Annotated in this window: 55 protein-coding genes and 5 tRNA genes (2 of these 60 only partly in view); 33 read left to right on the top strand and 27 right to left on the bottom strand. The window is 50.4% G+C overall.

Annotated elements, in window-relative coordinates; all coding sequences use genetic code 11:
- Together ACP15Y_RS02095 and ACP15Y_RS02090 are read left to right on the top strand one after the other, a co-directional pair.
- On the top strand, window positions 1–61 hold the final stretch of the coding sequence (locus tag ACP15Y_RS02095; protein WP_424981353.1) for a glyoxalase superfamily protein. 77 nt of this gene lie to the left of the window's left edge; 61 of the gene's 138 nt are visible here — the last part of the coding sequence; its start codon lies beyond the left edge, outside the window; the stop codon is at window positions 59–61.
- Between the two features lie 200 nt (window positions 62–261).
- On the top strand, window positions 262–390 hold the full coding sequence (locus tag ACP15Y_RS02090; protein ID WP_424981352.1) for a hypothetical protein: 129 nt from the start codon (window positions 262–264) through the stop codon (window positions 388–390).
- 201 nt (window positions 391–591) lie between these two features.
- On the opposite strand, the gene ACP15Y_RS02085 is transcribed toward ACP15Y_RS02090, so the two are convergent.
- Together ACP15Y_RS02085 and ACP15Y_RS02080 are read right to left on the bottom strand one after the other, a co-directional pair.
- On the bottom strand, window positions 592–1128 hold the full coding sequence (locus tag ACP15Y_RS02085; protein ID WP_424981351.1) for a MarR family winged helix-turn-helix transcriptional regulator: 537 nt from the start codon (window positions 1126–1128) through the stop codon (window positions 592–594).
- Between the two features lie 126 nt (window positions 1129–1254).
- On the bottom strand, window positions 1255–1500 hold the full coding sequence (locus tag ACP15Y_RS02080) for a hypothetical protein (RefSeq protein ID WP_424981350.1): 246 nt from the start codon (window positions 1498–1500) through the stop codon (window positions 1255–1257).
- A 222-nt stretch (window positions 1501–1722) separates the two neighbouring features.
- Between ACP15Y_RS02080 and ACP15Y_RS02075 the strand changes: the two genes are divergently transcribed.
- The 6 genes from ACP15Y_RS02075 (at window position 1723) to ACP15Y_RS02050 (ending at window position 9634) form a co-directional block, all read left to right on the top strand.
- Complete coding sequence (locus tag ACP15Y_RS02075; protein WP_424981349.1) at window positions 1723–2937, top strand: LL-diaminopimelate aminotransferase; 1215 nt, start codon at window positions 1723–1725, stop codon at window positions 2935–2937.
- Between the two features lie 158 nt (window positions 2938–3095).
- On the top strand, window positions 3096–3647 hold the full coding sequence (locus tag ACP15Y_RS02070; protein ID WP_424981348.1) for a hypothetical protein: 552 nt from the start codon (window positions 3096–3098) through the stop codon (window positions 3645–3647).
- Between the two features lie 338 nt (window positions 3648–3985).
- On the top strand, window positions 3986–5308 hold the full coding sequence (locus tag ACP15Y_RS02065; protein ID WP_424982441.1) for a homoserine dehydrogenase: 1323 nt from the start codon (window positions 3986–3988) through the stop codon (window positions 5306–5308).
- 30 nt (window positions 5309–5338) lie between these two features.
- Window positions 5339–6328 (top strand): class II fructose-bisphosphatase, encoded by a 990-nt coding sequence (glpX, locus tag ACP15Y_RS02060; RefSeq protein WP_424981347.1) that lies wholly within the window; start codon window positions 5339–5341, stop codon window positions 6326–6328.
- Between the two features lie 98 nt (window positions 6329–6426).
- Window positions 6427–8220, top strand: coding sequence for a single-stranded-DNA-specific exonuclease RecJ (gene recJ / locus ACP15Y_RS02055; RefSeq protein ID WP_424981346.1), 1794 nt, complete (start codon window positions 6427–6429; stop codon window positions 8218–8220).
- Window positions 8221–8395: 175 nt separating this feature from the next.
- Entirely contained in the window at window positions 8396–9634 is a 1239-nt protein-coding gene (locus tag ACP15Y_RS02050) for a class I SAM-dependent methyltransferase (protein ID WP_424981345.1), read from the top strand.
- Here ACP15Y_RS02050 and ACP15Y_RS02045 read toward each other — a convergent pair.
- From ACP15Y_RS02045 to ACP15Y_RS02035, 3 genes are all read right to left on the bottom strand, one after another.
- Window positions 9631–11115 carry an ArnT family glycosyltransferase gene (locus tag ACP15Y_RS02045; RefSeq protein WP_424981344.1) on the bottom strand — a complete coding sequence of 495 codons (1485 nt, stop codon included), beginning with the start codon at window positions 11113–11115 and terminating at the stop codon, window positions 9631–9633. The genes ACP15Y_RS02050 and ACP15Y_RS02045 overlap by 4 nt on opposite strands.
- A gap of 4 nt (window positions 11116–11119) precedes the next feature.
- A complete protein-coding gene (locus ACP15Y_RS02040) occupies window positions 11120–12604 on the bottom strand; it encodes an ArnT family glycosyltransferase (RefSeq protein ID WP_424981343.1) in 1485 nt (494 codons plus the stop codon).
- Window positions 12605–12676: 72 nt separating this feature from the next.
- Complete coding sequence (locus ACP15Y_RS02035; RefSeq protein WP_246028605.1) at window positions 12677–13192, bottom strand: NuoB/complex I 20 kDa subunit family protein; 516 nt, start codon at window positions 13190–13192, stop codon at window positions 12677–12679.
- 168 nt (window positions 13193–13360) lie between these two features.
- Between ACP15Y_RS02035 and ACP15Y_RS02030 the strand changes: the two genes are divergently transcribed.
- Window positions 13361–14155 carry a helix-turn-helix domain-containing protein gene (locus ACP15Y_RS02030; protein WP_424981342.1) on the top strand — a complete coding sequence of 265 codons (795 nt, stop codon included), beginning with the start codon at window positions 13361–13363 and terminating at the stop codon, window positions 14153–14155.
- Between the two features lie 92 nt (window positions 14156–14247).
- Here the strand turns inward: ACP15Y_RS02030 and ACP15Y_RS02025 are convergent.
- The 3 genes from ACP15Y_RS02025 to ACP15Y_RS02015 all read right to left on the bottom strand — a co-directional run bounded on the left by ACP15Y_RS02025 (window position 14248) and on the right by ACP15Y_RS02015 (window position 15438).
- A tRNA-Glu gene (locus ACP15Y_RS02025) sits at window positions 14248–14323 on the bottom strand.
- Window positions 14324–14436: 113 nt separating this feature from the next.
- Window positions 14437–14907, bottom strand: coding sequence for a YcbK family protein (locus ACP15Y_RS02020; RefSeq protein WP_424981341.1), 471 nt, complete (start codon window positions 14905–14907; stop codon window positions 14437–14439).
- 111 nt (window positions 14908–15018) lie between these two features.
- On the bottom strand, window positions 15019–15438 hold the full coding sequence (locus tag ACP15Y_RS02015; RefSeq protein WP_424981340.1) for a VOC family protein: 420 nt from the start codon (window positions 15436–15438) through the stop codon (window positions 15019–15021).
- Window positions 15439–15691: 253 nt separating this feature from the next.
- Between ACP15Y_RS02015 and ACP15Y_RS02010 the strand changes: the two genes are divergently transcribed.
- From ACP15Y_RS02010 to ACP15Y_RS01990, 5 genes are all read left to right on the top strand, one after another.
- Window positions 15692–16309, top strand: a complete 618-nt coding sequence (locus ACP15Y_RS02010; RefSeq protein WP_424981339.1) for a cold-shock protein — start codon at window positions 15692–15694, stop codon at window positions 16307–16309.
- A gap of 14 nt (window positions 16310–16323) precedes the next feature.
- Window positions 16324–16782, top strand: coding sequence for a DUF192 domain-containing protein (locus tag ACP15Y_RS02005; RefSeq protein WP_424981338.1), 459 nt, complete (start codon window positions 16324–16326; stop codon window positions 16780–16782).
- A gap of 8 nt (window positions 16783–16790) precedes the next feature.
- On the top strand, window positions 16791–17396 hold the full coding sequence (locus ACP15Y_RS02000) for a YqaA family protein (protein WP_424981337.1): 606 nt from the start codon (window positions 16791–16793) through the stop codon (window positions 17394–17396).
- 64 nt (window positions 17397–17460) lie between these two features.
- Window positions 17461–17958 (top strand): TRAP transporter small permease, encoded by a 498-nt coding sequence (locus ACP15Y_RS01995; protein ID WP_424981336.1) that lies wholly within the window; start codon window positions 17461–17463, stop codon window positions 17956–17958.
- Window positions 17951–19321 carry a TRAP transporter large permease gene (locus ACP15Y_RS01990; protein ID WP_424981335.1) on the top strand — a complete coding sequence of 457 codons (1371 nt, stop codon included), beginning with the start codon at window positions 17951–17953 and terminating at the stop codon, window positions 19319–19321. The genes ACP15Y_RS01995 and ACP15Y_RS01990 overlap by 8 nt, the downstream gene beginning before the upstream one ends.
- Before the next feature lie 33 nt (window positions 19322–19354).
- Here ACP15Y_RS01990 and ACP15Y_RS01985 read toward each other — a convergent pair whose 3' ends face one another.
- The 5 genes from ACP15Y_RS01985 to ACP15Y_RS01965 all read right to left on the bottom strand — a co-directional run bounded on the left by ACP15Y_RS01985 (window position 19355) and on the right by ACP15Y_RS01965 (window position 21282).
- The gene (locus tag ACP15Y_RS01985; RefSeq protein WP_424981334.1) at window positions 19355–19525 is read right to left on the bottom strand and encodes a hypothetical protein; all 171 of its coding nucleotides are present in this window, start codon (window positions 19523–19525) and stop codon (window positions 19355–19357) included.
- A gap of 294 nt (window positions 19526–19819) precedes the next feature.
- Window positions 19820–20527, bottom strand: a complete 708-nt coding sequence (locus tag ACP15Y_RS01980) for an ankyrin repeat domain-containing protein (RefSeq protein WP_424981333.1) — start codon at window positions 20525–20527, stop codon at window positions 19820–19822.
- A gap of 248 nt (window positions 20528–20775) precedes the next feature.
- Window positions 20776–20852 (bottom strand) — tRNA-Arg (locus ACP15Y_RS01975).
- Window positions 20853–20871: 19 nt separating this feature from the next.
- On the bottom strand, window positions 20872–21177 hold the full coding sequence (locus tag ACP15Y_RS01970) for an ETC complex I subunit (RefSeq protein ID WP_424981332.1): 306 nt from the start codon (window positions 21175–21177) through the stop codon (window positions 20872–20874).
- A 28-nt stretch (window positions 21178–21205) separates the two neighbouring features.
- Window positions 21206–21282 (bottom strand) — tRNA-Pro (locus ACP15Y_RS01965).
- Between the two features lie 127 nt (window positions 21283–21409).
- Between ACP15Y_RS01965 and ACP15Y_RS01960 the strand changes: the two genes are divergently transcribed.
- Complete coding sequence (locus ACP15Y_RS01960) at window positions 21410–22162, top strand: phosphatase PAP2 family protein (RefSeq protein WP_424981331.1); 753 nt, start codon at window positions 21410–21412, stop codon at window positions 22160–22162.
- Here ACP15Y_RS01960 and metC read toward each other — a convergent pair.
- The gene (gene metC, locus ACP15Y_RS01955; protein WP_424981330.1) at window positions 22159–23355 is read right to left on the bottom strand and encodes a cystathionine beta-lyase; all 1197 of its coding nucleotides are present in this window, start codon (window positions 23353–23355) and stop codon (window positions 22159–22161) included. The two genes, ACP15Y_RS01960 and metC, sit on opposite strands and share 4 nt — an antisense overlap.
- 213 nt (window positions 23356–23568) lie before the next feature.
- On the opposite strand from metC, the gene ACP15Y_RS01950 reads away from it, so the two are divergent.
- The 5 genes from ACP15Y_RS01950 to ACP15Y_RS01930 all read left to right on the top strand — a co-directional run bounded on the left by ACP15Y_RS01950 (window position 23569) and on the right by ACP15Y_RS01930 (window position 28948).
- The gene (locus ACP15Y_RS01950) at window positions 23569–24582 is read left to right on the top strand and encodes an amino acid ABC transporter substrate-binding protein (RefSeq protein WP_424981329.1); all 1014 of its coding nucleotides are present in this window, start codon (window positions 23569–23571) and stop codon (window positions 24580–24582) included.
- A 121-nt stretch (window positions 24583–24703) separates the two neighbouring features.
- Entirely contained in the window at window positions 24704–25900 is a 1197-nt protein-coding gene (locus ACP15Y_RS01945; RefSeq protein ID WP_424981328.1) for an amino acid ABC transporter permease, read from the top strand.
- 12 nt (window positions 25901–25912) lie between these two features.
- Window positions 25913–27040: an amino acid ABC transporter permease gene (locus ACP15Y_RS01940; protein WP_424981327.1), complete on the top strand. Its 1128-nt coding sequence runs from the start codon at window positions 25913–25915 to the stop codon at window positions 27038–27040.
- Between the two features lie 3 nt (window positions 27041–27043).
- Window positions 27044–27838, top strand: a complete 795-nt coding sequence (locus ACP15Y_RS01935; protein WP_424981326.1) for an amino acid ABC transporter ATP-binding protein — start codon at window positions 27044–27046, stop codon at window positions 27836–27838.
- 69 nt (window positions 27839–27907) lie between these two features.
- A complete protein-coding gene (locus tag ACP15Y_RS01930) occupies window positions 27908–28948 on the top strand; it encodes a transporter substrate-binding domain-containing protein (protein WP_424981325.1) in 1041 nt (346 codons plus the stop codon).
- A 6-nt stretch (window positions 28949–28954) separates the two neighbouring features.
- Here the strand turns inward: ACP15Y_RS01930 and cas8a1 are convergent, their stop codons facing one another.
- Genes cas8a1 through ACP15Y_RS01915 form a run of 3 tightly spaced genes read right to left on the bottom strand, consistent with a single transcriptional unit; the run spans window position 28955 to window position 31101 of the window.
- Window positions 28955–29314, bottom strand: coding sequence for a type I-B CRISPR-associated protein Cas8b1/Cst1 (cas8a1, locus tag ACP15Y_RS01925; protein WP_424981324.1), 360 nt, complete (start codon window positions 29312–29314; stop codon window positions 28955–28957).
- Between the two features lies 1 nt (window position 29315).
- The gene (locus ACP15Y_RS01920; RefSeq protein WP_424981323.1) at window positions 29316–30053 is read right to left on the bottom strand and encodes an alanyl-tRNA editing protein; all 738 of its coding nucleotides are present in this window, start codon (window positions 30051–30053) and stop codon (window positions 29316–29318) included.
- Window positions 30040–31101 carry a cysteine synthase A gene (locus tag ACP15Y_RS01915; RefSeq protein WP_424981322.1) on the bottom strand — a complete coding sequence of 354 codons (1062 nt, stop codon included), beginning with the start codon at window positions 31099–31101 and terminating at the stop codon, window positions 30040–30042. Before ACP15Y_RS01915 ends, ACP15Y_RS01920 begins: the two co-directional genes overlap by 14 nt.
- 412 nt (window positions 31102–31513) lie before the next feature.
- Between ACP15Y_RS01915 and cysD the strand changes: the two genes are divergently transcribed.
- Window positions 31514–32422, top strand: a complete 909-nt coding sequence (cysD, locus tag ACP15Y_RS01910; protein WP_424981321.1) for a sulfate adenylyltransferase subunit CysD — start codon at window positions 31514–31516, stop codon at window positions 32420–32422.
- Window positions 32422–34329 carry a sulfate adenylyltransferase subunit CysN gene (gene cysN, locus ACP15Y_RS01905; RefSeq protein WP_424981320.1) on the top strand — a complete coding sequence of 636 codons (1908 nt, stop codon included), beginning with the start codon at window positions 32422–32424 and terminating at the stop codon, window positions 34327–34329. The genes cysD and cysN overlap by 1 nt, the downstream gene beginning before the upstream one ends.
- A gap of 252 nt (window positions 34330–34581) precedes the next feature.
- Here cysN and ubiV read toward each other — a convergent pair whose 3' ends face one another.
- The 5 genes from ubiV to ACP15Y_RS01880 form a co-directional block, all read right to left on the bottom strand.
- Window positions 34582–35496, bottom strand: a complete 915-nt coding sequence (gene ubiV, locus ACP15Y_RS01900; protein ID WP_424981319.1) for a ubiquinone anaerobic biosynthesis protein UbiV — start codon at window positions 35494–35496, stop codon at window positions 34582–34584.
- Window positions 35497–35498: 2 nt separating this feature from the next.
- The gene (gene ubiU, locus ACP15Y_RS01895) at window positions 35499–36503 is read right to left on the bottom strand and encodes a ubiquinone anaerobic biosynthesis protein UbiU (RefSeq protein WP_424981318.1); all 1005 of its coding nucleotides are present in this window, start codon (window positions 36501–36503) and stop codon (window positions 35499–35501) included.
- Window positions 36500–36958 carry a ubiquinone anaerobic biosynthesis accessory factor UbiT gene (ubiT, locus tag ACP15Y_RS01890; protein ID WP_424981317.1) on the bottom strand — a complete coding sequence of 153 codons (459 nt, stop codon included), beginning with the start codon at window positions 36956–36958 and terminating at the stop codon, window positions 36500–36502. Before ubiT ends, ubiU begins: the two co-directional genes overlap by 4 nt.
- 161 nt (window positions 36959–37119) lie before the next feature.
- Window positions 37120–38424, bottom strand: a complete 1305-nt coding sequence (locus ACP15Y_RS01885) for an NAD(P)/FAD-dependent oxidoreductase (RefSeq protein WP_424981316.1) — start codon at window positions 38422–38424, stop codon at window positions 37120–37122.
- Window positions 38424–39791 (bottom strand): glutamine synthetase family protein, encoded by a 1368-nt coding sequence (locus ACP15Y_RS01880; RefSeq protein ID WP_424981315.1) that lies wholly within the window; start codon window positions 39789–39791, stop codon window positions 38424–38426. Before ACP15Y_RS01880 ends, ACP15Y_RS01885 begins: the two co-directional genes overlap by 1 nt.
- Window positions 39792–39894: 103 nt before the next feature.
- Between ACP15Y_RS01880 and ACP15Y_RS01875 the strand changes: the two genes are divergently transcribed.
- On the top strand, window positions 39895–41337 hold the full coding sequence (locus ACP15Y_RS01875; protein WP_424981314.1) for an aldehyde dehydrogenase family protein: 1443 nt from the start codon (window positions 39895–39897) through the stop codon (window positions 41335–41337).
- Between the two features lie 49 nt (window positions 41338–41386).
- Window positions 41387–42085, top strand: a complete 699-nt coding sequence (locus tag ACP15Y_RS01870) for an SDR family NAD(P)-dependent oxidoreductase (RefSeq protein ID WP_424981313.1) — start codon at window positions 41387–41389, stop codon at window positions 42083–42085.
- A gap of 69 nt (window positions 42086–42154) precedes the next feature.
- On the opposite strand, the gene ACP15Y_RS01865 is transcribed toward ACP15Y_RS01870, so the two are convergent.
- From ACP15Y_RS01865 to ACP15Y_RS01855, 3 genes are all read right to left on the bottom strand, one after another.
- A tRNA-Asn gene (locus ACP15Y_RS01865) sits at window positions 42155–42230 on the bottom strand.
- Window positions 42231–42359: 129 nt separating this feature from the next.
- Window positions 42360–42962, bottom strand: a complete 603-nt coding sequence (gene mobA / locus ACP15Y_RS01860; RefSeq protein WP_424981312.1) for a molybdenum cofactor guanylyltransferase — start codon at window positions 42960–42962, stop codon at window positions 42360–42362.
- Window positions 42963–43034: 72 nt separating this feature from the next.
- Window positions 43035–43108 (bottom strand) — tRNA-Cys (locus ACP15Y_RS01855).
- A 181-nt stretch (window positions 43109–43289) separates the two neighbouring features.
- Here ACP15Y_RS01855 and ACP15Y_RS01850 point away from each other — a divergent pair.
- The 6 genes from ACP15Y_RS01850 to ACP15Y_RS01825 all read left to right on the top strand — a co-directional run bounded on the left by ACP15Y_RS01850 (window position 43290) and on the right by ACP15Y_RS01825 (window position 52282).
- Window positions 43290–43946: a protein-L-isoaspartate O-methyltransferase family protein gene (locus tag ACP15Y_RS01850; RefSeq protein WP_424981311.1), complete on the top strand. Its 657-nt coding sequence runs from the start codon at window positions 43290–43292 to the stop codon at window positions 43944–43946.
- 143 nt (window positions 43947–44089) lie between these two features.
- Window positions 44090–45436, top strand: a complete 1347-nt coding sequence (locus ACP15Y_RS01845; RefSeq protein WP_424981310.1) for a TolC family outer membrane protein — start codon at window positions 44090–44092, stop codon at window positions 45434–45436.
- A 311-nt stretch (window positions 45437–45747) separates the two neighbouring features.
- A complete protein-coding gene (locus ACP15Y_RS01840; RefSeq protein ID WP_424981309.1) occupies window positions 45748–46731 on the top strand; it encodes a DUF2497 domain-containing protein in 984 nt (327 codons plus the stop codon).
- A 117-nt stretch (window positions 46732–46848) separates the two neighbouring features.
- A complete protein-coding gene (locus tag ACP15Y_RS01835) occupies window positions 46849–49506 on the top strand; it encodes a valine--tRNA ligase (protein WP_424981308.1) in 2658 nt (885 codons plus the stop codon).
- A gap of 273 nt (window positions 49507–49779) precedes the next feature.
- Window positions 49780–51504, top strand: coding sequence for a dihydroxy-acid dehydratase (gene ilvD, locus ACP15Y_RS01830; RefSeq protein WP_424981307.1), 1725 nt, complete (start codon window positions 49780–49782; stop codon window positions 51502–51504).
- Window positions 51491–52282: a tetratricopeptide repeat protein gene (locus ACP15Y_RS01825; protein ID WP_424981306.1), complete on the top strand. Its 792-nt coding sequence runs from the start codon at window positions 51491–51493 to the stop codon at window positions 52280–52282. Before ilvD ends, ACP15Y_RS01825 begins: the two co-directional genes overlap by 14 nt.
- Before the next feature lie 7 nt (window positions 52283–52289).
- Here the strand turns inward: ACP15Y_RS01825 and xth are convergent, their stop codons facing one another.
- Both xth and erpA read right to left on the bottom strand, forming a co-directional pair.
- Window positions 52290–53069: an exodeoxyribonuclease III gene (gene xth, locus ACP15Y_RS01820; RefSeq protein ID WP_424981305.1), complete on the bottom strand. Its 780-nt coding sequence runs from the start codon at window positions 53067–53069 to the stop codon at window positions 52290–52292.
- A 90-nt stretch (window positions 53070–53159) separates the two neighbouring features.
- Entirely contained in the window at window positions 53160–53495 is a 336-nt protein-coding gene (gene erpA, locus ACP15Y_RS01815) for an iron-sulfur cluster insertion protein ErpA (RefSeq protein ID WP_133572155.1), read from the bottom strand.
- Between the two features lie 128 nt (window positions 53496–53623).
- Here erpA and ACP15Y_RS01810 point away from each other — a divergent pair, with 128 nt between their 5' ends.
- The 3 genes from ACP15Y_RS01810 to ACP15Y_RS01800 form a co-directional block, all read left to right on the top strand.
- A complete protein-coding gene (locus ACP15Y_RS01810; RefSeq protein ID WP_424981304.1) occupies window positions 53624–54823 on the top strand; it encodes a deoxyguanosinetriphosphate triphosphohydrolase in 1200 nt (399 codons plus the stop codon).
- Between the two features lie 36 nt (window positions 54824–54859).
- A complete protein-coding gene (gene argS, locus ACP15Y_RS01805) occupies window positions 54860–56614 on the top strand; it encodes an arginine--tRNA ligase (protein ID WP_424981303.1) in 1755 nt (584 codons plus the stop codon).
- Between the two features lie 86 nt (window positions 56615–56700).
- Window positions 56701–56831: the beginning of an SPOR domain-containing protein gene (locus ACP15Y_RS01800; RefSeq protein WP_424981302.1), read on the top strand. It continues 2179 nt past the right edge of the window; the window shows 131 of its 2310 coding nt (coding positions 1–131); the start codon lies at window positions 56701–56703; its stop codon lies beyond the right edge, outside the window.

The following is a 56831-nucleotide window of genomic DNA, read 5'->3' as shown; positions in this document are numbered from 1 at the left end:
TCACAGCCAATGTCTTGAGATATTCTCCGAATTGATCGGCGAAATCAGTTGGAACATTTGAACGCAAAGCTGAACACCAATCAAGATCGAGACAGGTTGCCTTATGGCTGGTTTGCCCACGGAGAACATTTCAGCTCGTGCTATCGGCTGGCGTTTGAAAAAGAATCTCAAACTGTCTCGCTCGAATGCGAACAACAGCGTCCCCGAACATATGCAACACTAATGCAGTTTTTCTCCGCGGATCTGTTTAGGAGTTCAATTTTGAAGTTTTCTGGGCAAATCAAGACCAAAGACGCCGATAGCGCGTGCCTTTGGATGCGCGCTGATGATGCGGAACGCAAGCGACTAGCATTCGACAACATGCAAACACCTGAACCGACCGATCGATAAAGGGAACCGCTGATTGGAAGGATGTGGCTATCGCGGTGCCTATCCCAAAAGAAACGAAGAAGATTTATTTCGGCGTATTGTTATCAGGCAAAGGCAAAGCCAGCTTCCGCAATCTTCAAATGGTTGCGAAAAATGGCGAGGCTTTGCCCTTAAATTATGATGAAGTGGAAATGCTCTATCCAGTAAATCTAGGAATGTTCGCTAGCCAAACAATGTGAGTTGAGAGGCATCGAATTCGGCTTGTTTTGCCGCTTCCGCTGCCTCTTTTTCCTTTTTGGCGTCTGTTTTCTTCTTGGTTTTTTCCGTTTGCTCTTTTGCTTTTGGCGATGCTTCTGGAGCTGGTGCGTCGACTGCCGCAATGGTACCTAGATCTAAATCAGCAACAGTGGCCTCTAGCGCTGCATAGGCAGCTTTGCCAGCAACCCGAAGCTCTTCGCCCTTTGCAGTCAAAACAATATGCTGTGCACGCGCATCTTTCTTGCATGGCTTGCGTTTTACCAGCTTTCGCTTTTCCAGCTTGTCCATCATGGCGCTGGCAGAGGCTTTGTTCACGCCCATGGAACGCACGATATCGTGCAAATGCTGGCCGTGAAATTCTTTGTCTTTGGCAAGTTCCGCTTGCTCAAAAATAGCACTCAAATATTCGAACTCGCTGTGGCTCATGCCCAATTCGGATGTGTGTTTCATCCAATAGCGGTGGGCAAGGCGGTGGAGCAATTCCAAATGTTCGGCACGCATAATCAACTCATCATCTTTGTACGCTTTCCGTACTAATTGCAGGCGGCGCCGAGAAATCAATTTGAATTTTAAATATTTTGCGACAATTTTTCAGTTTTCAACGGAAAATCGTATCTTGTGGGCTAACTATCGAGCGGGTGGACAGTTTAGGCCAAGGCTCTCGCGAATTGCATTCACCTGCCGAACGGAACTGCAAACATTCTCACAGGGGATGCCATCCCCATCGCCATCCGCCCGCGGATGTCGGCCCTCACACCAATTGACGACAGCTTGTTGGCAGGCGCTATAGCTTTTGCAGGTGATGGCCGATGCGGGAAGGGCCGTGGCGCCAGAAACCAAGAGTGCAGCAACAAACAGAATAAAAATACGCATCTAAAACACCCCGTCGGCAAATGACCGAGATCAATATTGTTGACAAATATACTAGCTCGAAAATTCGCTGTCTGGTGAAAATATTGGGTTTCTCAAGTCAAATTTGATAGAAATTGGCTTTGCAATTTTTCTTATCCATTTAAAAACCACAATTTGTTACAATTCTAAGATGAGCGCGTTGCGAGGTGCTTCGCGCATTCCCGAGAGGTCGAAAGAGGAACCATGACCGAAGAATTTCACCGTATTCGCAGACTACCCCCTTACGTGTTTGAGCATATCAATCCGATCAAGGCGGCGGCGCGAGCGGCGGGCGTGGATATTATCGACCTCGGCATGGGAAATCCGGATCTGCCAACACCTAAGCACATCGTTGAAAAGCTACAGGAAACGGTAAAAGACCCACGGGCGCACCGTTATTCCTCATCGCAAGGTATTCCCGGGCTGCGTAAGGCACAGGCGAGCTATTATGGCCGTCGCTTTGGCGTCAAGCTTGATCCAGATACGCAAGTGGTGGCCACACTTGGCTCCAAAGAAGGCTTTGCCAACATGGCGTCTGCCATCACCGCGCCGGGCGATGTGGTGCTGGTGCCAAATCCGACATATCCGATCCATTCATTCGGCTTTATCATGTCTGGTGGCGTTGTGCGCTCTATGCCTGCTGAGCCAAATGAAGAATTTATGCGCGCGCTTGATCGTTCCGTGCGCCATTCAATTCCAAAGCCAATCGCTTTGATATTGAACTATCCGGCCAACCCAACGGCTTACACAGCTGATTTGGATTTCTACAAAGAAGTCGTGGATTATTGTCGCGAGCACGAAATCTTTATCCTGTCCGATTTGGCTTATTCCGAGATTTATTTCGACGGCACACCACCACCTTCTATTTTGGAAATTGAAGGGGCGATGGATATTGCGGTTGAATTCACCTCAATGTCGAAAACTTTCTCCATGCCCGGTTGGCGCATGGGCTTTGCTGTCGGCAATGAGCGCTTGATCAAAGCGTTGAAGCGCGTGAAGTCATATCTTGATTATGGCGCATTTACGCCGATTCAGGTTGCAGCAGCCGCTGCACTCAATGGACCTGACGATTGCGTTTCTGAAGTGCGCGATATCTATCAGCACCGCCGCGATGTGTTGGTGGAAAGCTTCAGCCGTGCAGGGTGGGAGGTGAATTCGCCGCCTGCAACCATGTTTGCGTGGACGCCGATTCCGGACCAATTTGCACATTTGGGCTCACTCGAATTTGCCAAATTGCTGATCAAAGAGGCAGATGTAGCTGTGGCGCCTGGGTTGGGTTTTGGCGAATATGGCGACAATTATGTGCGTATTGCACTTGTGGAGAACGAGCAGCGCATTCGCCAAGCGGCCCGAAATGTGAAGCGTTTCATGCAAAAGCATGGTGGTATGGGCGACAATATCGTGAAGCTTCAGAGCTAAAAAAGCCAGTCTTCTGTTCTAAAATTGTAACGGCGCCGCACATTTTATGTGTGGCGTCTTTTTTTGCCGCAAATTGGTCCGAATCTAATTCTTATGTCTTCGCATAAGGGGAACGCGAACACGCGCCGCGTAGATGTGCGTTATTAAAGAGGTTTCTAATGAAAAAGATATTCCTTGCAATTTTGGCGGTTGGGCTGCTTGCGGCCTGCGATAACCCGCAAGAAACGCCAGAAGTCAACGAAGCGCCGCAAACAGAAGTTGAAGTTCAGGTTGAAACTGAACAGCAAAATGATGCGACGACCGAGCAACCAGAATCTGAAACTGAGCAAACTGGTGATCTTATCCAGGATTTGCAAGATCAAGCTGATCAGGTGAGCAAAGACATTGAAAATAATGTCAACACGCTGACTGAGCAGGGCCAGGAAGCCGTGGAGCAGTTGGGCCGCGATGCACAAGACGCGCTTGAGCAAACCCAAACCAGCGCACAAGATTTGGCGAAAGAAGCTGAAAAGGCTTTGGATGCGCTGACAGATGGCAACACTGAAGATTCGCAGCAAGTGATCGGTCCAGATGGCGAAGTGCTGACCTTGGAATCATGTGCCGCCTTCACTTACGATCCAGAAAATATGGATGCGAAAACACGTGCGAAAGTTGAAGCCTGTGAGGCCTTGTTCGCTGCAGCGCAGAACGAAGAGGGCGAAAGCCAATAATTCTTCAGTTAGCTGATTTGATTTAAGGCCGCGCTTTATGCGCGGCTTTTTTGTGTTCGATTCACTTTTCCTACAATCAATTCTTGACCTGTAGGACTTTTCCTATTTATAGCTGCGTGCATAGAGTATTGTAGGATTTGTAGGATATGTCTGAGCAGGCTGAGTTTTTGGCGCAGGTAGAACGTTTTCTAACGGAAACAGGGTGTTCGCCAAGCCGTTTTGGCCGTGAATTTGCGGCCGACCCCTTGTTTGTATTCAATTTGCGCAAGGGCCGCGAGCCGCGTTCAGACACTCGAAATAGGATTCTGGCGCAGATGCGTGAATCGGAAAGGCAAGATATGAACGACGACGCTCCCCTCCGTGTAGGTATTGCAGGCGTAGGTACAGTTGGCGCTTCACTCATTTCAATGCTTGTGAATGAGCAAGAGCGCATGACCCAGCGTTTTGGGCGTCAAATCGTAGTGACGGGTGTTGCAGCACGTTCCCGTTCTAAAGACCGTGGTGTCGATCTATCGGAAATGTCTTGGTTCGATGATCCGGTCGCTCTGGCCAAATCTGATGATATTGACCTATTTGTGGAGCTGATGGGTGGCGAAGATGGGCCGGCCCTCGCGTCTATCCGTGCTGCGCTTGAATTGGGCAAGCCCGTTGTCACCGCCAACAAGGCGCTGATTGCCAAGCATGGTGTAGATATCGCCCGTTTGGCCGAACAAACAAACACTCAGTTTGGCTTTGAAGCAGCGGTAGCTGGTGGCATCCCGATCATTAAAACTTTGCGCGAAGGTTTGGGGCTTGCTCAGGTGCAGCGCGTTTATGGCATCATGAACGGCACTTGCAACTATATCCTGACACGTATGACAAATGAGGGGATCAATTTTCAAGATTGCCTGAAAGATGCGCAGGAACTTGGCTATGCCGAGGCAGACCCGACATTCGACATTGAGGGGTTCGATACTGCACACAAGCTGGCCATTCTCACCAGCCTCTGCTTTGGCTGCAAAATCGCTGCGGATCAAATGTATGTTGAAGGTATCACCCGCATTGATCAGGCCGACATTAAAGTGGCCAGCGATTTGGGCTTTGACATCAAACTGCTTGGCGTTGCCCAGCGCACGCCAGACGGCATTGAGCAGCGCGTGCACCCGACATTGGTGCCGAAAAGCAGCACTATTGCTGGCATTGATGGTGTTTTGAATGCGGTGTCGCTGGAAACGGACCATGTAGAAGAGCTGCTGCTGGCTGGCCCTGGCGCAGGCGGTGATGCAACTGCGGCCTCTGTGATCTCAGATATTTTCGACTGTGCACGTGGCACTCATGTGCCGCCGCTTGGTTTGCCGGTGGATGAATTGGTGCCTTATGATAAGGCGCGGATGCGTGAGCATGAGGGCGGCTACTTTATTCGACTAAATGCTAGGGACATTCCTGGCGCACTTGCTGCTATAGCGTCTCGCATGGGGGAAAGTGATATTTCGCTTGAAAGTGTCATTCAACGTCCAGACTTGGTCGTTAATGATCCAGAGACCAAAAGCGAAGCAACACGCACCGTGGTGTTGATCACGCAAAAGACCCTTGAGCAGTCAGTGCGGCAAACCATTGATCGGATTGCAGCAGATGGCTTTATTGTTGGAAAACCGCAGGTGATTAGAATCGAGCGGTTTTAACGCCAAAGTTGAAAAGGCAGAGGCATCAAAATGGCAATGACAGCTAAATCCACAATCACCGCTGAGGCGATTGTTGATCGTAATTTGACCCTTGAAATTGTGCGCGTGACCGAAAATGCGGCTATTGCAGCGGCTCATTGGCGCGGCAAGGGTGACGAAAAATCAGCAGACCGCGCGGCCGTGGAAGCCATGCGCGAAGAGCTGGGCAAAATCTCAGTTGATGGCCGTGTGGTGATCGGTGAGGGCGAGCGTGACGAAGCGCCTATGTTGTTCATCGGCGAGGAAGTCGGCATCGGCAAAGGTGCGAAAGTAGACATTGCTGTTGATCCGCTTGAGGGCACAACTTTGTGCGCCAAAAACCAGCATGATTCATTGGCCGTTTTGGCCATGGCTGAACGCGGTGGCCTGTTGCACGCACCTGACGTTTACATGGAAAAAATCGCTGTTGGCCCGGGTTACGAACCAGGCATTATCGATTTGGACCGCACCCCAACTGAAAATGTTGAAGCCATTGCAAAAGCGCGTAGTGTTTCCGTTGCTGACGTGACTGTGTGTGTTCTTGATCGCCCGCGTCACGCACACATTATCGATGAGTTGCGCGAGATTGGCGCGTCGATCAAATTGATCAATGATGGTGATATCGCTGGCGTTATTCACACCACGGATCGTGATGAGACCGGCATCGACCTTTATATGGGCACAGGCGGTGCACCCGAGGGTGTGCTAGCGGCTGCGGCATTGCGTTGCGTTGGTGGTCAGATGCAGGGGCGTTTGGTGCTGGATAGCGACGAAAAGCGCGCCCGCGCGACCCGTTTGGGCATCACTGATCACAAGCGCAAATATGCGGTTGATGAACTAGCGTCTGGCGATGTGTTGTTCGCCGCCACAGGCGTGACAGATGGTTCCATGTTGGACGGCGTGAAAATCCGCCCAAAACATGTGGAAACATCCACCATTGTCATGCGTTCATGGTCGAAGACTGTACGCCAAATCAATGCACGGCATTTGCGCGATATTTAATCGTCCAAATTCAGTTTCAAGGCGCGCAATTCTCTGCGCGCCTTTTTTTGTGCCATTATTTGCTTCAATCGCAGGGCGACAACAGGTAAGTTCGCGTTATGTTTGAAGAAAAAGACTTCTTTTTAAATGTCGAAAAGTCAGTAAATGGCCGCGCTTGGATTGACCGTTTGAGCGCCGCACAAATGCGCACGGCAACGGCAATGGCGCAGCAATATGGCATAAGCGAAATCCTCGCCCGTATCTTGGCTGCGCGAGACGTGCCGTTGGAGGGGACAGAAGAATTTTTGCTGCCCACGTTGCGTGACTTGATGCCAGACCCAAGCACCATCACTCAAATGGATGAGCTTGTGGATCGACTGGTTGTGGCTGTGGAACGTGGTGAAAACATCGCCTTGTTCGGCGATTACGATGTCGACGGGGCGTCTTCCTGCGCTTTGATGACACGATATTTGCGGGGCGTCGGCCTTGCGCCCGCCACCTATATCCCTGATCGGATTTTTGAGGGCTATGGCCCCAACATTCCGGCGATGGATCAATTGATCGACGAGGGTGCCCAATTAATCGTGACGCTCGATTGTGGCGCGACGTCTTTTGAACCCATCGCCCATGCGCGGGAGCGCGGTGTAGATGTGTTGGTGATCGATCACCACCAAGTGGCGCACGAATTGCCGAACGCCAATGCAGTTGTAAACCCCAATCGGCCAGACGATATTTCCGGCTTAGGTCATCTCGCAGCTGCAGGGGTGACCTTTATGGTGTTGGTCGCGCTCAATCGCGTGCTGAAGGAACGCGGCAATTTCCCACAATTACCCAATTTGATGCAGCTCACCGATCTGGTCGCCTTGGCCACCATTTGTGATGTGGTGCCGCTGCAAGGGTTGAACCGTGCATTTGTGCAGCGCGGATTGGACGTTATGCGTTCCGGCAAAAATCCGGGCTTGGCTGCCTTGGCGCTGGCAGCGCGAGTTTCCGGTCCGCTCAATGCCTATCATCTTGGCTTTCTGCTTGGCCCGCGGATCAATGCGGGCGGACGTATCGGCGATGCCTCATTGGGAGCGCGCCTACTTTCGTGCGACGATCAGCATGAGGCAATGCATATTGCCGAGCAATTGGAGGGCCTAAATGCTGAACGGCAAGCCATTGAAAAGCGGGCCGTAGAAGAAGCCGTCGCTGTGGCCGATGCGGAAATCGGCGATGGAGAAGGGCCGCCAGTTATAGTTGTTGCCTCGCCTGATTGGCATCAGGGGGTCGTTGGGCTTGTGGCCGCACGGCTGAAAGAGCGGTTTAATCGTCCGGCATTTGCCATTGCACAAAAGGCGGATGGATCTGGCACAGGATCTGGTCGATCCATTCCCGGCGTGGATCTCGGCAAAGCGGTGATAGCTGCCGTGGATGAGAATTTGCTCACCAAAGGTGGCGGCCACGCCATGGCAGCCGGCATATCAATCGGATCGGGCGAAATTGGCCATTTCCGCGCTTTCTTAGCCGAAAAGCTGGCTGAAAATGTGCATGAGGCGCGCAAGCAAAATACCATCAAAATTGACGCTGCAATGACCGCCAGAGGCGCTACAGCAGATTTCATCCATCAAATTGAACGAGCAGGGCCCTATGGCGCGGGCAATCCCGGCCCATTGTTCGCATTTCCTGCCCACCGGGTTGCCTTTGCTGATATTGTCGGCGTTGGCGGGCATGTGCGGATTACGCTAAACTCGCCAGACCGCGCACGGCTGAACGGCATTTGCTTCCGTGCGGCCGATACGCCATTGGGGCAAATGCTATTAAATGCAAAAAATGGTGATCCAATTCATATAGTTGGCGCGTTGAACATTAACCATTGGCAAGGACGTGAAGAACCTCAATTAAGAATATTGGATGCCGCAAAATCATCCTAGTTTTTGTCTATGGTTGTCTTGAGCGGGGAAATTGCTGTTTAAAAACAATGTGTTTTTTAAAGGGCTTGAAATTTTCCCATTCACCGATAGAATTTTGGACATAATTAGGGAGGTCTTGAACCGTAGGCCAAAGGTTAATTCCATGCAGATGGAAAAAGGTTCAGGAGTGTAGCGTATGAGTGATTTGGCATTTGACCAACAGCGGTCGTCACCGACCCTCGCGTCGAAATTTTTATCGTTTATTTTATACCGTGCTGCGCGCCGGATCATTAAAGATGTGCCGCATGGCAGCATAAAAGTCATTTTGCCTTCTGGCCGCGTTGGCTATATCGGCAATCCGCAAAATAGCGGGCCGAAGGCCACGCTGAAGCTCAACAACTTCAATTTGCTGTTTGAAGCGGCGCGCCGGGGCACTGTGGGCTTTGCTTCCGCCTACATGAATAAAGATATTGAATGCGATGACCTTCTTGCCGTGTTCAAATTCTTCTTGATGAACCGCGATCAGCTGTCAGCGGCAAAACCGGGCTTTTTCCACCGTGCTGCAAAAGATATGGCCTACCACATCTCGCGCCGCAACACGCGCGAAGGCTCAAAGAAAAACATCGCAGAGCATTATGATCTTGGCAATGATTTCTATGATTTGTGGCTTGATGAATCGATGATCTATTCATCAGCTTATTTCACAGACGAAAATCAATCTTTGACCGATGCGCAATGGGCGAAGAATCGCCTAGTTGCCGATATGGCAGGGGTAAAGCCCGGCAGCGACGTGCTTGAAATTGGCTGCGGTTGGGGCGCTTTTGCCGAAACAATCGCCAAGGATTATCAGGCAAATCTGCGTGGTATTACCCTGTCCAAAGAACAGTTAAAATATGGCCTTAAGCGACTTTCTGACAAAGGTTTAGACAAGTTTTCTAAACTAGTGATTGAAGACTATCGCGATACGCAAGGTCAGTTTGACCATATTTGCTCAATTGAGATGATCGAGGCCGTGGGCGAGGATCACTGGCCAACTTATTTCCAAACTGTGCATGATCGGTTAAAGCCGGGCAGCACAGCTTCAATTCAGGCCATTGTGATCGATGAGAACGACTTTGAAGAATATCGCAGCAATGTCGATTTCATCCAGCGCTATATTTTCCCCGGCGGCATGCTGCTCACCAACAAGGTGATGCGCGAGCAGGGCGAAAATGTTGGGCTAAAGCTTGAGCGACAGGAAATGTTTGGCCAATCCTACGCCAAAACATTGGCCATGTGGCGCGACGCATTTCTAGCCAACTGGGATAAGATTGAGAAGCTTGGCTTCGACGAGACCTTCAAACGCAAATGGGTCTATTATCTGACCTATTGCGAAGCAGGCTTTGCAGAGCAGATGATCGATGTTGGCGTATATCAATATAAGCGCATCGATTAAGGCTTGAAGTTTCGGCCCACATAGAGCTGATAGCGATAGATCTCGACGCCAAATCTGGTGATCGACAACTCATCGAGCAACTCAACCGCGTCAAAACGGCTTTCCAATAGGCCGTTTGGTGCAACCTCATCTTTTAAAATTAGCACATCTTGCCCCGCCGCCTTTTGCGGCATTTGCCAATAGTCAAACTGTGTTGGCCGGCTATCAATGGCGAACACATCCACATCATTCATGGCCAAGCTCAGCATGCTGGCCGATTGGAAGCGTAACGCAGCAATTTGATCTAAATCTTGCTCCTGTGAGGTGGTTTCCACCCACTCAGCAATTTCTGACCAGCCATAAACACTCGAAGCTTCTTTGTCATAGCCCGGCACCCACACGGTAATCGGCGCAACGATATAGTGAAAGCTGGTTAGGGCGATAAGCGAAATCCCAAACACATAATGTGCCCAAATCATTAGCTTTGTACGCATCAGATAGGGGATCAGCAGCAATAGGCCGAGATAGGCCAAATCGCTCCAATACCAAAGCGTATAGGCAAAGGCGGATACAGTCGCGAATGCGAGCGTTGATAAAACAAAGGTGTATTGAGCCAGGCGCATCAAATAGCGTGGCGCGTGTTGGGTATATTTCCGACGAAATTGATTGACGATGGCGACAATCAAGAATGGGCCAAACAATATCCAAGTTGCAGCGACGAAGTTGAACAATGCAATCGGATTAAACCGCTCAAGCCAGCCTTGCCCATGGCGTTGATCCAAATGGAAGCCAAACGATGCCCAGTCATTGGCATAGTTCCACGCCATCAAAGGCAACATGCACGCAAAAGTCAGCATTGCGGCCAAATAAAGATGCGGTGACTTTAGCTGCCAGCGCAATTTGCTGGAAAACAGAATAACAAACGCCAAGGCAAGCCCGAGGAACACAGAGCTATATTTAGTCAGCCCCATAAGTCCGAGGAACAGCGCGCCAACATAGAGCCCGGCAAAATCATTCTGCTGACGTCCGGCGCGGTCCAAATAGCGACCAAGATAGAAAAATGCGCCACTGGCTAGAAAGATCAACAAATGATCGTGATAGATGAGGCTGGACCATACCAACATGGTTGGCGAGGCAAACATCATGGTGGCGACAAACAAAAACAAATGCCCATGGGAAACATACGCGTCATTGCTGCGATAGTGGCCAATAATCCGCCAGATGAAATAGAGCGTTCCGGCAGTCGTCAGCAATGTAACCGCGCGAATCCCGAACAGAGCATTTAAACCTAGCGTTTGACCCGCAGCAATCAACCACGCCCCAAGCGGCGGGTGATCGAAATAGGAAAGCTCTGGCGTTTGCGCCCAGCGCCAATAATAGGCTTCGTCCCCCAATGGGGCCATACCAAAGGTCACCAACAATTTCAGCAGCAGCAAAAGGCCTGCAACCACACCAAGTGAGCGAATAGACGGCAAATAAGCGTGCGGGGTGGTCAGTTGCATAGGATCAATCTTCTTGAGGCTGGTAATTGGTGCCGAAATAGAGCTGATAGCGATAGATGGGATAGCCATATCGCTCGATGATGATTTCATCTACAAGCTGAATTTGTTCAAATTGGCCCGTCAGCTTTTCAATATTGGCTTGTTCGTCATGCAGCACTAACCCATTTTGGCCTGCAAGCGCATCAAGGTCTTGCCAGAAATCGAACTGGGAGGGCCGTGGGGATAGCTCATATATATCCTGCCGCTTGGCGTGATAGTTGAGCTGTGCCACTGTTTTAAAGCGGCTAGTGCCGATAAAATCAGCCTTATACTCATCTTCCGCGGCTTCGACTGTGCGCACAACTTGATCCCAGCCAAACGTCTTGCCCGTTTCCACATCATGCACACCGAAAAGCGCAGCCAAAGGCAATATGCTGTAATTAATGGTGACTAATAAGGCCGCGACCAGCCCAAGGCTGATATGCGCCCATAAAAGCCAACCAGTACCCATCAACACCGGCGCCAAAACTATAAGGCCGAGATAGGCTAAGTCTGTCCAATACCAATGGCTGGAGACCGTCATCACCATCGACAGCAGAAACGCCATGGTCGTGCCGCCAACAAATAGCAACAGCCAAGCCAGGGTGCGCGTGAACTGGTTCTCAGTTCGGATCAAACGCACGCGGAATAAGCTAAGCGCCAAGAAGGGGCTGAACAGGATAAAAGTATAAAGGAAGTAGCGAATGAAATAATGCGCCGCATAGCTTTGCCACCAAGGGCCAGAGTGCCGATCATAAAGATGGAAGCTAAACGAGGCGAAATCATTCTGCATATTCCAAATCAGGGTTGGCGCTTGCATCGCCACTGCCAATAGGGCCGCCAGATAAAGATGTGGCCGTAGTAAGCGTGACCAATAGGCAGGCGTGAGCAAAATGGCCAATGCAAAGCCCGACCCGACAAAGAGCGCGCTATATTTCGTCAATGCCGCTAAGCCAAGATAGAACGCCGCCCAATAAAGGGCAGATATGTTCGCGTCGCCATCCTGTGGGGCATCTAAATAGCGGGCATAATTATAGATTGCGGCCAGGCACAAAACGATCAGCAAATGATCGAAATAGACAATTGTGGTCCAGGCAAAGAATGTAGGCGAGGCGAGCAACACAATCTCCGCCACCAGAAAGGCACGTAAAGGCGCCTCAGGACGCATACGGCGCGCAAATAGCCACAAAAGGTAACTCGTGCCCGCAAAGCTGATCAGCGCGCTCATGCGCGCGCCTAGAATACCTTCACCAAATATCAGGCGGGTGAGGCCGATAAACCAAGCGCCAAGCGCAGGATGGTCGAAATAGGCAAGCTGAGGCCGATATCCCCAAACCCAATAATAGGCTTCGTCGTCAAGCAATCCCGTTTGGGTCATCAAAGCGAGTTTGATCAGTACAAATATCGCAATCAGCGAAACCAGCACGCGATCAAGGGGAGTGAATTTTAGCTGTTGGCCCAATCGGTCCATAAATGCCTGCTCGAATGCCGTTTGTTTCGCGGCAATATAGGTAGGGACAGATCAATTGGCCAGTGCCTAAGCCTATCTTTCAATCGTGCCCGTACGCCTTATCTTCTTTTGCAACAACATAACGCTATAGAGCAGGGCTTCAGCAGTCGGCGGGCACCCCGGCACATAAATGTCCACGGGGATAATCCGGTCGCACCCGCGCACCACGGAATAGCTATAATGGTAATACCCACCGCCATTGGCACAAGAGCCCATAGAGATCACATAGCGTGGCTCGGGCATCTGGTCATATATACGCCTAAGCGCCGGGGCCATCTTGTTGGTGACCGTGCCTGCCACAATCATAAGGTCCGCTTGCCGGGGAGACGCGGGGAAGGCCATACCGAACCGCTCAAAGTCATAGCGTGGCGTAATATAGTGCATCATCTCAATGGCACAGCAGGCAAGCCCAAAGCATAATTGGTGCATGGAGCCAGTGCGCGCCCAATTGATCAGCTTGGAGGTGTTGGTCACCACATAGCCCTTATCGGCCAATTGGTCGGAGAAAGTGTCAAATGAGTAGGGGCCGTAATTTGCTTGCTTGTCCATATTGCGCCTCAGGATTAAACTTGGCGACATGATGCGCAATTGAGGCGCTGGATATAGAACGAATACGACATGGCATACCCCGCAAAGGCCGCATATATAAGCGGTCAAACCAGATCAGAGCTCATCGAACCTGTACGGGCACTAAGCAGTTGCCTTTTGTTGGGGCTGGTGCGTGACACGCGAGGCGTAGAGTTGAGTGACGAAGATCGGCACAATCATTTCTTCACCTCGCCCTATTGCACCATCACCTGCTTTATTGAGGGGGAGAGCCAAATGGTATCTCCCTCGTGGAACAACGGCGCAGGTCTGCCGCGCATCAATGTACAAGGTCCAAATACGGTGCCGCTGGTTTCATACAACCCTGGACCGCTTTACGTGTTGGGATTCGCCTTCCGCAATGATGCGTTCTATGCGCTCACCGGCATTTCTCCTGAAACCATCAAAGATCAAATGCTTGATGGTCAAAAGATTCTGTCCGGCAATTTGGTGGATTTGATTGAGAACAGTTTGCTCAATAATGCGCTGGACGAAGCCGGACGGTTGTCGACCTTCCAATCAGGGCTAGAACCATTGTGGGCGCAAAGGCGCGCGTCTAACTTCGGTCGGTTTGGCGATCGCGTGTCCGATTGGGCAAATTATATGGTTGGTCAGCTCGCCAAAAGCTCCAGTGCCAAAAGTGCACGCCAATTTCAACGCAAGATCAAAAAGATGTCTGGGTTGAGCCAACGTGATTTGAATCAGTTCGCACGGCAGGAAAATATTTTCGAACGCACCATTTCATTGCGGGCGGGTGAGCAAACTGACTTATCGCAAATTGCGCTGGAAAGTGGCTTTTCTGATCAATCGCATATGGGGCGAGAAGTGCGGCGCATCACTGGCAAATCACCGCGACAAATTAATCAGCTGATCCAAACCAAAGAGAGTTATTGGTGCTATCGACTGATGGAAAGCTATTACGGCTAAGCTTTTAGAATATCGATAAAATTTACGCACAAAAAAACCGGCCAGAGGCCGGTTTCTTGTCGTTCGTTTGGTCCTCAAATTTTGAGAACCGTTGGTACGCCCTACGGGACTCGAACCCGTGTTTCCGCCGTGAAAGGGCGGCGTCCTAGACCACTAGACGAAGGGCGCCTCGAACGGTGCCTGTCGTATATTTGCGTTCTTCAAAAGACGCAAGAGGCTTTTTCATTTTTTTTCGTCTTTTTTTCAAAAAACTGTCAAAAATGCGATTTTTGCCCCTTATATCAACATCCTTTAAATTGCACAGGACGTTTATAGCCCGAAGGTCGGCTGCGAATATCCACATGGATGAACTTTCGGCCCGGATAACATCCCAAGCCACCCACTTGAGATTGTGAGCGCATAAAGGCGATCAAATTAGATTTGGAAACGCCCGGAATGAAAACATCTGCCGCCATGCATTTCTGGTGGTAAGATCCCCACGCACCACCCACCATATAATTATGGACGGGATTGCGGAAGCCTGAGGTCACCACAACGGGGCGACCGAAACGCATTTCCGCCTTCCACAAAACGTAGCGCAACTTAGGCAACAGGCAAAAGGTATTCACCTTGCTGTGTTCAACGTGGAGGCCGTATTTCTTGTCGTATTTGCGCGCGGCATCAAAACCGCCAAGCGATGCGCAACCAGCCAGAAGGGCGGCAGAGAGCAGGGCGGCAATAATCGGACGCGCATATTTTGTGAAGAATGCCATCGGCTAAGCCAGTTCCAAATAGTTTGGAGTTGATTTTGCGTTTGGCAACAAATTAAACCGGCGATGCCTAATCGCCGGTTTAAACAAGTGGTTAATTTTTTATGTTCAATTTTACCATTCGCCGGTGTTGCTCATGCTGGCCCAGGGCTCTTTTGGCTCGAGGTGGTCGCCATCTTGCAAAAGCTCAACAGAAATTTTGTCTGGCGAACGAACAAATGCCATATGCCCATCACGTGGGGGACGGTTGATGGTGTAACCCATATCCATCAAATGCTGACAAAGCGCGTAAATGTCTTTCACGCGATAGGCGAGGTGCCCAAAATTGCGGCCGCCATCATATTCTTCAGGGTCCCAATTATAGGTCAATTCCACTTGCGCCTGTTCATCGCCGGGGGCGGAGAGAAAGACCAAGGTAAACCGACCCTTTTCATTGTCGATGCGACGGTTTTCTTGCAGGCCAAGGCCTTCGCAATAAAATCTCAGGCTTTCGTCTATGTTCGAAACGCGAACCATTGTGTGCAAATATTTCATAGTGTGCCTTACTCCGTTTGGTCGTTTGAAATCGGCCTAGCGATCAACGAGTTGATCATAAAAACAGTTCCGCGCAAATAGTCGGAACGGCACCGCAATTCAAAACGTTGAACAATCAGCAGTTTGGGTGAATGGTTAATAAAATGTAATTAAGCTCTTAACAAATCGCTTTGAATCGGACAAACTCGTTCAATTAGGAGTAATTGAGTAACCTGGCTGTGGCGGGCAGGTCAATTAAAGAGGACATGGCAAAATGGGGGCCAAGAGCACACCGGATCTAAATTCCGATTTGGAATATGAGCGCGACCAAAGCAATCTAGACCGGGCGCGTAGCGACGCGGAAGATGGCTCGGTTGATGTCATTGAGATTTCAGGCACGATCAAATGGTTTGACGTGGCGAAAGGGTTTGGCTTCATTGTGCCAGACAATGGCATGGCCGATGTGTTGGTTCACGTAACATGTTTGCGTCGTGACGGTTATAAAACTGCCTATGAGGGCGCACGCATTGTGTGCGAAGCGCTCGATCGGCCGGGTGGTCTACAGGCATTCCGCATCCTCTCGATGGACGAATCTACCGCCAAACATCCTTCTCAATTGCCAGCGCCGCGCACACACGTGGTTGTGGAACCAACATCCAAGCTAGAGCGCTTGGAAGTAAAATGGTTTAATCGGTTGCGTGGCTTCGGCTTTTTATCAAAGGGCGAAGGGCATCCGGATATTTTCATCCACATGGAAACATTGCGTCGCTTTGGCCTCACGGAATTGCGGCCGGGTCAATTTGTTTTGGCGCGCTATGGCGATGGCCCAAAGGGCTTGATGGTGGCTGAGATTCGCCCAGACGGTTGGGGCGAAGCGCCTTCATCTCATTAGTATCGGACGCACATATGCTGTTCAGAATGTTGCAACGCTCGGTAAAACTGCTGAGCGTTATTTTTTTGGTACTGCTGCTCGCGGGCTGTTGGTCAAAGGACAATTTGGTGATTTTGCAAACCGATTTGGGCGACATCCCAATTACGGTGGAGATGGCAGATACACCTGAACTGCGTCGAAAAGGCCTGATGTTCCGCACTAAAATGCCACGGGATGAAGGAATGTTGTTCGATTTTAAGGAAACCCGAGAGGTTGCCTTTTGGATGCGTAACACATTCATTCCACTCGATATGATTTTTATTGATGAGCGCGGCTTTATCAAACACATCCATCAAAATGCCATTCCGCAAGACCCAACGAGCATTCCGTCGCAACATCCGGTGCGGTTTGTGTTGGAAATCAATGGCGGCCTTTCAGCGCAATACGGGCTGAAGGTTGGTGATCAAGTGCGCCATCCACGCATGAATAGCTAAGTCCGGCAATGAGCTGGTTGCACAGCAAGATTAACGCCGAACAATTGCAGCGAGGGGCAACGTCGAAGAAGGCGTATAGCCTTTTGGCCGCAACGTCCTTTCTTGAAAGCGCTTTGCTGCCATTATCGGTGGACCTAATTGCATTGCCGATGATGGTTGGCGCGCCAAAACGTGCATTGATGGTGGCGCATATCGCGCTGCTGGCATCGCTCGCAGGCGGGGTGTTGGGATATGTGATCGGCTTCGCATTCCTTGAAACATTGGGCCAATGGATCATCACAACCTATGGATTGGAATCAGCATTCCACAATTTTCAGCAACAAGCAGTCGAAAATAGTTGGGCCGCAATCACAGCGATATTCCTAGGCGCGGTAACGCCGATTCCATTCAAATTGGTGTGCATCGGCGCGGGCGTTTTGAAAATAAACCTGCTGATTTTTATCTGCGCCGCCTTTGCCGGGCGGGCATTGCGGTTTTACGCCTTCGCCTTGGCGTTTATGCTCTTCGGTCCCTATGTGCGCCAATGGGCAGAGCAAAATCTAAAATGGTTTGGTCTGCTTGTTGTGATTATCACGGCATTGGCATTCGTAGCAGTGATCTACTGGCCACACTGAGCGGATTCGCCGCTTGACAGTTAGCGTGCGCCAAACCATCAATGTCATGCACAAGGGGATGCATATGTCAGATCAAAACTATAGCTTGCCACCACTCATATATAGAGTGGTTGACGCCTTGGCGTTGGTCGGCGGTTTTGTGCTGGCATTGGTGGTGCTGATCAATGTGTTGGCTACTGTAATGAATGCCATCGGAATAGGCTTTGCGGGCGACTTCGAACTGACCGAAATGGGCGTTGCAGTCGCCGCATTTTGCTTCTTGCCGCTGTGCCAGCGCGATGGCGCGCATGTGGCTGCAGATATCTTTACCCAAAAACTTGCTCAACCCGCACGTTCGTTTTTGCAACATGTGGCCACATTCATTTCCCTGTTGATTGCGTTGCTATTGCTCTGGCGCATGAGCTTTGGCCTCATTGATCAATGGCGATATGGCTACCAAACAGCAATTTTACAATTGCCGCATTGGGCAGCATTTGTGCCAATCCTTTTTTCTCTTTTCCTCTGGAGTTGCGTGGCGCTACTGCAGCTCACATCACTGTTTGTAAGGCGTTCCAATGTTTGAGTGGTTGGCTGAACCCTTTGCCCTCGGGCTTTTGGGTACATTTGCTTTAATCGGCCTGATCATTTTACGTATGCCGATCGCTTTCGCCATGATTTTGGTTGGCGGCATTGGCGTGACGCTGGTCAACGGCCCGTCAATCTTTCTGTCCCAGCTCAAAACCCTAGCTTATGGCCAATTCTCAATCTACGATTTAAGTGTTGTGCCCATGTTTTTGCTGATGGGCGCATTGGCGACAAAGATTGGCATGGGGCGCGATCTGTTTCAGGCAGCGCAGGCGTGGCTTGGTTGGCTAAGGGGCGGTGCTGCCATGTCTGCCGTGGCGGCATGTGCTACATTCGGTGCCGTGTGTGGCTCATCACTCGCCACCGCCACAACGATGGGCAAAGTGGCCCTGCCTGAGTTAGAGCGGCTGAAATATGCCGGCAGCCTCGCGACAGGAACCATCGCCGCTGGCGGTGTGCTAGGCATCCTGATTCCGCCTTCAGTTGTATTGGTCATTTATGCCATTATTGTTGAGGCCAATATCGTCACCATGTTTATGGCCGCGCTGGTGCCTGGCGTGATTGCCGTGATCTTCTTTATGCTCGCCATTGCAATTGTTGTGCGTTTCAAGCCGGACCTGGCACCAAAAGCAGCAACAATGAGCAAAGGCGACCGCAAAAGCGCGACACGCGCTGTGCTGCCCGTCTTGTTGATTTTCGCGGCGGTGATCGGCGGCATTTATCTTGGGCTATATAATCCTACACCCGCCGCAGCCATTGGTGTGTTTTTGGTGGCAATATATGGCCTATTGCGCAAACAATTGAATTGGCCAGACGCTAAGGCCGCCTTATTGGATACAGCGCGCACATCAGGCATGATCTATTTGATTTTACTCGGCGCTGAAATGCTGAAAATCTTCATGTCGCGGGCAGGGGTGCCACAAGCGGCTGCAAGCTGGGCCATTGAAAGCGGATTGCCCGCATTTACGATTCTTATCGCTTTATTGATCGCCCTAATCATTCTCGGCTGCCTGATGGACTCCTTATCCATGATTTTGCTCGTGGTGCCGTTTTTCTGGCCCGTACTGGTTGAAGTGAATGGCGGTCTGTATCAAGGCGCAGATGGCGCCGCATTCGGCATGAGCACTGAAGATTTGAAAATCTGGTTCGGCATTTTAGCACTTATTGTTGTCGAGCTAGGGCTCATCACGCCACCAGTGGGCATGAATGTATTTGTCATTTCGGGCCTGAGCAAGAATACGCCTATGACCGAAACTTACAAAGGCATTCTGCCCTTCTTCACCGTAGAAATCTTGCGCGTCGGCCTGCTGCTGGCGCTGCCAGGGTTGGTGCTGTTCTTACCCAGGGTTCTGCAAGGCTAAGGCGCTAAACGTGTAAGCGCCTTCATGTCGCCTCTAGCCCCCAATCATTGGCGCAAAATGGCTGCCGAGATAATAAGGCCACACCAAAAGACCAATCAGACCTTGAATGAAATTCAGATTCAAATAGCCGATTGTAAACAACCAGCCGCCGAACCAAAGCATTCCTGTGCCGGAGTGCTGCGTAATGTTGATTTTACGTTCCATTTTTCCCCCAGTGATAAGTACACTTAATCATGTGGGTAAAAATGGACTCATTTCAATGGGCGAGGTGGGAGTGGGGCCTATTTGACGGATATATGGCTGTATCTTAATTCTTGCTGATAGGTCGTGGATGATGCCGTACAGTTCTACAAAGAATGTGATCAATGGCAGTTCTGCGGACCTTTGAGACATTCGCTTGGGCATCGCGAATTGGCACATCGGGCGGAAGGCCGTCGTTCGCTGCAATCCGAACCAACGACGGCAGTGTGGACAAGGTCGCCATTCCGCATCAGTTGCTCAAAGGGCTTTTAAATATTCAATAATACTTGATATGGCTTGCTGGCTCGCGGCCCTATCTTCTTCGCTTGGATTGTATCCGTGTTTTATGAGGCGTTCATGATCGATTGCGTACTGCAATGGTGTTTCTTTTTTGGTTCTGGAGCTTAAAGTTGCGAGCGTTGGATTTGCGCCATGTCTAACTAACAATTTGACAACCTCGATATTCAGAGACTGCACGGCGGAATGGAGCGGCGTTTTTCCGTCTTGATTAAGTTCAATGTTTGGAAGAAAAGCATTGACACTTGCATTCCATTCCAAAAGCATTCGGACTGTTGAGAGGTGCCCGAATCTACAAGAATAGTGCAAAGGTGTGTCTCCAGATTTGTTGAAACAATTAATCTTAGCCCCGTTTTGTAACAACAGTAATATTGATTCATCATCGCCTACGATGGAAAAATTATGCAGAGGACTATGGCCATATTTAGATTGGATATTCGGATCGCCTTTCGATCTCAGGATCAACTCAACTAAATCTTTTCGTTTATGGTTTTTGGAACGCCAGTTAGAAGCATAGTGAAGCGGCGTAAAACCCTCATAGCCTTTGCGGACGCAACTCCTGTAATCCTGCGCGTTTAGGTTCGCGCCTTTCGAAATCGACGATTCGATCTGCCAGATTGAGCCGTTGGCAATAATTGTTGCCAGAAGCTCTTGATCAGCTGATCTCATTGGTAAAAGAGACCTGATAAAGCTCAAAAGACGATCCTCCAGAATTCATCTCCTACCCTAGAACAAGCATCATTGCCGGGCAACAAATCCTCCCACTGCGGATGTCGCGCAGGTCGGCTCTGGGCTCAAAGCGGACAATTCAAACGCTGCAGCTAAACGGGCTAGCCACGGTGAGCAAAAACGCATGGTGTTTCAATAGAATGGTTTTTACGGGATAGCTATTGCAAGCCGCTAAAACCCATAGGTTGTGGCGATCCCGGCAGGACTCGAACCTGCAACCTATTGATTAGAAGTCAATTGCTCTATCCAGTTGAGCTACGGGACCCAAACAACGGTGGTATCAATTAGTGGGTCCAAGGGGCCTTGCGATCAGACCGGAAATTGTCAGCGTAGGCGACTTTTTTGGGGGCCGTTTCGTGGGGCTGCTGCACCATATATTCAATGCCCTTGCGCTTCGCATAATTCTCAGCATCTTCAAGGCTGTCAAAACGCAGCTTGATTTGCGATGCCATGTCTGTGGAGGAGGTGTAACCCATCAACGGGTCGATCTCGCGCGGTGCTTCGGGTTCAAAAACCAACAGCCAGTGTTTCGATTTGCCTCTACCAGATTGCATGGCGTTTTTGGCTGGACGAAAAATACGTGCTGTCATGATCTTTGTTGTCCTCATTTTCCCGTGATGGTCGGAGCAGCAAGATTCGAACTTGCGACCCCTGGTACCCAAAACCAGTGCTCTACCAGGCTGAGCTATGCTCCGACGTTTCACACGAGATGTGATCACCGGACAGGGCTTTACACATTCTTGTGACATCAGGCAAGTCATGATAGTTGACCTTTTTGAAAAAAATGCATTTTTTCAAAAATAAATGCACAAGGAAACGTAAATGATAAAGCTGTTTCAAGCCCATATCAATCCCTCAAACCGTTCGCTGGCTTGGCTTTCAGCTTTCTATCTCAGTTTTTTAACGCTAATTTTGATCGTCGCAATTTTTTTTGACAAATCTTTGTCAAATTTTTTCACTGGCGCGCCAGAACCGATAATTTCCTTTTTTCAGTGGACGACAGACATCGGAAAATCCAACTGGATGCTGATTCCCACCTTCTTTATTTGGCTTTTGACACCCATCATCGGTTTTTTGGGTTTGAAATATTCGCATTATTGGAAGGCGCGCGCCATCACGGGCCTATCTGGCTTTATCTTTTTGGGAATCGGATTGCCCGGTTTGGCCACAAATTTGATGAAGCGTGCCATTGGCCGCGCCCGTCCGATGCATTTGGAAGAGTTGGGCGCGACCTATTTTCAGCCGCACTTTTTGATGGATAAGGCTTGGACCTTCCAATCTTTTCCATCTGGCCACACCACCACTTCATTTGCTGCAGCAGTTGTCGTGTTTTTGTTGGCGGGGCGTCGTTGGGGGGCGGTAGCCTTCATCCTGGCCGGTTTCGTGGCAATGTCACGCCTCGTGATTGGCGCACATTTTTTGACCGATATTCTCGCGGGATCTCTTGTAGGTGTGTTGGGTGCGTTGGCGGTGCATCATTTATACATCTTGAAGTTGGGCGGCTTTCGAATCAAAAACGGCGCAAACCATGTGCAATGGTATGCGCCGTTTAAATTACATCGCAGCAAACGCTAGAGCTTATGGTTTGACATTTGGCTGTAGCGCTCCAAGCCATCTGCCAAATCATTTTGCAGGTCTTCATAACCTTCAAGACCAATATTCACTCGAATCAAATTGCCTTCGTGCGGCCAAGTGGTCGCTGAGCGCTGTGAGGCAATTTTGACAGGCAGAATTAAACTCTCATAGCCACCCCAGCTATATCCCATGCCAAATAGGTTCATATCGTCGACCATGGCGGCAATGGCTTCTTCGCCCGCAGGTTTGAGGATAAAGCTGAACAATGACCCCGATCCAGTGAAATCGCGCTTGAAAATCTGATGCTGTGGATGGCTTGGCAGAGCAGGGTGCAGCACTGTCTCGACGAGCGGATGACCTTGAAGCCATTCAGCCATCGCCAGCGCTTTTCCTCCTTGCTCGCGCATTCTTAATTCCAAGGTCCGCAAGCCGCGCCCGATCAGGAAACTATCTTCAGGTGACACACATACACCCAGCGCGCGATATGTCTTTTTGAGCTCCTGTGCATGGGCCTCATCAGCGGTAATCGTCCCGAACATGACGTCTGAATGACCGGCAAACATTTTTGTGCCAGCGTGAATGACGATATTCGCCCCTAGGTCCAAGGGTTTGTAATAGATCGGCGACGCCCAGCTATTATCTGCCAAAATAGAGATGCCGCGCGGCGCGCAAACTTTTGCGATGGCCGGTAAATCTTGCACTTCAAAGGTCAACGACCCTGGTGATTCCGTCATGACTGCGCGGGTGTTGGGCTGCAGCAATTGCTCAATGTCTGCACCGATGGTCGGATCATAATAGCGGGTCGTGATTCCCATCTTTTGCAGCACAGAATCGCAGAATTGGCGTGTCGGCTCATAAACTGTGTCACACATCAGTAAGTCGTCGCCTGTGCTCAAAACAGAAAGCAAAGCAGTGGTGATGGCATTTACACCCGACGGCGCCAGCAAAGTTTCGGCGCCATGTTCCAATTCGGTGATCACGTGCCGAACCGCATCATCAGTTGGATTGCCGTGCCGTCCATAAGCATAAGTGCGTTTATTGCCTTTGATCTGCTCATAGCTGTCGAAAAGGACCGTAGAGCCGCGCACGATTGGCGTATTGACAAAACCAAATTGATTTTCTGGGTTTCGCCCGTGATGCGTAACTATTGTTGCCGGGCTTTTAGGTGTGGAATTGGTATCGTTTTTACTCATTTATTTTGCCATTACCAAAATTTTTTTTCTAACTTACACATTTACTTACATTAGTTTGGGTGTGATTTACATTAGTTTTATCAACACTCTTGACCGCAAAGCAAAAGTGCTTTTCGATAGTGCAAGTGCGCACAATACAATGTGCTGCATGTAGTCTCCATCCAAGGAGGGGGAGGCTAAAAAATTAAAAGGGTTAGGAAAAAAGGCAACGTTATGAATAAAAAAATCGTAACAATCGCTCTTGGAGCTGCGTTGAGCCTTTCAGCGTCAGCAGCAATGGCGGACACGTTGGAAGATGTGCAGGCAAAAGGTTACCTGCAGTGTGGTGTTGCACCAAGCACACCAGGCTTTGCATCTCCTGATGAAAACAATAACTGGTCAGGTATCGATGTAGACTATTGCCGCGCAATGGCTGCAGCGATCTTTGATGATCCAGAAGCTGTTCGCTTTACTCCATTGACATCTAAAGAGCGTTTTACGGCGCTTTCTTCAGGTGAAATTGATGTGTTGTCACGTACAACAACATGGACAATGAGCCGCGACACCAACTTGGGCATCTCCTTTACAGGCGTAATGTTCTATGATGGTCAGGGCTTCATGGTGCCAAAAGACATTGGCGTGAATTCAGCGCTTGAGTTGTCTGACGCTGCTGTATGTATCGAAGCTGGTACAACAACAGAGTTGAACGCAGCTGACTACTTCGCAACAAATGGCATGAACTACAACCCAGTTGTGTTCGAAGACCAAGATGAAGTTGTGAAAGCATATGACGATGGCCGTTGTGATGTGTTCACAACTGACTCATCAGCTTTGGCTGCTGAGCGTCTGTCATTGGCTGATCCAGATGCGCACAAAATCTTGCCAGAGATCATCTCAAAAGAGCCATTGGGCCCATCAGTACGTCAAGGCGACGACCTGTGGTTCAATATCTCTCGTTGGGTATATTTCGCTCTGCTCGAAGCTGAAGAATATGGCGTAACATCAGCAAACGTTGATGAAATGCTTGGTTCTGAAAACCCATCTGTTCGTCGTTTGCTCGGCGTTGAAGGTGAGTTTGGTAAAGCAATCGGTCTTTCAGACGATTGGGCTTACCGCGTCATCAAGCATACAGGTAACTACGATGAAATCTATCAGCGCAACGTGACACCAATCGGTATCGAACGCGCAGGTTCATTGAACGACCTTTGGACGCGTGGTGGTCTTCAGTACTCACCGCCAATTCGCTAAGTCGAATTGAGTTGTTTGGCTCGGCGCATTGCGCCGGGCCATTTTTTCGGGGGAGGGCATTGCCCGCCAATAGGTGAAAAACACCTAATAAGACTACTCAACAATAAGAAAAAGGGTAGCCATGGCCAAGAGTCAGGAACAGCTGCAGCAAAGCCGCAGCTTATCATCATTAATTTACGACCCAAAATTCCGGTCCTACGCGTTTCAGATCTTGTTGCTGTTGGTGCTTGTAGGGTTTGGCTGGTGGATTGTTCAAAACACCATCGTCAACCTTCAGGCGCAAAACAAAACAACTGGTTTTGATTTTCTAGGTGTAACATCCGGTTTTGATATCGGGTTTTCTCTCATAGAGTATAGTCGCTCATCGACCTACTTAGATGTGTTTATCGTGGGGATATTGAACACATTGTTGGTGGCGATTACCGGGATTGTTCTTGCAACAATGCTCGGATTTGTCCTTGGCGTCGCGCGCCTCTCATCCAACTGGATCATTGCGCGGCTGGCCACGATTTACATTGAAGTCATCCGGAACATTCCATTGCTGTTGCAATTGTTCTTCTGGTACTTCGCCGTGCTGAAATCCATGCCGTCCGTTCGAGATAGCTTGGAAATTATCAGTGGCGCGGTATTCCTGAACAATCGTGGGCTATATTTCCCAGATCCAAATCCAAATGCTGCATTCCTATGGGTGCAGATTGCAGTGGTTCTGGTGCTAATTAGTGGCTTCTTCTTACAGCGCTGGTCAGTTCGTCGCCTCGAAAAAACGGGCGAACGCTTTCCATATATTCCAGTGTTCATCGGTCTATTGATCGTTGTGCCAGCAATCGCATGGGTCGTTTCTGGTGCTGGGTTGGATGTAAGCTATCCGGAGCGCAATCGCTTTAACTTCCAAGGCGGCATTCAATTGCCTCCAGAATTTGTGGCATTGCTGTTTGGCTTGGTGATCTACACAGCAGCCTTTATCGCTGAGATTGTACGGGCTGGCATTGTTTCGGTGAGCAGAGGACAAACAGAAGCAGCCCAATCTCTCGGGCTTAAAGACAATGATCGGCTAAATCTTGTGGTGATCCCACAGGCAATGCGGGTGATTGTGCCACCTTTGACCAGCCAATATCTGAACTTGACCAAAAACTCATCGCTCGCGGTGGCCATTGGTTACCCAGATATTGTGAATGTGTTCATGGGCACAGCGCTGAACCAATCAGGCAAAGCGGTGGAAGTGATCTTTATGACGATGTCGGTGTATCTCACCTTGTCATTGCTCACATCGATCATCATGAACTGGTACAACGCGCGTATTGCGCTGACAGAGCGGTAGAGGGAGGCTGTTATGACGAATAAATTCGCTTATGTGCGGACAGAAATGGCGCCAGACCTGCCAGCACCTGTTACGCAAACTGGTATTGTGGGGTGGATGCGGAAAAATCTGTTCTCCGACATTCCGAACACCATCATGACATTGTTGGCATTGGCCTTTTTGGTTTGGACAGTGCCTACATTGTATAACTTCTTGATCGGCAACGCGATTTTCGTGGCTGAAGATGGTACACCTTGTCGTGCACCTGAAGCAGGCGCGTGTTGGGCCTATGTGATCGATCGGTTTGATTTCTATATTTATGGTTTCTACCCAGAATCCGAATATTGGCGTCCAAACCTCGTATTTGTGGTTGCTGCTGCATTGATCACACATTTGTTGTGGCCAGATTTGCCGTTTAAAGGCATCTCAGCGATTGCATTCTTTGTGGGCTTGCCCATCTTTGCGATCGTGCTGCTGAATGGCGGTAACTTTGGTCTGATGGAAGTCACCACTGAAAAGTGGGGCGGCCTGATGCTGACTCTGATCATCGCATCGGTGGGTATCGTTGTGTCATTGCCATTGGGTGTCGTTTTGGCGCTCGGCCGGCGGTCACACATGCCATTTGTTAAATACGTATCCATTGCCTTTATTGAATTGTGGCGTGCAGTGCCGTTGATCACGGTATTGTTCATGGCATCTGTGATGTTGCCGTTATTCTTGCCTGAAGGCACAACAATCGACAAAATCCTACGTGCTCTTGTGGGCGTAGCGCTCTTCCAAACGGCCTATATGGCTGAGGTGGTGCGTGGCGGTCTGCAAGCCTTGCCCAAAGGACAATATGAAGCTGCCCATGCATTGGGTCTGAATTATTTCAAATCCATGTATTTCATCATTTTGCCGCAAGCGTTGAAACACGTTATCCCCGGCATTGTGAACAGCTTTATTTCATTGTTCAAAGACACCTCATTGGTATCTATCGTGGGTCTGTTCGACCTTTTGGGCACGGTACAAGCCACTTCCGCGCTTGTAGAATGGAAAGCACCGCACCAGGCAACAACGGGTTATTTGTTTGCCGCGGCTGTTTTTTGGATTTTCTGTTTCGGTATGTCGCGCTATTCCATCTATATGGAACGTCGGTTGGACACGGGACACAAGGAGTAAATAATGTCAGACGTAAAAGAAGAAGATATCTCTGTAGATCGTTCAAAGATGACCGTGTCTGAAACGGATGTTGCTATTGAGATTAATGACATGAACAAATGGTATGGTGATTTTCATGTGTTGAAAGACATCAACCTCAAAGTGATGAAGGGTGAGCGGATCGTTATTGCGGGGCCGTCTGGCTCTGGCAAGTCGACCCTAATTCGTTGCATCAACCGTTTGGAAGAGCATCAGCAAGGCCAAATCATTGTTGATGGTATTGAGCTAACTTCAGATTTGAAGCGCATTGATGAAGTGCGTCGCGAAGTGGGCATGGTGTTCCAACACTTTAACCTCTTCCCGCATTTGACCATCATGGAGAACTGCACTTTGGCCCCAATGTGGGTTCGCGGTATTCCAAAGGCTGAAGCTGAAAAAACAGCTATGCATTACCTTGAGCGGGTTAAAATCCCTGAGCAGGCCCAAAAATATCCGGGTCAGCTTTCTGGTGGTCAGCAACAACGTGTGGCGATTGCACGCTCATTGTGCATGAATCCAAACATCATGTTGTTCGACGAGCCCACTTCGGCGCTTGATCCGGAAATGATCAAGGAAGTGCTGGAAGTAATGGTGAATTTGGCTGAAACAGGCATGACCATGCTTTGTGTTACGCACGAAATGGGCTTTGCCCGTCAGGTTGCGAACCGCGTGATTTTCATGGACCAAGGGCAAATTATTGAACAAAATGAGCCTGAAGCGTTCTTTGATAATCCACAGCATGAGCGGACAAAATTGTTCCTAAGCCAGATTTTGCACTAGAAGCTCTTGCTTTATCGGTGGTTATTCGCTTTGCTGAATAGCTATCGGGGAAATGGATAAGGCGGCCCGATGGGGCCGCCTTTTTATGTGTTAGGTGTTCAAGTGCGTACATTCTTAGCTTTGATGCTGCTCCTTTTTGGTTTGAGCACAGCGGCGTTCGCAGACACGCTGGAAACAGTGCGTGAGCGCGGCTTCGTCAAGTGTGGCGCCAGCCAAGGGCACCGTGGCTTTTCCAACCTGTCGGTTGATGGGTTTTGGTCCGGCTTCGATGTGGATCTCTGCCGCGCAGTGTCGGCGGCGATTTTTTCGGAGCCTAACCGTGTGGAATTTGCTGAGTTTGACGGCGACTTTCGCATGACTCCACTGCGCATTGGCGAAGTGGATTTGATGTCTCGCAATGGATACTGGAATTTGCTGCGCGACAATGAATTTGGTGTCGTTTACACTGGCGTCGCATTTTACGACGGGCAGGCCATCATGGTCCGCAATGAGGCTGAAGTGGTTTCAGCGCTTGAATTGAAAGACATTTCGGTATGTGTGGTCGCAGATTCTCTTGGTCATATCTCCTTGGAACGCTTCTTCTTCAATAATCAGATTTCCTATGAAGAAGTGATGGTGGAGGATGCTGCTGACTTAGCTGGCGCTTACATGGCAGGCATCTGCGATGCTGTTACTGCCGCGGCTTCAAAATTGCAGGAAATTAAGATCAATGCCATTGATCCTTCACAACATCGAATTTTGCCGGAGCGCTTGAGCAAAGAGCCGATGGGTCCAGTTGTCCGCAAAGGCGATATGAAATGGCAGACCATAGTCCGCTGGGTGTTGTTTGCCATGATCAATGCTGAAGAGTTAGGTGTGAATTCACGCAATATTGACACGATGATCGAAACCAAAAACCCACGTATGCGGCGACTTCTAGGCCTCGATGGCGAATTTAGCCAAGCTCTTGGCCTTAACGCAACATGGGCTCAGGATGTCATTCGTAATGTCGGCAATTTTGGTGAAGTCTATGAACGGAACTTCGGCAACACTTCAGGTTTGATGATCCCGCGCGGCACTAACGAATTGTGGACCAAAGGTGGTCTACACTACGCGCCACCAATCCGCTAGATTTGGCTATTTTTCTACGCTGCTGAGCTGCGAGCCGTAGGCTTGCTCTATCTCGATTGAGTCAAAATCGACGCCGTCGAGGCAATAAAGATTTACCCCATAGTGGTCCGGCAAGGACCGTTTGCGGTGAAAAGTATAGATGCCGCATTTGGTGCAGAAATGATGTTTGGCGATCTTCATGTTCCACTGATAGGTGCCTAGAGAATCTTCACCGGAAATCAGTGTGAAATGGTCCTTATGAACATCTACCATTACGGCGTTCCGCTTGCGGCACAGTGAACAGTCGCACTTCATCACGGTGGCAAGGTCACTCTCGATTTCAAATCTGACGGTGCCGCAATGGCAGGAGCCTTGATAACGTCCCATTCTATTCGTCTGCGAAGTGAATCGCTACGCGGCGATTCTGCTTGCCCTTTTTCTCTACTTTACCCAAACGCATCAGCCCAATCTCTTCTGTGTTGGCCACGTGCGTGCCACCACAAGGCTGCCAGTCAATCGTTTCATCGCCATCCAATATGCGGATCATTCGTATTTTCCCCTGACCGGATGGTGGCTTAACTGACATGGTCTTCACAAGGTCGGGATTGGCCTCAAGCTCTTCTTCACTGATCCATTCCTCACGCACATCCAGATTGCGCTCAATCATGGCATTGAGCTGTTCTGCCAATGCGTCCTTATCCTCTGGCGGTTCTGGCATCTGAAAGTCCAATCGCGACTTTGCAGCGCCGATTGAGCCGCCTGTGACAGGCAGTGGAATGACAACAGAAAGCAAATGCAGTGCTGTGTGCATACGCATCAATTTATAGCGATTGTCCCAATCAATATGCGCGGTGATCTGCTCGCCGGGCTGCAGACCATGCTCGGAAATCTCAGGCACCAAAAGACATTGGGTTTTATTCCTATCGGGATGTACGCAGGTGGTGATGGCGATCTTATCGCCATTCTCGCGCTCCAAAAAGCCACTGTCACCGGGCTGACCGCCGGAAGTAGCATAGAAGTTTGAGCGATCTAAAATGATGCCGCCATCCTCGTTGATAAACGAGATCGTGGCGGCAGCAGTTGTTAGGTAAGCATCTTCACGAAAAAGAAAATCAGTCTGCGTCATTCTCAAAAACCGTACTCATGTCAATTTCATGAGTGTGGCTCAAGAATTCAGGCACTGGCAAGTCCTTCTCCCGCAAAAACATTGGATTATAGAGCTTTGATTGGTAGCGATTGCCATAGTCACAAAGAATGGTGACAATGGTTTTGCCCGGTCCCAAGTCACGCGCAAGTTTCACCGCGCCAGCGATGTTGATCGCGCTAGAGCCACCCAAGCAAATGCCTTCATCCTGTAACAGATCGAAGATATAGGGCAGGGCTTCCGCATCAGAGATTTGATAGGCGTGGTCCGGCTTGAAACCATCGAGGTTTGCCGTAATCCGGCCTTGGCCAATGCCTTCGGTGATCGAACCGCCTTGCGAGGCAAATTCACCACTGGTGTAAAAACTATAAAGCGCAGCCCCCATCGGGTCAGCCAAGCCAATTTGAATGTCTCTATTGCGTTCTTTAAGCGCATGCGACACACCCGCCAACGTGCCGCCGGAGCCAACGGCACAAATAAACCCGTCAACTTTGCCACCAGTTTGCTCAAAGATTTCAGGGCCGGTGGTCTCGATGTGCGCTTGACGGTTGGCCACATTGTCAAATTGATTGGCCCAAATCGCCCCTTCAGGCAATTCGTTCGCCAGTTTTTCAGCGAGGCGGCCTGAAACCTTCACATAATTGTTCGGGTTCTTATAAGGCTTTGCAGGCACCTCAATCAGTGTGGCGCCAGCCAAGCGAAGAGAATCTTTTTTCTCTTTTGATTGGGTCTCTGGAATAACGATGACAGATTTATAGCCCAAAGCGTTCGCCACCATGGAAAGGCCGATACCTGTGTTACCCGCAGTGCCTTCCACAATTGTGCCGCCGGACTTCAACAAGCCTTTGCGCTCTGCATCACGCACAATATAAAGCGCGGCCCGGTCTTTCACAGACTGACCGGGGTTCAAAAATTCAGCCTTGCCCCAAATTTCGCAGCCCGTTGCTTCAGAAACGGCGTTCAAGCGAATAAGTGGCGTGTTGCCAATCGCGCCCAGAATATCTTTGTGCATGTCATTATGCTCTGTCATTGGAAAATCCTCTGGTGTGTTAGGCTCAAAACTAAGGAGAAGCAGAGCGCTGATCAAGCCTAGAGTGAAGAAAAGAAAAGCCTTTTTCCATTTCGCCAATAAGACAATGCGAAAAAACTAATATGGCTCGAAAACGCAAAAATCTCATTGCGCCAATCTTTGCTTTTAAAGTGCGGTCGCCTCAACCGTCACCACTTTTCAAGGCATATCCAGTGGGGAAATAGTTTACCCGTATAAAGTGAATTTGCGCGAAATGATTTTCCTGATCTTTATGCGCGCTAGAGCAAAAAACCATGGAAGATGGGCTGCGCGAAAAATCGACATATGCAGTCATAAACCTTTGAATTTACTGCTTGTTTTGTCGTTGCGCGCTAATTATTTTGAAGTCTGTTTAAACAAGCGGACTTTAATTATGCCAGAAATACGTCACAGTCACCTTGACGCTTTGGAAGCGGAGAGTATTGAGATTTTTCGCGAGGTCGCGGCCAGTTTTGAGCGGCCGGTGATGATGTATTCGATTGGCAAGGATTCAAGTGTTTTGCTGCATGTGGCGCGCAAGGCGTTTTTCCCCTCGAAGATTCCATTTCCGCTTTTGCATGTGGATACCACTTTTAAGTTCCGCGAAATGATCGCCTTTCGCGATCGCATGGCCGAGCAATATGGTTTTGATTTGATCACCCACACCAACCAAGAAGGTGTGGCGGAAAACATCAATCCGTTTGACCATGGCTCTGCACGTTACACTGACATTATGAAAACCGTGGCCCTGCGCCAGGCGCTCAATGCTGGCCAATATGATGCAGCGATTGGCGGAGCACGGCGGGATGAAGAAAAGTCTCGCGCCAAGGAACGGGTGTTCTCGCACCGCAATGCCCAACATGCGTGGGACCCGAAAAACCAGCGGCCAGAACTTTGGCGCTTATTCAACACGCGTATCTCACCGGGTGAAAGCATGCGTGTGTTCCCACTGTCCAATTGGACCGAGCTGGATATCTGGACCTATATCTACAAAGAAGAAATTGAAATCCCATCGCTTTATCTAGCCAAGCCGCGCCCGGTGGTAGAGCGCTCTGGCACCTTGATCATGGTCGATGATGAACGCTTGCCGCTCAATGAAGGCGAAACACCGCAAGAAAAAATGGTGCGGTTTAGAACCCTTGGCTGCTATCCGCTCACTGGCGCGATTGAATCAGAAGCCGCTACCTTGCCCGAGATCATTATGGAGATGAACGCCTCACGCACGTCTGAGCGGGAAGGGCGCTTGATCGATAGTGATCAGGCCGGGTCAATGGAGAAGAAAAAACAAGAGGGCTATTTCTAATGAGCATCGCACAACAGGCCCCAGAACTTAATATTGAACAATGGCTCAGTGCTCAAACCGACAAGAGCATTTTGCGCTTTTTGACTTGCGGCTCGGTGGATGATGGCAAATCAACCCTGATTGGTCGCCTTCTATATGATAGCCAACTGATCTTGGATGATCAGCTCGCATCGCTGCAAAAAGAAAGCCACAACCGCACTACGGGCGATGAAGGCATTGACTTCTCGCTGCTGGTGGATGGCCTAACCGCTGAGCGCGAGCAGGGCATCACCATTGATGTGGCTTATCGCTTCTTCACCACCGAAAAGCGCAAATTTATCGTCGCTGATACGCCAGGCCACGAGCAATATACCCGCAATATGGCCACTGGCGCGTCTAATGCTGACTTGGCGATTGTATTGATCGACGCGCGCAAAGGCGTCTTGACCCAAACCAAACGCCATAGCTTTATTTTGTCTTTGATTGGTGTGAAGCATGTGGTGGCTGTGGTCAATAAGATCGACCTTGTTGATTACGACAAAGCCGTGTTTGATAAAATCGATGCGGAATATCGCGAATTTGCGGCCCAGCTTGGCTTTAAGAGCTTGGTCACTGTGCCAATCTCCGCGCTGCGCGGCGACAATATTGTCAGCAAAAGCACGCAAATGGATTGGTATAACGGTCCACAATTGGTGCCATATCTTGAAGAAATCGATGTGGCTGACGACCGGGTGGAACAACCGTTCCGCTTCCCTGTGCAATGGGTCAACCGTGCCAGCCTCGACTTTCGCGGATTCTCGGGCACTGTTGCGTCTGGTCAAATCAAGCCGGGCGACGATGTGCTGATTGCTGCTTCGCGCAAGCCTGCCAAAATCAAACGCATCGTCACCATAGATGGTGATTTAAATGCTGCACGGGCAGGGGATGCGGTGACCTTGGTGCTTGACCGTGAGGTGGATATCTCCCGCGGCGATGTCCTGTCCGTGCCGGGCGAAACGCCAGAATTTTCCAATCAGTTCCAAGCGCGTCTAATCTGGATGCATGAGAACCCAGCCATGGCAGGGCGGTCTTATCTGATCAAGATTGGCAGCCAAATGGTGCCGGCCACCATCACCAAGATTAAGCAAAAAACCAATGTGAACACATTGGAGCAGAACCCGGCCAAATGTTTGGAGCTAAACGAAGTGGGCACGGTGACCATCGCCACCGACAAGCCCATTGCCTTTGATCCTTATGCGGAAAACCCGCTCACAGGCGGCTTTATCCTGATTGACCGCTTGTCCAACGCCACTTTGGGCGCGGGCACCATTGAGTTTGGTCTACGGCGCGCGCAAAACCTCACCTATCAGGATTTTGATGTGAACCGGCAGGTGCGGGCAGACATGAAAGGCCAAACCCCACGCATTGTGTGGTTCACTGGCCTTTCCGGCTCTGGCAAATCCACCATTGCTAACTTGCTCGAAAAGCGCATAACGGCCGAAGGGAAACACACCTACATTCTCGACGGCGACAATGTCCGCCACGGCCTCAATAAAGACTTGGGCTTTACCGATGAAGACCGCGTGGAAAATATCCGTCGAGTGGCCGAAGTGGCCAAGCTGATGGCTGACGCTGGCTTAATCGTCCTCGTCTCCTTCATCTCGCCTTTCAAAAATGAGCGCCGCCTAGCGCGCGAAGTGGCAGGCGACATCCAGTTCATCGAAGCCTATGTGAACACCCCACTGGAAGTGTGCGCACAACGCGATCCAAAGGGCCTCTACGCCCGCGCCAAAGCAGGTGACATCAAAAACTTCACCGGCATAGATTCGCCATTCGAAGCACCCGAACAAGCAGACATCACCCTCAACGCCGCGGAAAAAGACCCTGCCGAACTCGCAAACGAGCTTTATGACTTGCTGTTTGAAGGGCATCAATATAGCGCGCTTTAACGTTCGGATGGGGAACAAAGATGACTCTGAAGAAGGCGGCCAACTGGCCGCCTTTTTTATTGTACACAATCCACTTCAAGTTCCATGAGCATTTGGTCAAGCATTGCACGTTCGTAAAACTGACCTGCAAGCTCCCCCGACCGTTTGATAACCCTGTGTCAGCGTGAAAAAAATATGATTGAAGGTATCGCCGCTGAGCAGTCAGAAAGTTGGAGGTTCTGACAGAGAGAAGAGAGGCTCAGCGGCGAATTCCTATTCGGCAGGCACTTTGTCGTGCCATTCATAGCCGGGGCGTTGATGATAAAACCCGTTGGAGAAGGGGGCATCTACGCAGTCATCGCGCATCTTTTTCAATGCTTCTGAAGGGCTGATACGCCCATTCAAAACATCGTCAAATGTCTGAATAGCGGTAAAGGTGCCCACGCTCTGCGGCGAAATGCGGAAACGATTTACTCCGATAGATTGTAAGTCATCCAAACAATCGATCAGATTAAGCACTGAGTGAGACTGCGTTTGAATGCCGTTCACCGTGAGAAACTTATCGCCCTCCAATGTGTCCAGCCGCATGCCATCTGGGTCTTCATCACACACGAACAGGCAGGAATCTTTGGTGCGATTGTGCGCGCGGGCATGGTAACAACGCGCCGAAAGCGCCAGTGAAACGCGGCCATACACTTGGACTTCAAGATCAACACCAAGCGGCTCAGCCGCTTGCGCAAGTGCGGCAAGACCATCGCGCGGAATTTCGGGGTTGAGACAAATTGTTGTCGCGCCATTAGCGGCATAAACCTCAAGCGCTTCCTCATTATAGCAATTCATCAGCGGGCCAATATGGTGCGGCCCCTTAGCCATTTGTTGTAGGGCAGACACATCATTTGCTTCAATGGGAAACCCTTCAGAAATTGCAACGCGCTTGACTAAGCGGCGATCAATATCAGTGGTGACTTCCGAAAGGGTCGAAAAAATAACATGCTTGCCCGCATCGTGAAGGCGTTCCACCACGTCCGGCAATTGATTGTCATAAAGTGGTGCCCGCTTCGAGCAGATAACTTCTCCGATAAAAACGGTCTTTATCGGTGTTTCACCGGCAACCTTAAAGTAGAAATCCCGCCAAGCTTCTGGCGCCCAGTTATATTGCACCGGGCCAAGGGTCAGCTGTGCACTCATTTCTATCTCCAGCTCTTTGATTTAAATGCGCCTTGGGTTTCTTTATGCCCCTCGGTCAGCGCGATCAGTTCAGTGATGTCCGGCTCTTCGCCCGCCGCATAAGCATCAACCGCATCGCGGAATGCAGAAACGACCGAGCGGATATAGGCACGAGACCGCTGGCGTCCCTCAATCTTGAGGGCCGTAACCCCGGCGCGCATCAAGTCGGGCAGCAGGCGGGTCAGGTTAAGGCTGATGGGCTCTTCAAAGGCATAATAGTTTTTCTTGTGCGCGGTGTCGTAGCGGCCTTTGCAGATGGTCGGGTAACCCGCGGTTTCGCCACATGAAATGCAATCAATAGCGAAATCACCAAGTCGTGTCGTCAGCCCATCATCGTCATCCGGTTCATAATCCACGTGGCTTGCTGGTGAGCACACGCCATCCATGTTGGTGGAAATGCCGGTGACATAATTGGTCAGCGAGCAGCGGCCTTCGGCCATCATGCCGATATTGCCGAACACAAAGGCCTCAATCTCGCAATCAATTGCGTCATGCACCCGCTTGATTTCCGGCACTGTCAAAATACGCGGCAGCACCACGCGTTTCACATTAAAGCGCTCAACATAAAAATTGATCGCTTCAGGCGAGGAGGCACCGGCCTGCACAGAAAGGTGCAACCGCTGGTCGGGGTGCTGTTCGGCCACATATTTAGCCATGCCGATATCTGCGATAATCACCGCATCCACGCCGATTTCAACCGCGTCATCAACGGCTTGCTTCCAGATATCGGTGCGTCCCGCTGTGGGAAATGAGTTTATCGCCGCCAGCACCATTGCGTCTTTGTCATGCGCATATTTCACACTTTCCGAAAGCTCTTTTTTCGAGAAGTTCAGGCCGGGAAAATTCCGCGCATTGGTGGGGCCCTTAAAGCCGCAATAAACCGAGTTTGCGCCCGCATCAACGGCAGTGCGCAAGCTGGCAGGCGTGCCAGCGGGACACACCAATTCAGGTTTGATCAAATCACTCATGTTCTGGAACCTACAATTTTTGTCGCTGCATCAATGCTGGCGCGTACCGGACCGCGCAGTGGGCCAAAAGCCGTGGCCACATCATCGGCCAACGTCGCATCCATATCGTCAAGCGCATTGCGTAGAGCGACAATGGCTTCTGTATCGCCTGTCACCATGATGTCGCGGTTGAAAAACAGCGCGTCGCTATCGGTTTTGCTATCGATCATGCGCAGCAAAGTTTTAAACTTGCCGCTCACCAGCACATCATAGGGAATTTCTTCGTGGCGCGATTTCGCCACCAGCATCAGATTGTCTGGATCTGGACGCAAAAGCAGCAAAAAGGGCATGCCTTTCGCATCGATCAAAAAATGTTTGCGACAGCTTTCGTCTAACCGCTCAAAAAGCTCAGGATGCAGGGTCGCCACATGCCGAACAATGCGCCGCAATATGGGTTGCATCGCAAAAAGGGGCATGGCTTTAGACACTAGCCCAGTTTGAGAATCCTTGTAGATTCGAGGTTGGTCGCGTTTATGTTTGTCTCGCATGCATATTGATTAAGCTGCGAAATCCTCCGCCAATTTGCAAAAGTGCAAATAAATTACATTTTTAGCATCCAGAGATGGGTTGTGTTGAACTAGAATCGATCCCGCAACGCGTAATAGGTCATGGCCAGATAGAGCAGGGCACCGCGCATCGCCTCGCCGCCAGGAAAGCGAGGGCTGGGCACACTGGCCATCAGATCAAACCGCTCCGCTTGTCCCTGTGTAATCTCCGCCAAAATTTTGCCTGCCATTGTGGCCATGCCCAATCCATGCCCAGAAAAGCCCGCGGCTGAATATATATTCGGGCTCAACCGCGCAAAGTGTGGCAGCCGCTGCATGGTGATGCCCAATGTGCCACCCCACGCATAATCGATCTTTGCATCTGCCAATTGCGGAAACACATTCAGCATTGGCTTGCGCGAAATAGCTTCGAGGTCAGCAGGGAAACGAAGACTGTAAGTTTCGCCACCACCAAACAAAAGTCGATGGTCTGGTGTGCGGCGGAAGTAATTCACCACAAAACAGCTGTCAGCAACGGCCTCATTATGTGGAATCAATGCCTTAGAACGTTCTTCGCCAAGCGGTTCAGTTGCCACAATAAAGCTATTGATCGGCATCACGCGAGCGCTAACTTCCTTGTTCAAGCCGCCAATATAGCCATTACAACCAAGAATAAGATGGTCTGCCTCAATGGCACCTTCTCTGGTTGTCACGCGAACCTTATTACCAGATTCGATGTGCGTCACGCGGCTTTGCTCATAAATCCGAGTGCCGGACTTGTGTGCCAATGCGGACAACCCAAAACAGAAAGCAAGCGGGTCCAAATGCCCCGCACCTTTATCCAGCGTGCCGCCAAAATATTGGTTGCTCGCTACATGTTCGCGCACTTCAGCCTTGCTGAGGGCGGAAATCGCTTCATAGCCATAATCGCGGTTGAGTTTTTCAACGTAACGGTGAGAGTCGGCAACAAATCTTTGTTTATGATCCGCCTCGATAATGTCTGGACGATAATCGCAATCGATCGCATTGTCGAAAATCAGGCTTTTGATCAACTGTTTACTGGCCTCGGCGATATCCCAAAGTGCATGTGCACTCTGTTCGCCAACCAAACGTTCTAATGTTATCTGATCTAGCCGTTGGCCGCTGCCCAATTGTCCGCCATTGCGGCCGGAGGCACCCCATCCAATGCGATGCGCCTCCAATAGCGCCACATCAAAGTCAGCCTGCGCCAAATGATAAGCCGCCGAAAGTCCAGTAAAGCCGCCACCGATGATGCAAACATCAGCGGACTTATGGCCTTTCAACTGTGCATGAGGTGCGGGCGCGGGGCGCTGCGCCGCATAATAGGAAAGCGGATATTGGCCCTGCACATCGTTGGCGTTCAGAACATCAATCATTACACATTCAGCAAAAGATGCTCGCGTTCCCACGGGCTGATTTCACCTAGAAACTCTTCAAGCTCCTGCCTCTTGATCGCTTCATAGACCAAGCAGAAATCTTCACCGAGCAGATCACGCAAATCGCGATCTTCCTGAAATGCCTCCAATGCGTCCATAAGCGCATAGGGCAGGGTCACCCCATCCTCATAGGCATCGCCTTTCCGCATGGGGCGGGGCGTAAGCTGATTGATCATGCCGAGATAACCGCAGGCCAAGCTGGCGGCAATCGCGAGATATGGGTTGCTGTCCATGCCCACAATGCGGTTCTCAATGCGCCGCGCTTCCGGCGTTGAAATCGGGATGCGCAACCCGGTAGTCCGGTTGTCTTGCCCCCATTCCACGTTCGCTGCCGCAGAATCGTCTGCCTTAAAGCGACGATAGCTGTTCACATAAGGCGCAAAAATCGGCATCACCGCATCAATATGCGTCTGCAAGCCGCCCAAGAAACCATAGAAATAAGGTGTGGGCTCGCCCTGATCGTCAGAGAAAATGTTCTTGCCGGTTTTCACATCAACAATCGATTGATGTAAATGCATGGCGCTGCCCGGCTCATCGCGCATGGGCTTGGCCATAAAGGTGGCAAAGCAATTGTTTTTCAATGCGGCTTCGCGGATGGATCGTTTGAAATAGAACACTTCATCCGCAAGTTTCAGCGGATCGCCATGTTGCAAATTAATTTCAATTTGCCCAGCACCGCCTTCTTGGATCAGGGTGTCAATCTCCAAACCCTGCGCTTCGGCAAAGTCATAAATATCGTCGATCACTTCGCCATATTCATCAACCGCCACCATGGAATAAGCTTGGCGACCAATGCCCTTGCGTCCCGTCCGGCCAATCGGCGGTTCGATTGCTTCATTGGGGTCCGTATGGGGCCGGGTGAGATAAAATTCGATCTCGGGTGCAACAACGGGACGCCAGCCCTTATCTGCATAAAGTGAAAGCACACGTTTCAACACATTGCGGGGTGCCACAGGCACGGGCTCACCCTGTGTGGTTTCAAGGTCGTGGATCACCTGCAGAATCACATCGTCCGTCCATGGGGCGGCGCAGGCGGTGCTCAAATCAGGTTTCAGCACCATATCGGTTTCCATCCACTGATCTTTTATGTCCATATCGGCATAAGCGCCGGTGATGGTTTGATAAAAAATCGAAGTGGGAAGATAGAAGAACGCATCGCTCGAAAACTTCTTGGCGGGCATGGTTTTGCCCCGAGAAATGCCCACAAGATCGGGCACGATACATTCAACTTCTTCAACGCGACGGCCACCAAGCCATTCAAGCGCTGCATCGGGAAGCAGTTTCACCCATTCCTGTTTGTCGACCATATTTCAGCCTTGCTATATTGTATGCTCAAACGCACCAAAACGGTTACGTTGAAAAACAGATATCAAATAGCCACAACTGTAGGTGAGTAAAGGAGAATCGCCAATGACCTTCTGGAAAAGACATGAATTCTTTATCAATGGCGATTGGGTCGAGGCGGCCGATGCAAACAGTATGGACGTGCTCAATCCCGCGTCTGAACAGGCAATCGGCAGCATTGCCTTGGCTGATGAAAATGCTGTGAATGAAGCCGTGGCGGTCGCGAAAGCGGCCTTTCCAGCCTTTTCTCGCACCTCAATCGAAGAGCGCAGGGAATTGTTGCGCTCGATTCTAACTGTTTATCGCAATCGGCGGGACGAAGTTGCTCAAGCCATTCAACTTGAACTTGGCGCGCCGCGTCATTTGGCTTATGGCGCGCAAACCGCTGTGGGGGAAAGCCATCTCGATGGGTTTTTGCAAGCACTCGGGACGTTCGAGTTCGAGAAAAATTTGATGAATGGGGACATGGTTGTGCGAGAGCCAATCGGTGTTTGTGGTTTGATCACACCGTGGAACTGGCCAATCAACCAAATTGCGCTCAAGGTGCTGCCCGCTTTGGCTGCAGGCTGCACAATGGTGCTCAAGCCGAGTGAGTTCACGCCGTTTAACGCAATGCTTTATGCTGAAATTCTGGCAGAAGCCGGGGTGCCCAAAGGTGTGTTCAATTTAATCAATGGCGAAGGGCCAGTGGCAGGCGCAGCGCTGTCACGTCATCCTGACGTGGCGATGATGTCGTTCACAGGTTCGCTGCGCGCAGGCGCAGCCGTCAGCAAGGATGCGGCAGATTGCGCCAAGAAAGTATCTTTGGAGCTTGGCGGCAAATCGCCCAATTTGGTGTTTGATGACGCTGATCTCGAAAATGCGGTCAAACGCGGCGTGCGCCAAATGTTCAACAATAGCGGCCAGTCCTGCAACGCGCCTTCACGCATGTTGGTGCAGCATTCTGTCTATGAAGAAGCGAAAACCATTGCTGTAAAAACTGCTAAGCAACAAGATGTTGGCGATCCCGATCAAGCTGGCAAGCATATCGGCCCATTGGTCAACCATATCCAGTTTGACCGGGTGCAAGAGCTTATCAAAGCAGGGATCGATGAAGGAGCAACCTTGTTGATTGGCGGCTTGGGCAAGCCGGATGGTATGAATGAAGGCTATTTTGTCAAACCAACCATTTTCGCAGATGTAACAAACGACATGCGCATTGCGCGTGAGGAGATTTTCGGCCCGGTTCTAACGATGATTCCGTTCGAAACGGAGGAGGAGGCTATCGCCATTGCAAATTATACCGAATATGGCCTTTCCGCTTACGTGCAAACGGAAGACGCAGAAAAGGCGATGCGGGTAACCCGTCAGCTTAAAGCGGGCATGGTTCATATCAATGGCGCTGGCATGGCACCAGGTTCACCCTTCGGCGGTTACAAAAAATCGGGTGTCGGTCGCGAAGGCGGCACATTCGGCCTTGAAGAGTTTCTCGAAGTGAAAACCATCACGCGGCCAAAACAGGTGTCCTGATCCATAACTCACCACCTCGCGTAGCTTAGCAATCAAATGCGAGGTGGGAATGCTAGATAAAGTCGAAGAAATCAATGCGATCATCATTGGGGCGAATGGCGGCATCGGCCAAGCGTTGAATGCAAATTTGGCCACACGCCCCAACTGCAAAAACATTGTCAGCTTTGATCGCGCGAACTTTCCAACCTACGACATCACCAAGCCCGAAACATTTGTGCCTGAATTCGCCAAGTGGCAACAAGAAGGGCGTAAATTCAATCTTGCCATCATTGCCACCGGTGCATTGATTATTGATGGCGCGCCACCAGAGCGCCGCTTTGCTGAACTGGATGCCAACAATATGGCCAATCACTTCGCGTTAAACGCGATAGGGCCAGCCATGATGATTCAACAGCTACTGCCACTCATGTCACGATATGACCCTGCCGCGATTGCCGCATTGTCCGCACGCGTTGGCTCTATTGAAGATAATCAACTGGGTGGTTGGGTGTCCTACCGAGCGGCCAAGTCAGCACTAAACCAAATTGTGCGCACAGCATCAATTGAATGGAAACGGAGAAATCAGGAATCAGCGTTGCTGGCGATTCATCCAGGCACAGTCGACACAAAGCTAACCCAAGATTATGCGCATCCGAAAAAAGTGAGCGCGCAAGTTGCCGCAGAAAAGATCATGCAAACGATTTTGAAGGCGAAGCCGCAAATGAGCGGTGGATTTTATGACAATGAGGGGCAAAAAATTCCATACTAAACGAAACAAATCCTGCTTCATGAACTGAATCAAGAGGCAATCTTAAAGTTTTGAATTTTTTGAAGAAAGTGGCTCCCCGGGCAAGACTCGAACTTGCGACAAAGCGGTTAACAGCCGCTCGCTCTACCAACTGAGCTACCGGGGATCACGATGTGTGTACCTAACGAGTAGGTGAGGCGGTGTTTAGCGTTTTTGATCGCGCTTGCCAAGACCTTTTTTGAAAAATAACTGCCTTTTTATGAAAAATTTCTGACAGCCAATAATCTGGGCATTTTTACCGCCCCATTTGGCCGTACAGTGCCAATAAATCTGCTATCTTATTCGCATTGGTAAACGGGTTATGCGAATAAAACTGTTCGAAATCAATTTCTTGCGCCTCCAAATGCTTCAGCATCGGTCGCAATGCATATCCGAACTGTTTTTCCAACAGAGCAGGAATGTTGAGCGCCATTTCCAGCGGCCACAATCCGCATACGGGGTAAAAATCTTCGCCATATCGCGCAATGATTGGGGTTCGCGTTGCCATAAATGGTTCTGCGTGCGCCACAAAATCGATTGGGAAAAGCGGTCCGTCCACCGGCGCCGTCAATAGCCAGCTATGCGCAGTGTCGCTAGCGACGTCGTTGGCCCACTTTGCACCTGCATATATTCCACCTAGTGGACCGATTGGTGGATTAATTCCGTCTGAAAGCTGAATCAAATTAGGAGGAAGCGCCGCATTGGTGTCGCCAACTAGTGCAATTTCGTCCACTTGCGAATCGAGATGCGTAAAAACGTGCGCAACTAGTGGCGTGTTTTTTAGGCGCAAAGCAGCCTTATCTACACAACCAAAACGTGTGCCTTCGCCGCCCGCTAAAATTATGCCAAATATGCTCATATACTTATAGTGCCCAGCCAAGAAGGCTTTGCCTAGCATTATATGCAATTCATTGATTTAATGAAATTTTTTTGGAGGCCACGCCCGGAATCGAACCGGGGTACACGGATTTGCAATCCGCTGCGTCACCACTCCGCCACGTGGCCCCAATGGAAGGAGGTTGCTATAGCAATTAGAGGGAAATTTCAAGCATACAATGTGAAAAACTTCACGGAATCGTGAACGAAGGCAAATGCTTTGCCCGGTAGTTGCTGTTATCGTCTTGCATCACGGCTTTAACATGGCTATTGAACAACTCAATATCAACTTCTCAGGATGGGTGCTCCAATGGATTTCGAACATGCACGCAAGGCAATGGTGGACTGTCAACTCCGCCCAAACGCGATCACTGATTATCGCATTTTGACTGCCATGAGCGATATCCCGCGTGAAAACTTCACGCCAGCGGCGAAAAAGCCGCTGTCCTACCTTGATGAAGATCTGCCACTCGATCCGGTTGGCGCGCGCAAAATGATGGAGCCTATGTATTTGGCACGTCTGGCGCAGCTTGCCGAAATCAAATCAACCGACCTTGTTTTGCATATTGCGTGCAACACGGGATATGGCACTGCAGTTATTTCGCAGTTTGCAGAGTCTGTAGTGGCTGTTGACGACAATGATGACTTTGTCGAAATGGCAAATGACGCATTGGCCGATTTGGAAATTGGCAATGCGGCGGCATTGTCTGGTGATCTCCAAGCCGGGCTAACCAAAGAAGCGCCATTTGATGTGATCTTTATTGAAGGCCACGTGGACGAGCTGCCAGAGAATTTGTTCAAGCAACTTAAGGAAGGCGGCCGACTTGTTTGTGTTGAGCTTGAAAACGGCGTGCCAAGCGCGGTTTGCTACGTCAAATCGGCCGCTGGCGTTAGCCGTCGTGTCGCGTTTAATGCCATCGTTCCTAAGCTAATTGCGTTCGAAAAACAAAAAACCTTCACTTTATAGCCATCGCACCCTTGAACTTTGTGTGATAATAGCCACATGTCGCATCATATATCGGCTCGTCATATGGAATTAACTAAAAGTTAATTTTAATTGCGAGTCTTTCTGTGCATACTGGGCGGCATAATAGTTCTGGGGTGAGTAAGGTGCTTTTTAAAAAGAGTGTTGTTTTTGCAGCGGTATTTTCGGCTGTAATGGGTGGTACTGCGCAAGCAGAAAGTTTAACTGAAGCGCTTGCGCGCGCATATGTCAAAAACCCTGCCATTGCATCTGCTTTGGTCAGTGTAAAAATGGCATCTGAAGACATTGTCATGCGCAAGTCTGGCTTGCGACCAAAAATTGGTCTGTCTGCCACGTCGCAATATGGTTTCACCATGGTTGGCGGTACGACAACAAGCAGCAGCAGCACAACGCTGAATGTGTCCTATAATCAGCGCCTGTTCGATAATCTCCAAACAACAGCCCAAATTGATCAAGCGCGCGCTTTTGCCGACGCTGCAAAATACGGACTGCGCAACACAGAGCAAAATGTTCTCTTGTCAGCCGCCACAGCCTATATGGATGTGGTGAAGAATACCAATTTGGCTTCGTTGCGCGCCGACAATGTGAAATTTTTGCGGGCCCAAGTTGATAATGCCCGTAGCCGCCTGAATGTAGGCGAGGGCACAAAGATTGACGTTGCCCAAGCTGAGGCCCGCTTGGCGCAAGCCGTTGCTTCTTACAAATCTGCAGTGAACTCATTGCGCACGTCCCAGGCGTCATATGTGCGGTGGATCGGGGCAAAGCCGTCCGGTTTGAATTCAAACTTCCGGTTTGGCCACGTGATGCCATCTAGCATTGATTCAGCGTTGCAATCTGCGCGCCGCAATCATCCGGCAATTTTAACCGCGCGGGCGCAAGTAGAAGCCGCTCGCTATGGCACAGAGGCCGCGTTACGCGCATTCGGCCCAACATTGGACCTGATTGGTTCAATTTGCGCCATTGATTGTTTGGGCGGTGGCGCTCAACCAAACGCCACACAAGGCTCACTGCGTTTGACCTTGTCGATCCCCATTTATCAGGGTGGTATGCTTGGCGCTTCAGCGCGTAAAGCAAACCTTGGTCACATCAAATCAGAAATAGATGCTCAGGTTGCTGCAAACCAGGTTGAAGAAAGCGTAATTTCTGCATGGTCAGGCCTGCAATCATCAATCGCCGCTATTGAATCCGCGCAAGCGGCTGTCCGTTCAGGGCAAGTTGCTTTGGATGGCGTGATCGAAGAGCGTAATGTTGGGCAACGCACCACACTTGATGTGTTGAATGCACGCGCAGAACTCACAGGCGCCAAGGAGGCACTATATACAGCGCAAAGCAATCGGGTTGTCGCAGCGTTCTCGCTGATCGCGGCAACGGGTAGGTTGGATGCTGGCTCCTTAAATCTGCCTGTACAACTTCGGTCAAGCGATGGTTATCGTGCGCGGATTGAAGATGTTTGGGCGGAATTGCGTGAATAACTTAGCTCCTCAATGGAAGCTAATTGGTATGCTTCTGGACTAACGGTCAAATATTCATCACAATACAATATTAATTGCGAATCGCGGCAAGCCCGCGAATCGTAACGTATCGCGGCGGCGGTGGATCAACACGATACCGCGTTTCAGGTTGGTAATTGTCAGCCTGTAATGTGCGTTCGTTATTATTAAGCGGATGTTGACTATGGCTTGCCGCATGAGTTGAGCGTTGGGTGCTGTCATGAAAAGTGATGGCTGAGATGTTCAAAGCGTAGATTAATGTATGTCGAGTACTGCTCGAAGGTGAGGCCAAAATGAACCGACCTGCGTCAAAAGAACCTTCAATGGACGAGATCCTGTCGTCCATCCGGCAAATCATCGCTGATGATGAACCGCAGCAGGAAAGCGCCGCACCTTCCAGCAAAGATGAAGCCGCAGCGCCCGGAGGATTAGCCTCAGCACTTGACGAAGTGAATGCGGAAGGCGAGGCCACTACCATCGAAGTTGAAGATGGCCCGCACCCAGACATTGAAGCAGCGCCAATCGAAAAAAGAGATGTTGCAGCTGAGGCTTTGGCTGAAGCTGGACCCTCGCAGATTGAGCCGGATGGCGACGCGGAAGAACCGCTAGCGCTGTCTATCGATCAGATGCTCAAGCCCTCCAACAGCAATGCGGAACCTGATCCTGCAGATGAAGAATTGATTGCAGATCCTGGTGAAGTGGTGCCAACTCCAGAAAGTGATTTGCAAGGCGAAGACATGGATATGGCGTCGCTATTGCTGCAGGAAACAGCTGGTCAAGACGAAGACAGCAGCGCGTCACTCGACGATGATGCCAAATCAATTGAAGATTCAGTGCCGGATGACGTGGCACAAGTCGTGCCAGACGATATCGCCTTTATCAATGACGACGATGTTGAAGAGCAAGAAGAAGCTGTTGAGGAAGACAGTTCATTCGCCGGCATGGGCATCGATGATTTGCCAGAGCAGCAGGACGAATCTTATGCAATGACGCCGAGTACACCGGAGCCGAAGCAAGAAAGCCCGCTGCCAGACAAAGGCTTGTCTGATGACATTGCTGACAGCTTGTTGGAGCCAACGGCACAGGCCGCAAGCAGCCATGCCTTTAGCCAACTTGACAATTTGATCATGTCGCAAAAGCAGGGCCAAACCATTGAGGATTTGATCCGCGAGATGCTGCGCCCGATGCTTAAGGCGTGGTTGGACGAAAATCTACCAGGCGTCGTTGAGCAACTTGTGCAGCGCGAAATCGAACGGGTTTCACGCGGAAAGCGCTAATCGCAACCACAAATTGACCGCTTTGCGGTTGACTTGTCCCACCAGCTTCGCTTTTAAACCCAATAGATAATTTTTCTCCCGCCCATCATTTGGGCGGGCAAAAGGTAATGGGCAAATATGATCGATAAAAATTATACCCCGCAAGACGTTGAAAGCCGCATCTATGATGAGTGGGTTCGGCAAGACACATTTGCAGCCGGCGCAGGCGCAAAAGAAGGTGCGGAAAGCTACTGCATTCCAATGCCCCCACCAAATGTGACGGGCGACTTGCATGTGGGCCACGCCCTTACTTTTACAATTCAGGACATGATTACCCGTTTTGAACGGATGCGCGGCAAAAATGTGCTTTGGCAGCCGGGTACTGACCATGCGGGCATTGCAACCCAAATGATCGTAGAGCGTAAGCTGATGGAACAGCAATTGCCATCACGCCGCGAAATGGGACGTGAGAAATTCCTCGAAAAAGTCTGGGAGTGGAAAGAGCAATCAGGTGGCACAATCGTGCGCCAACTGCGCCGCTTGGGCGCATCAGCCGATTGGTCGCGTGAGCGATTCACCATGGATGATGGCCTGTCGCGCGCGGTCGTGAAAGTGTTCACAGAACTCTACAAGCAGGGGCTGATCTATAAAGATAAGCGCCTTGTGAACTGGCACCCTGTTTTGCAAACTGCCATCTCTGATCTTGAAGTGGAAAATATCGAGATCAACGGTCATATGTGGCATTTGCGCTACCCGATTGAAGGCACTGATGAAACCATCACCGTGGCGACAACACGGCCTGAAACCATGTTGGGCGATACCGGCGTTGCCGTTCATCCTGAGGATGAACGCTATAAGCACCTTGTTGGCAAAATGGTTGTGTTGCCGCTAACAGGCCGCAAGATCCCGATTGTCACCGACGAGCATGCGGACCCAGAGCAGGGCTCTGGTGCGGTGAAAATCACACCTGCGCATGATTTTAATGACTTTGAAGTGGGCAAGCGCAACAATCTTGAGCAGATCAACATTTTCACCGTTGATGCCAAGATCAATGATGAAGCACCTGAAGCTTATCGTGGCCTAGACCGATTTGAAGCCCGTAAGAAAATTGTTGCCGATTTGGATGCACTGGGCGCGTTGGTTGAGATTGAAGACAAAGTCATCTCTGTGCCACACGACGAAAAGTCAAAACAAGTGGTTATCGAGCCATATTTGACTGACCAATGGTACGTCGATGCTGAAACATTGGCTAAGCCGGCGCTGGCCGCAGTGAAAGAGGGGCGCACCAAATTTGTGCCGAAAAACTGGGAAAACACCTATTACGCTTGGATGGAGAATATCCAGCCTTGGTGTATTTCACGTCAGTTGTGGTGGGGGCACCAAATCCCAGCATGGTACGGGCCAGATGGCGAATATTTCGTAGCAGAAGACGAAGCGGAAGCGCAGGCATTGGCTGACGCGCATTATGGCGCACCAACACCAATCAAGCGTGATGAAGATGTGTTGGACACGTGGTTCTCATCTGCGCTTTGGCCATTCTCAACTTTGGGTTGGCCGGATAAAACGCCAGAGCTTGAAACTTATTATCAAACGACAACCTTGGTGACAGGCTTCGACATCATCTTCTTCTGGGTTGCCAGGATGATGATGTTCGGCATCCATTTCATGGATGAAGAGCCATTTGAAAATGTTTATGTGCACGCCTTGGTGCGCGATGAGCACGGGCAGAAAATGTCCAAAACCAAAGGCAATGTGATCGATCCGCTCACCTTGTTTGACGAATATGGCGCAGATGCAACCCGCTTTACCTTGGCAGCCATGGCGGCGCAGGGGCGTGACCTTAAACTCGCAATTTCGCGTGTTGAGGGCTACCGGAACTTCGTCACGAAGATTTGGAACGCATCACGCTTCTTGGAGATGAATGAATGTGTTCGGGTGGAAAGCTATGATCCCAAAGCGGTCAATTCCATGCTCAATAAATGGATATTGAGCCGCGCGGCAAAAACTGTGGCGGAGGTTGAAAAAACACTCGAGGCATTCCGCTTCAACGAAGCAGCAAACGCAGCCTATGATTTTGTCTGGGGCACATTCTGCGACTGGTTCGTGGAACTGGCCAAGCCTGTTTTCAATAGTGAAGATGAAGCTTTGAAAGCGGAAACCCGGGCAACGGCGGCTTACACACTGGATCAAATCTTGAAGTTGTTGCATCCATTTATGCCATTTGTGACCGAAGAGCTTTGGGCACAAACTGGTCAAACTGGCCCAAAACGCGACAAACTTTTGATCGTGAGTGAATGGCCTCAACTGGCTGAATTGATCAATGAAGAAGCTGAAGCCGAACTGGGTTGGATGATCGAGTTGATCACTGGTATCCGTTCGCTGCGCGTCGAGATGAACGTACCAGCAGGGGCGAAAGTCCCGTTGGTCGTGGTGGACGCCAATGCAGACACCAAGGCACGTTTGGCCACTCAAGATGCAATGATCAAGCGTCTCGCACGCGTTGAAACGATTGATTTTGCTGATGAAGTTCCTAGCGAATCTGCCCAACTCGTGTTGGGTGAGGCGACTATTGCAATGCCATTGGCTGGCGTGATTGATATTGCGGCAGAAAAAGAGCGTCTCAACAAAGAGCTCACCAAGCTGGATAAAGAAATTGATGGCGTTGCCAAGAAGTTGGCCAACGAACAATTCATTTCAAAAGCGCCTGCCCATGTGATCGACGACCAGAAGCAGCGCAAAACAGATGCTGAAGAGAAAAAAGAACGCGTTGAGGCCGCTTTGGCCCGCCTTGGCTAACATGTGTCTTTTTAGCAACTAATCTTTGAAATTCATATTTCAGTAAGGCTGGCCCCAATTGAACGTTGGGGCCGCCTTTTTTTTAACCAATTCACAGCGCAAAACTGAATATGTTGAATGAGCAACGGGGCGGATGTTGCGCGAAAAGGTTGGATGCGGCGATTAGCGCCGCCAATTGGACGCGCACGCCTTAATGTGCCCTTGCATCAAGAAGCAGCACGATTAAAAGTCTTTAGCAGAAATTGTGCCTGCTTGCGGGGGAAAGGTTATAAAATGGACGCCAAAAATATAGATAAATCAAAACTGCCAAGTCGCCACGTGACGGAGGGTCCGTCTCGTGCACCGCACCGTTCTTATTATTACGCAATGGGTTTGACTTCAGGGCAAATCCGCCAGCCATTTGTGGGCGTGGCGACCTGTTGGAACGAAGCTGCCCCATGTAACATTGCGCTTTCACACCAAGCCCAGTTCGTAAAAAGAGGCGTCGCTGCCGCACACGGCACTCCACGCGAATTCACCACAATCACCGTGACTGACGGGATCGCCATGGGCCACCAAGGCATGAAGTCATCGCTCGTCTCGCGTGATGTGATTACCGATTCTGTTGAATTGACCATGCGCGGCCACAGCTATGATGCCCTTGTTGGGCTCGCTGGATGCGATAAATCATTGCCCGGCATGATGATGGCGATGGTGCGGTTGAACGTGCCTTCAGTCTTCCTTTATGGCGGCTCTATTTTGCCAGGCACCTTCAAAGGCAACCCTGTAACGGTTCAGGACGTGTTTGAAGCCGTTGGCAAGCACTCTGTTGGTGACTTTTCAGATGAAGATCTGGAAGAACTTGAACGCGCAGCTTGCCCATCCTCAGGCGCATGTGGCGCACAGTTCACAGCCAACACCATGGCCACCGTTTCAGAAGCGATTGGCTTGGCGTTGCCATACTCTGCCGGTGCACCAGCGCCTTACGAAATTCGTGACCAGTTCTGCTACACCGCAGGTGAGCAGGTGATGGAACTGATCAAAATGAACCTTCGTCCGCGCGATATCGTAACGCGTGAGGCGCTCGAAAATGCTGCAACTGTAGTAGCTGCGTCTGGTGGCTCAACCAACGCGGCATTGCACTTGCCTGCAATTGCGCATGAAGCCGGCATTGAGTTCGATTTGTTCGATGTGGCCGAGATCTTCAAAAAAACGCCTTATATCGCTGATCTAAAACCCGGCGGTAAATATGTGGCGAAAGACATGTTTGAAGCAGGCGGCATCCCGATCTTGATGAAAACACTGCTTGATCAAGGCTATTTGCACGGCGATTGCATGACCGTGACTGGCCGCACTATTGCGGAAAACATGGAAAAGGTGAAGTGGAATGATGAGCAGGACGTTGTTCGTCCGGCAAACAATCCAATCACGAAAACAGGCGGTGTAGTCGGACTTTCTGGCAATCTGGCACCTGATGGCGCGATCGTAAAAGTCGCTGGCATGTCCAACTTGGTGTTCAAAGGCCCAGCACGTTGTTTCGACAGCGAAGAAGAGTGCTTTAAGGCTGTGACCAAGCGCGAGTATAAAGAAGGTGAAGTGCTGGTGATCCGCTACGAAGGGCCAAAAGGTGGTCCTGGTATGCGCGAAATGCTGGCAACAACCGCAGCGCTCTATGGTCAGGGCATGGGTGATAAGGTTGCATTGATCACTGATGGCCGTTTCTCTGGCGCGACACGCGGATTCTGCATCGGCCATGTTGGTCCGGAAGCTGCTGTTGGCGGCCCAATCGCGTTGATCGAAGATGGTGACATCATCGAAATTGATGCCAACACAGGTTCAATCTCAGTTGAACTGAGCGATGAAGAGCTTGAAGCCCGTCACAAAAATTGGAAACCACGCGAAGCTGATTTCGGTTCCGGCGTGATTTGGAAATATGCCCAACTGGTTGGTTCTGCACGCTATGGCGCGCTGACACATCCAGGCGCTAAGGCAGAGAAGGAGTGCTATGCAGATATTTAGTGCGAATTTGATTGGCTTGGTGCGCGCAACTTCTGTTGCGCTCATCCTGTCGACATGTTCTGCATTTGCGCAGGAAGAACCGGCAGATATTCTGTCGGTCTTCGGGCAGTTCGATACTGATGTGTCGAACGAAAATCTGCTTGCGGCTTTGGAAGACGCGGCCGAGGCCGGCCAGCCTATTGCTTTGTGGCGTCTTGGCGTCATGTATGAAAATGGCGAAGGCGTGGCCGCGGACCGCTCCAAAGCGTTCCAATATTTCTCTCAATTGGCCGATGGCCATGCCAACACGCCACCAAAATCGCTTGAAGCGGATATTGTGGCGCAAAGCTTTCTAAAGGTTGGCGAATATTATCGCGAAGGTGTGCCAGACGCTGGCGTACCGGAAAATGATGACCTGTCCCGCAAATTGTGGCTTCACGCTGCGTCATATTTCGGCGATCCTGAGGCGCAGTTCAAAGTTGGGCAGCTCTATCTCGACGAAAATGAATTTGGCTATTCGCCCTTGCAAAGTGCGCGTTGGTTGGCGCTGGCGTCACGCAAAGGGCATGCTGCCGCGCAAGCGACATTAGGCAACCTGATGTTTAATGGCGATGGCATTCCGGCAGATCCGGTTGAAGGCTTGATGTGGCTGACATTGGCTGATCGCAATGCCCATGGCACCGAAGATGAACCGTGGATCACAGAGCTGTTCGACCGTGCCGTATCCATTGCATCGCAAGATCAACGCGAGCAGGCTATTGCCGCAGCGGATACTCTTGGCAGCCGATTTGGCGGCTAATATCTGATTAGATATTGAACGTGCCAACCACAGGCACGTGATCTGACGGCTTTTCACGGCCACGCATATCTTTATGAATTTCAATGGTTTCCAAGATATCCGCCGCTTGTGGTGAAAGCATCAAATGGTCGATCCGAATCCCATTGTTCCGACGCCAAGCGCCAGCCTGAAAATCCCAGAACGTATATGCCTCTTCGTCATTCACGGCACGCAAACCGTCTGTAAAGCCAAGATTGGCCAGCGCGCGGAAGCGTTCCAAGCTTTCAGGGCGGAACAGGGCATCGCCCCACCAATCCTTGGCACTGTGCGTGTCTGCACCCGTCGGGATAATGTTGTAATCCCCTAGAATGATAAATGGCTCTTCGAGCTTTAGGCGCTCTTCAGCCCAATCAATCAGGCGGTCCATCCACGTCAGTTTGTAAGGGAACTTTTCAGTGTCGACCGGGTTGCCATTCGGCAGGTAAATGCCCGCAACACGCACGGCACCTTCTGGTCGTGAGATAACGGTTTCGATAAAACGCGCTTGCTCGTCACTATCGTCGCCCGGCAATCCGCGAGTGATCTCGTCAATTGGGTGCAAAGAGAGCAGGGCAACACCGTTAAAGCTTTTCTGCCCGTGCGTGGCGACGTTATAGCCTAGTGCTTCAATCGCTTCGCGTGGGAAATTCTCATCAATGCTTTTAATTTCCTGCAACGCCACAAGGTCTGGCTTATTTTCATTCAGCCAATATTCAACCTCATTAAGGCGCGCTTTAATGCCATTAATGTTCCAAGTTGCGATTTTCACTATGCTTTTCCGATCCGAAAGAAAGTTGCCACGCGAGTCGCGATCATCCTATCGGGGCAGTCGCTAGAAAACAATCATGAGATGGCGGGTTTAAACCGCAAAGCTGGTCCCGCAGCCGCAAGATGCAACCGCATTTGGATTGTTGATTTGGAAACTCTGGCCAATCAGATCATTCACAAAATCAATTTCAGCCCCTTGCATAAATTCAAGGCTGAGCGAATCGATCAACACCGTGGCGTTTTTCTTTTGCAGCACCACATCATCGTCGGTGGCGCTTTCTTGCACCAAATTATATTCATATTGGAAACCAGAACAGCCGCCACCGGAAACCGCAACGCGCAAAACCGTGCCTTCCGGCTGCTTTTCCAGGATTTTCGCTATGCGCTCGGCAGCGCGATCTGTAAGCTGAACCTGTGTTTCTGCCATTTGCGTGTCAGACATTTGCCCTATCCTTATCCTGATGGCTTTTTTATAAGCCATCCAATTGCTAACACATAGATAAGCTTCATCATCGCCTTTGAAAAGAACCCTAAGGGTATAAAGGGTACAAATTTATGTCATCACAGCTCAATCTTGCCTCCTATGCGGCCGATCCGTTCAACAGTTTGGGGCGCCGCTATCAGGCAGACGACAGCGCCACGCGCAATGAATTTCAGCGTGACCGCGACCGGATTATCCATTCAAACGCGTTCCGGCGGCTCAAGCATAAAACCCAGGTCTTTTTGCACCATGAGGGCAATCATTACCGCACAAGGCTGACCCACACGCTGGAGGTGGCCCAAATCGCCCGCTCCATCGCCCGCTCACTCAAACTGTGCGAAGATTTGGCGGAAGCGCTGGCGCTGGCTCACGATCTCGGCCACACCCCATTTGGTCACGCGGGCGAACGCGTATTGCATGAAAAAATGCACGACCTTGGCGGGTTTGACCATAATATCCAAGCCCTGCGCCTGGTGACCCGATTGGAAAACCGCTATGCAGAGCATGATGGCTTGAACCTGACCTGGGAAACCTTGGAGGGCATCATCAAGCATAATGGCCCCCTGATGGACAGTGCGGGCAAGCCGACGCCAAAATATCAAAAGGAAGGTTTGCCCGGCGGCCTTGATGAGCCTTGGGCAGTTGCAGATCTGAGATATGACAGCTATGCCAGCCTCGAAGCGCAGGCAGCGGCGATTGCAGACGATATTGCCTATAATGCCCACGACATTGATGACGCCTTGCGGGCAGGCTTGTTGTCTCTGGAAGAACTGCGCGATGTGCCACCTGTCGGCCCGATTGTTCAGGAAGTGCAGAGCAAATATCCGTTGGTCGATCAAGATCGGCAAACCCACGAAGTTGTGCGCCGCTTGCTCACCCGCACCATTGAGGATGTGATTGTCGATGCCAAGCAACGCCTTGTCGCAGCAGATATCGAAACAATAGAGGATGTTCGGCAAGCGAACCAAACTTTGATTGGCTTTTCACACGAGATGGCTACCGCCGAAAAAGGGCTAAAAAGCTTCCTGTTTGATAGAGTATACCGCCATAAAAGCGTGATGGACCAAGTGGACCGCGCGCAGCACATTGTTGCCAAACTGTTTGATGCCTATCTCGCGGGAGAAGAACTGCCGGGCGAATGGAAAGAACGCGCGAAAGTCATCGAGAAAGAGAAGATGCCACGCCTTGTTTCCGACTTTATTGCCGGCATGACCGACCCTTATGCCACCACAGAATATAACCGTTTGTTTGACGCGGACGAGGATTTCCGCTAACCGCAATGCGCTAACAACAAAATGGAATGACCATCAATGGATTTATTCGCCTTATATCAATCGCGTATCGCAGATACTTTATCTGCATTGTTCCCTCAATTGGCCGGTACACCAGAGCTGTTGCGCCGATTTGTGGTTGAGCCTCCGCGCGATGCATCACATGGCGATATGTCCACCAACGCGGCGATGGTTTTGGCCAAGCCACTGAAATCCAATCCACGGGCAATTGCCGAGCAACTGGCTGAAAAGATTGGTGAATTTGAAGGCATTGAGGCTGTAGACATTGCAGGGCCAGGCTTCATCAATATGCGGCTAGCTGCAAGCGTGTGGCAGAAAATGATCGCCACCATCAACGTTGAGGGCGCTGACTTTGGTCGCCCAAAAGAAGTGCCGAGTGGAAAAGTGAATGTTGAATATGTTTCAACCAACCCAACCGGTCCAGTGCATGTGGGACATGCGCGTGGTGCTGTGTTTGGGGATGCACTAGCCAGCCTCATGGCTTTTTCACGCTACGAATTGTCGAAAGAATATTACATTAACGATGCAGGCGGCCAAATTGGTGTGCTCGCACGATCAGCAATGATGCGCTATCGCGAAGCGTTAGGGCAGAATATTGGGGAAATACCCGAAGGGCTCTATCCGGGCAAATATCTGATACCAGCAGGTGAAAAGTTAGCTAAAGAATTTGGCGACGAATTGCTGAACATGGATGAAGCTGCAGCCATCGACAAAATCAAACCAATCGTTCTTGATGAAATGATGGGCTTGATCAAAGCGGATTTGGCCAAATTGAACGTGCATCACGATCATTTCTTCTCGGAAAAACAACTGCACGGCGAAGATGGCGATATCCGCAAAACCTTGGATTGGTTGCGCGAAGAGGGTCTTGTCTATCAAGGCACCTTGGAACCGCCCAAAGGCAAAACGCCTGAAGAATGGGAAGATCGGGAACAAACCTTGTTCAAAGCCACTGACTTTGGTGACGATACAGACCGGGCTTTGGTGAAGTCAGACGGCTCATACACCTATTTTGCAGCGGACATTGCCTACCACCGCAACAAATATCTGCGCGGCTTCGATGAGCAGATCGTGGTGCTTGGTGCAGACCATGCTGGCTATGTGAAACGTCTGAAAGCAGCCGGCAAGGCTGTTTCTGGCGGCAAAGCCAATGTGGATGTAAAAATCTGTCAGCTGGTAAATTTGTTGCGCAATGGTCAACCCGCAAAAATGTCAAAACGGGCAGGGACCTTTGTGACCCTTGGCGATCTGGTCGATGAAGTTGGCCCAGATGTCGTGCGTTTCATTATGCTATTCCGCAGAAATGATGCGCCACTAGACTTCGACTTTGATGTGGTCACCGCCCAGACGCGCGATAATCCGGTATTCTATGTGCAATATGCCCATGCCCGTGCTTGCTCTGTGTTCCGCAATGCAAAGCGCGACTTGCCCGCTCTTGATCTTTCCTTGGACGCTTTGCAAAAAGCAGACTTGAGTCTGTTGAGCGATCCAGCGGAAATTGAGTTGATCAAAACGGCTTCACAATTCACACGTGTGGTCGCCGCAGCAACTGAAGCACACGAGCCGCACCGTGTCGCATTCTACGTGCACGAGCTCGCCAGCGCGTTTCATGCATTCTGGACAAAAGGGAAAGAACGTCCAGAGTTACGATTTGTTAACCTTGATGAACGGACAATAACATTGTCGCGACTCGCTTTGGTGAATGCAGTTCGGCAAGTATTGGCAAATAGCTTGGAAATTTTAGGAGTTTCTGCTCCTGATGAGCTATCATAATTCAGGCACAATGCTGTGTTGACTTACATTCGGGGCGAATACTTATTCTAACTATAGGGGCAGCGCGGCTACGCGCTGACCGTTAAATGGCAGATTCAAAAAAACCTGCAGACCAAGGTCTGGATCAATCAGATGATCTGATTGCAGAATTGGCCCGCATTGTGGCGGACGACGCAAAGCGCGCAACGGTGTCGCAATCTATCGAACAACGTGCGCA

It is taken from the genome of Maritalea sp. S77 (assembly GCF_049801075.1).
In the GTDB taxonomy this organism is placed as follows: Bacteria; Pseudomonadota; Alphaproteobacteria; order Rhizobiales; family Devosiaceae; genus Maritalea.
Note: the sequence above shows the minus strand (reverse complement) of the source record. Positions and strands in the feature narration are given on the sequence as shown.

Coding starts and splice junctions, on each gene's coding strand:
- ACP15Y_RS02085 (WP_424981351.1), bottom strand. CDS start 1,128: ATGCGTGCCGAACATTTGGAATTGCTCCACCGCCTTGCCCACCGCTAT.
- ACP15Y_RS02080 (WP_424981350.1), bottom strand. CDS start 1,500: ATGCGTATTTTTATTCTGTTTGTTGCTGCACTCTTGGTTTCTGGCGCC.
- ACP15Y_RS02075 (WP_424981349.1), top strand. CDS start 1,723: ATGACCGAAGAATTTCACCGTATTCGCAGACTACCCCCTTACGTGTTT.
- ACP15Y_RS02070 (WP_424981348.1), top strand. CDS start 3,096: ATGAAAAAGATATTCCTTGCAATTTTGGCGGTTGGGCTGCTTGCGGCC.
- ACP15Y_RS02065 (WP_424982441.1), top strand. CDS start 3,986: ATGAACGACGACGCTCCCCTCCGTGTAGGTATTGCAGGCGTAGGTACA.
- glpX (WP_424981347.1), top strand. CDS start 5,339: ATGGCAATGACAGCTAAATCCACAATCACCGCTGAGGCGATTGTTGAT.
- recJ (WP_424981346.1), top strand. CDS start 6,427: ATGTTTGAAGAAAAAGACTTCTTTTTAAATGTCGAAAAGTCAGTAAAT.
- ACP15Y_RS02050 (WP_424981345.1), top strand. CDS start 8,396: ATGAGTGATTTGGCATTTGACCAACAGCGGTCGTCACCGACCCTCGCG.
- ACP15Y_RS02045 (WP_424981344.1), bottom strand. CDS start 11,115: ATGCAACTGACCACCCCGCACGCTTATTTGCCGTCTATTCGCTCACTT.
- ACP15Y_RS02040 (WP_424981343.1), bottom strand. CDS start 12,604: ATGGACCGATTGGGCCAACAGCTAAAATTCACTCCCCTTGATCGCGTG.
- ACP15Y_RS02035 (WP_246028605.1), bottom strand. CDS start 13,192: ATGGACAAGCAAGCAAATTACGGCCCCTACTCATTTGACACTTTCTCC.
- ACP15Y_RS02020 (WP_424981341.1), bottom strand. CDS start 14,907: ATGGCATTCTTCACAAAATATGCGCGTCCGATTATTGCCGCCCTGCTC.
- ACP15Y_RS02015 (WP_424981340.1), bottom strand. CDS start 15,438: ATGAAATATTTGCACACAATGGTTCGCGTTTCGAACATAGACGAAAGC.
- ACP15Y_RS02010 (WP_424981339.1), top strand. CDS start 15,692: ATGGGGGCCAAGAGCACACCGGATCTAAATTCCGATTTGGAATATGAG.
- ACP15Y_RS02005 (WP_424981338.1), top strand. CDS start 16,324: ATGCTGTTCAGAATGTTGCAACGCTCGGTAAAACTGCTGAGCGTTATT.
- ACP15Y_RS02000 (WP_424981337.1), top strand. CDS start 16,791: ATGAGCTGGTTGCACAGCAAGATTAACGCCGAACAATTGCAGCGAGGG.
- ACP15Y_RS01995 (WP_424981336.1), top strand. CDS start 17,461: ATGTCAGATCAAAACTATAGCTTGCCACCACTCATATATAGAGTGGTT.
- ACP15Y_RS01990 (WP_424981335.1), top strand. CDS start 17,951: ATGTTTGAGTGGTTGGCTGAACCCTTTGCCCTCGGGCTTTTGGGTACA.
- ACP15Y_RS01985 (WP_424981334.1), bottom strand. CDS start 19,525: ATGGAACGTAAAATCAACATTACGCAGCACTCCGGCACAGGAATGCTT.
- ACP15Y_RS01980 (WP_424981333.1), bottom strand. CDS start 20,527: ATGAGATCAGCTGATCAAGAGCTTCTGGCAACAATTATTGCCAACGGC.
- ACP15Y_RS01970 (WP_424981332.1), bottom strand. CDS start 21,177: ATGACAGCACGTATTTTTCGTCCAGCCAAAAACGCCATGCAATCTGGT.
- ACP15Y_RS01960 (WP_424981331.1), top strand. CDS start 21,410: ATGATAAAGCTGTTTCAAGCCCATATCAATCCCTCAAACCGTTCGCTG.
- metC (WP_424981330.1), bottom strand. CDS start 23,355: ATGAGTAAAAACGATACCAATTCCACACCTAAAAGCCCGGCAACAATA.
- ACP15Y_RS01950 (WP_424981329.1), top strand. CDS start 23,569: ATGAATAAAAAAATCGTAACAATCGCTCTTGGAGCTGCGTTGAGCCTT.
- ACP15Y_RS01945 (WP_424981328.1), top strand. CDS start 24,704: ATGGCCAAGAGTCAGGAACAGCTGCAGCAAAGCCGCAGCTTATCATCA.
- ACP15Y_RS01940 (WP_424981327.1), top strand. CDS start 25,913: ATGACGAATAAATTCGCTTATGTGCGGACAGAAATGGCGCCAGACCTG.
- ACP15Y_RS01935 (WP_424981326.1), top strand. CDS start 27,044: ATGTCAGACGTAAAAGAAGAAGATATCTCTGTAGATCGTTCAAAGATG.
- ACP15Y_RS01930 (WP_424981325.1), top strand. CDS start 27,908: ATGGGGCCGCCTTTTTATGTGTTAGGTGTTCAAGTGCGTACATTCTTA.
- cas8a1 (WP_424981324.1), bottom strand. CDS start 29,314: ATGGGACGTTATCAAGGCTCCTGCCATTGCGGCACCGTCAGATTTGAA.
- ACP15Y_RS01920 (WP_424981323.1), bottom strand. CDS start 30,053: ATGACGCAGACTGATTTTCTTTTTCGTGAAGATGCTTACCTAACAACT.
- ACP15Y_RS01915 (WP_424981322.1), bottom strand. CDS start 31,101: ATGACAGAGCATAATGACATGCACAAAGATATTCTGGGCGCGATTGGC.
- cysD (WP_424981321.1), top strand. CDS start 31,514: ATGCCAGAAATACGTCACAGTCACCTTGACGCTTTGGAAGCGGAGAGT.
- cysN (WP_424981320.1), top strand. CDS start 32,422: ATGAGCATCGCACAACAGGCCCCAGAACTTAATATTGAACAATGGCTC.
- ubiV (WP_424981319.1), bottom strand. CDS start 35,496: ATGAGTGCACAGCTGACCCTTGGCCCGGTGCAATATAACTGGGCGCCA.
- ubiU (WP_424981318.1), bottom strand. CDS start 36,503: ATGAGTGATTTGATCAAACCTGAATTGGTGTGTCCCGCTGGCACGCCT.
- ubiT (WP_424981317.1), bottom strand. CDS start 36,958: ATGCCCCTTTTTGCGATGCAACCCATATTGCGGCGCATTGTTCGGCAT.
- ACP15Y_RS01885 (WP_424981316.1), bottom strand. CDS start 38,424: ATGATTGATGTTCTGAACGCCAACGATGTGCAGGGCCAATATCCGCTT.
- ACP15Y_RS01880 (WP_424981315.1), bottom strand. CDS start 39,791: ATGGTCGACAAACAGGAATGGGTGAAACTGCTTCCCGATGCAGCGCTT.
- ACP15Y_RS01875 (WP_424981314.1), top strand. CDS start 39,895: ATGACCTTCTGGAAAAGACATGAATTCTTTATCAATGGCGATTGGGTC.
- ACP15Y_RS01870 (WP_424981313.1), top strand. CDS start 41,387: ATGCTAGATAAAGTCGAAGAAATCAATGCGATCATCATTGGGGCGAAT.
- mobA (WP_424981312.1), bottom strand. CDS start 42,962: ATGAGCATATTTGGCATAATTTTAGCGGGCGGCGAAGGCACACGTTTT.
- ACP15Y_RS01850 (WP_424981311.1), top strand. CDS start 43,290: ATGGATTTCGAACATGCACGCAAGGCAATGGTGGACTGTCAACTCCGC.
- ACP15Y_RS01840 (WP_424981309.1), top strand. CDS start 45,748: ATGAACCGACCTGCGTCAAAAGAACCTTCAATGGACGAGATCCTGTCG.
- ACP15Y_RS01835 (WP_424981308.1), top strand. CDS start 46,849: ATGATCGATAAAAATTATACCCCGCAAGACGTTGAAAGCCGCATCTAT.
- ilvD (WP_424981307.1), top strand. CDS start 49,780: ATGGACGCCAAAAATATAGATAAATCAAAACTGCCAAGTCGCCACGTG.
- ACP15Y_RS01825 (WP_424981306.1), top strand. CDS start 51,491: ATGCAGATATTTAGTGCGAATTTGATTGGCTTGGTGCGCGCAACTTCT.
- erpA (WP_133572155.1), bottom strand. CDS start 53,495: ATGGCAGAAACACAGGTTCAGCTTACAGATCGCGCTGCCGAGCGCATA.
- ACP15Y_RS01810 (WP_424981304.1), top strand. CDS start 53,624: ATGTCATCACAGCTCAATCTTGCCTCCTATGCGGCCGATCCGTTCAAC.
- argS (WP_424981303.1), top strand. CDS start 54,860: ATGGATTTATTCGCCTTATATCAATCGCGTATCGCAGATACTTTATCT.